We start from the raw sequence: 55,641 nt of genomic DNA on the forward strand, positions 1-55,641 counted from the left end.
AGCTGAGGACTTCTCGATCCGCGCCAATCATCAGGAGTTGATCGCCGTTGCGAACAAGTGTCCTGTAATCAGCTAGCTCGTAGAGAAAGTCATTTTCTAGCTCCATGCGTTGTGGCGCGCAAGCCATCTTCGTACTGGCGATTTGATCTAGGGTAAAGCCTCTGGCATCTTCTGTAATACGTGCGGTAAAGCGATTGCAGCCCGTAGACCCGCTAACTCGCTCAGCATTAGCGTCAAAAATGATTTGGATTGGATTGCTATTGTCGCCTTGAGGAATTTGACGAGCGCGCACCTCGCCTCTAGCATTTGGGGCAAGGTTCCAGCGAACTAGCTCCCATTTTGTGTTCCGGAATTCACTGCTAGGAGGGCTAACCTTCGCGTTACAGGGTGGGATGATGTTGGCGCAGGCCGTCAAAAAGCTCAATCCAAGGCAAGAAAAAGTCAGAAATAAGCTGTTTAGAGCACTTTTAGAGGGTCTGAAATTCGAGATTTTAAGAGGCATATTTCTGTAAGTTACTGTTTTTAATAATTATTTTATGATTGACTGCATTCTATTCTACTGTTGAAGCCAAATAGGGGAGCGCTTAAATAGGTGGATCAAGTAGGGGTTTTCGTCTAGAATATGAGGTTTTCCGCTATACCGTGCATTTGTTTTGTTAATTTGCGCAGTTAGCTGAAGCCCAGGATTTTGTAGTAATTTCATTGGGTTGTAATCAACCTGTTTTCATTTTAGATTTTAAGGAATAAGTATGGTCGTCATTCGACTGGCACGCGGCGGTTCAAAGAAGCGCCCTTTTTATAGCATCGTGGCTACAGACAAGCGCAATCGTCGCGACTCGAACTTTATTGAGCGTATTGGTTACTTCAATCCACAGGCAGCAGCGACTGAGCAAGCAATGCGTATCGCTCAAGATCGTTTGACCTATTGGACTGGTGTTGGCGCTCAGATCTCTCCAACAGTAGTTCGTTTGATCAAAAACAATCCTGCAGTCTAAAGACTTCAAATCCAAAGACTTTGTCTTAGTGATGAAGTCTTTGGCAGCAGAATTTACTTGTAGTGTTATTTGGGGAGTTGAGGTGGTTTCAATATGAATAAACCTTCCCTAGATGATTTGATTGAGCTTGGCGCAGTCCAGGATGCTCAAGGCTTACAGGGTCAGATTAAGGTTCGTCCTCATTCCTCAGATCCAGTAGCCCTCTTATCTAGCAAAGAACTTTGGCTGTCTCTCATTCCTAGGCGGAGTGCGGGTGTCGCTGCGTCTCATGAGCAGGCTTCATTAAAGCTGTATAAGGTGAAGCAGGCGAAGATGCATAGTGGCACCGTGGTGATTGCCTTGGACGGCATTACTGATCGTGATCAAGCTGAAGCTTTAAAAGGCGCTCGTATCTTGGTTGCTCGCAATGCATTTCCAAAAGCAGAGAGTGATAGTTATTACTGGGTTGATCTCATTGGTTGTAAAGCAATCAATCTTCAGGGCGAAAGTCTGGGTGAAGTAATTGACATTAACGACAACGGCGCTCATGGAATTATTTCTCTTGGTGACCCAGAAACTAAAGTAGCGAAACAGTTGGTACCCTTCGTAAAAGAAGCGGTACAAAACGTTGATTTGCCTAACAGGCTGATTGCACTGGATTGGCAGTCCGACTGGTAATTTCAATCGTCATTGATCTTCAATTTCCAATATGCGCTTTGATGTAGTCACCTTATTTCCTGAAATGTTCTCTGCTTTGACGCAATGGGGCATTACTGGGCGTGCCTGTGAGCAAGGCCTTGCTAGTGTGAACCTCTGGAATCCTCGAGATTATTGCCTTGATCCTCGTAAAACTGTAGACGACCGTGCTTATGGCGGCGGTCCTGGCATGGTCATGATGGCTAAACCATTGGAAGATACGATATCTGCCCTTAAATTAGCTCATCAGACCCAAAACATCGTCTCTGGCCCTATTTGCCTCTTAGCTCCTCAAGGAGAGGTCTTTTCTCAGAAGCTAGCGACAGATATCCTCAATTACGGAAATTTAACTTTTGTTTGCGGTCGATACGAGGCTGTAGACCAGCGTTTTATCGATCGAAATGTGGATTTACAGCTTTCTATGGGCGATTTTGTGGTTTCTGGTGGGGAATTGCCTGCTATGACCATGATGGATGCAGTCATTCGTCTCATTCCTGGGGCCTTAGGGGATGGTGAATCTGCCGTTCAAGACAGCTTTATGAATGGCCTTTTGGACTATCCGCACTACACCCGCCCTGAAATATATGAAAATTTATCTGTCCCAGACGTGCTTTTGGGCGGACATCACGCTAAAATAGCGGATTGGCGTCGGCAGCAGTCTTTAAAGCTGACGCTAAGGCTCAGACCTGATTTAATTAAATCAGCAAGAGCTAATGGGTTGCTAAGTAAAGAAGATGAGCAATTTCTTCGAACGCTGTAAGTAATTATGGTTTTGAATGAAGTGGTTTGTGTCTTGATTTAGTGAAATGGTTTTAACTGCATCCTCTGTCTGGTCCGTTGATGAAAGTCTCGGGATAAAACGCTGACAAGATGTTTAAGGATTAATAATGAATTTGATCGAAAAAATTGAGCAAGAAGAAATTGCTCGCCTAAGTGCTAACAAAGCGCTTCCTACATTTGCTCCTGGCGACACAGTAGTTGTTGGTGTAAACGTAGTTGAAGGTACACGTAAGCGTACCCAGGCCTTTGAAGGTGTTGTGATTGCCAAGCGCAATCGTGGACTGAATTCCAGCTTTATCGTTCGCAAGATTTCATCTGGCGAAGGTGTAGAGCGTACATTCCAAACTTACTCACCATTGATCGCTAGCATTGAAGTGAAGCGTCGCGGTGATGTACGTCGCGCGAAGCTGTACTACTTGCGTGATCGTTCTGGTAAGTCTGCACGTATTAAAGAAAAACTTCCTGCGCGCAAAGTTAAAGTAGTTGCTGAGACAGTAGCGTAATCAGGTTTGCTTTAATCCAAAAAGAAGGCGGCCTTGGCTGCCTTTTTTATTATCCTAAAATAAGCTCATGCCAAAAAATCCTAAACCCCAAGAGCATAGGCTAAGCGTTGCTGTGCCTGCGGGTTTCGACGCGCAAGCTATTCCAATTCATGAGGTGTGTGAGCACCAGGTCAAGGTAGCTAAGCATGCATTAGACCCATCCTCTCTGAGGAATAGATTTCTGAACCCCCCTGTGTGGCAGCCAGAGATTACTGATGAGAATCGACATGTGATAGCCGCAGACATTATTGCTAGGCGTCAGGTGGCTGGGAAGATAACCCGTGCAGCAGTGTTAATCCCTTTGCTGCTGAGGGAGGAGGGCTTATCTGTCTTGCTAACGCAGAGGACGGATCATTTGCATGATCATGCTGGTCAAATCAGCTTTCCAGGCGGGCGCATTGATCCGGGGGATGTTAATCCTGATGACACTGCTTTGCGGGAGAGCGAAGAGGAGATTGGGCTTGATCGAGCTGCTGTGGAGATCATTGGCCATTTACCCCAGTATTTAACCGTTTCGGGCTATAGTGTTACGCCAGTTGTGGGATTGGTAAAACCTCAGGCAGAATATGTCTTAGATGCTTTTGAAGTGGCAGATGTTTTTGAAGTGCCTTTACATTTTTTAATGGATCCAGCTAATCATCAAGTGCGGGTCTGGGAGAGTGATCAGGGTGGTCGTCGGTTTTATTCAATGCCCTATGAAAATCGTTTTATCTGGGGTGCTACTGCGGGTATGTTGCGTAACCTTTATCATTTATTAAAAGTATGACTTTCTTTTCTATTCTCTTCGCCCTCATTGCTGAGCAATATCGCCCAGTAACCTCGACCCATTGGATCGCGCGCATGAGCGCTCGCTGGTTAGATTGGGTCGCCGGCGAATTCGGCGGTAAGACTGAACAAGGTGCAAGTCCTGTTGGCGCGCGTATGGCGTGCCTGGTTGCCTTTATATTGCCAACGTTCCTAGTATTCGTGATCTATGTTGTCTTCATGGTGACGTATCCGATCTTAGGTTTTTTGTGGAACGTTTTAATCGCGTATTTATTTTTTGGCTTTCGCCAATTTAGCCATTCCTTTACCGCAGTACATGAAGCGATTGCAAATCATGACTTGCCGGCAGCTCGCCAGGCATTAACCGAATGGTATGGCCCTGAATTAGATGCTTCCAATCTCACTGAGACTGAAGTGATTTCACTTGCCTTAGAGCGCGCCATCATCGGCTCCCATCATCATGTATTTGGTGTCTTATTTTGGTTCTTAATGCCAATGGGACCTGCAGGCGTGGTGCTATATCGCTTAGCTGACACTGCCGCTCAGCGCTGGTCTGAAAAAGGTGACTTTAATTTAAGTGAGGCCGCACGTCATTTCTTTTACGTATTAGATTGGGTACCTGCACGCATCACAGCAATGGGCTTTGCGATTGTCGGTAACTTTGAGGGCGCTGTTTATGCATGGCGTTACCTGACTGGTAAATGGTCTGATTCTTTGTCAGCGGTGATCTTGGCGTCAGGAAGTGGCGCCTTAGGTGTTCGGCTTGGTGAGCCTATGAGCGAGCCTGATAGTGATGAAGCTTTACGTATGGCTGAAGCTGGTGAGCCCGTGGTTTACGAAGTGGGTCTTGAGCCAAATGAGCGCACCATGCGCTCTGCAATTGGTTTGGTTTGGCGCCTCGTTATCGCTTGGATGGCTTTATTGCTAATGCTGACCATCGCTCTTTGGCTTGGCTAATTCCCTGAATCTGCGTATCGGCGGTCTTTGAGTCGGAACGCAATTGCCTAAATAGCGCCAGTCTTTCTGGCGCTATTTCATTTCTGTCGACGGCTTCTCGTATTGCGCAATCAGGTTCTGACTGGTGCGCGCAGTTATGAAAGCGACACTTGCCCAGTAAGTCATGAAACTCTCTAAAGGCATGCTCTAGTTCGCTAACGGACATGTGAGCTAAGCCAAACTCCTGAAAGCCTGGAGAATCAATTAAAGCACCCAATTTGCCACTGGCATCACGTCCCCAAGCCTCAGGTAGCTCAAAGTAGCGGCAAGCAGTGGTGGTGTGTTTGCCGGTATCTAAGCGTACTGAATACTCTTGAGTGATGGCTGCCGCATTGGGAACCCAGGCATTCAGTAAGCTAGATTTGCCCATACCGGATTGACCTACAAACACTGAAACTTTGCCGCAAATAGCAGGGCGTAAGGCCTCTATAGAGGCTTCATCAAACTTGGCTGATACCTCGGTAACGGGATAGCCCATGCGTGCGTAGGGCGCAATAATTTTGCGGGCATGTTCTAAGTTATCCTTGAGATCACACTTATTCAGAAGAATGTGTAAACCAATTTGATTGGTCTCTGCGGCAACCACGGCCCTACCCAAAAGATCTGGAGAGAAGGCGGGTTGCGTGGCGAGGACTACCAAAATTTGATCCACATTTGAGGCAATCAACTTGCTCTTAAAGGCATCGGAGCGATAGAGTAAGTTTTCCCTTGGCTCGATGCGAATAATGCGCGCTTGATCCGCGGAGGTCATCTCTAGCAACATCCGATCCCCCACTGCGCCAATGTGCTGCTTAGCTGGCGTGCTCACCTGAATTAATTCACCAACAGGGGATTCATTACCGCGCTCATCTTTTACTAAGCGCTGCGCTAGATAATGCCTTCCATAGGAGGCAGTAAGTAGCGCATGAAATTGTTCCATTAGTTCAAATACCTCTTAGCTAAATCGCTTGAGATTAGCGATGCGCAATGGAGCGGGTGGATGTGAACTGTAAAAAGCGGTATAGATTGGGTCTGGTGTCAAGGTAGAAGCATTGTCCTGATAGAGCTTGACTAGGGCGGAGATCAAATCTGGTGCGGAAGATTTATCCGCAGCAAAGCCATCAGCCTCGTATTCATGTTTGCGTGAGGCTAGGCTAGATAGTGGAGTTAGGAAGAAGCTAAATACGGGGGATACCAGCATAAAGAGTGCCAAAGCCAGACCGCCGTTATAGCCATTAGGGTTGGGCATCACACCAAGATCACTATAGAACCAAGCTTGAGTACTAATCCATCCCAAGAGTGCAAAGGTAGCGAAGCTCAAAGCAAAAGAAACTAATAAGCGTTTGCGGATATGGTTGCACTTATAGTGACCGAGCTCATGAGCTAGTACAGCCTCTACTTCGCCAGGATTGAGTTTCTCAATCAAGGTATCAAAAAATACAATGCGTTTAGCTTTGCCCATCCCGGCAAAAAATGCATTGCCATGCGCACTGCGTTTGCCGCCATCCATTACGAAGAGTCCTTGGCTTGCGAAATCACAGCGGCGTAACAAGGCTTCGATTTGTGTCTTGAGTGGCCCGTCTTCGAGAGCTTGAAACTTATTAAAAATGGGTGCGATAAAGGTTGGGAATATCCACTGCATCAAGAGACTGAAAGCAGTCAGAACACCCCAAGCCCAAAGCCACCAAAGATCACCTGCCTGAGCCATGAGGCTCAGAATGACCCAGAGGAGGGGAACGCCAATTGCGCTGCCAACACCAATGCCTTTAAACATGTCGGCAAAGAATAATTTCTTATTCATACGATTAAAACCAAAGCGCTCTTCTAGATAAAACTGCTTATACCAAGAGAAGGGGAGGTCAATGATTCCGGAGATGAGCACAATCGATACAAGTAAAGCAATTTGCTGCGCAATGCCTTCACCCAATAGTTGCAGAAGGGCGATGTTCAGAATCTGCAGGCCGCCCAAGAGTGTGAAGCCGATCAAAATAATAGCGCTGACACCATTCTCTAAAATACCCAGACGCAGTTTGGCGATCGTATAGTCGGCAGCCTTTTGATGATCCGCCAAAGAGATCTGAGAGGCGAACTCGGCAGGCACTACATCACGGTTGATAGCGACGTGACGAATTTGGCGTTGGGATAACCAGTGGCGTAGACCAAAGCTGGCGATGAAGGCGATTAGAAAAACAATTGTGAATGTCATGAGATGATTATAGATATGAGTGAAAAAACAGTTACCCCAGCAGCAAAGACGGCGCCAGCCAATGAACACCTCATTTGGGTGGACATGGAGATGTCAGGCCTAGACCCTGAAAAAGAGCGGATTTTGGAAATTGCCGTGATCGTGACTGATGCCCATCTCAATACCATCGCCACGGCCCCTGTTTGGGTAATTCACCAGGATGACTCCTTGCTTGATGCGATGGATGCATGGAATAAGGGCACTCACGGACGCTCTGGCCTCATTGATAAGGTCAAGGCATCAACAACCGATGAGTCGACCGCTGAAGCGGAATGTATTGCTTTCCTAAAGAAATACATCAAACCAGGGATTGCGCCGATGTGTGGCAACACGATTGGTCAAGATCGTCGCTTTATGGCGAAGTACATGCCAAAACTAGAGGCATTCTTTCATTATCGGAATATTGACGTTTCCACTCTCAAGGAGCTTTGCAAACGCTGGCATCCCGAGTTGGTAAAGGGCTTTACTAAAAAACAAGCGCATACCGCTTTGGCAGATATTGAAGAATCTATTGAAGAGCTTAAGTACTACCGAGACAAGTTTATTGTGCCTTTGCCGGAGTAATTTTGGTGCGCTTAATAAGAAACAGGGTCTAGTAATAGACCCTTTTTGTATTTCTCAAAATGAATGCTTACCTTATTTCTTGATCGCGCTTTTCGGCCTAAAAGCCTTGACGATGGCTTCATCGGTTTCTATGTAAGGGCCACCGATCAGATCAATGCAGTAGGGAACGGCGGCAAAGATACCTGGAACAATCGACTTGCCCTCGACATCCTTTAAGCCCTCAAGTGTTTCTTTAATGGATTTGGGTTGACCTGGCAAATTAATGACAAGGGCAGCATGTCCTTCGATTTCTCGTAAAACAGCAGTTTGACGGGATAAAATCCCTGTGGGGACAAAGCGCAGGCTAATTTGACGCATTTGCTCGCCAAATCCAGGCATTTCCCGGGTTCCTGCATCCTTTGTGGCCTCAGGGGTGACATCCCGTCGAGAAGGCCCTGTACCGCCTGTGGTGAGGACTAGATCGCAACCAAGATCATCAGTCAGCTCCACGATCGTTTCAGTAATGATCTCGCGCTCATCCGCAATGAGGCGCTCATGAAAGACGCAGGGGGTGCTAATAGCGGTCTGTAACCACAATTGCAGGGCAGGAATGCCCTCATCGGTATAAACACCCTTGCTTGCTCGATCTGAGATCGAAATCAGACCAATTTTGATTTCATTGGGGGTGGATCTTTTCCAGGCTTCGGTATGCTTCATGTTTCTATTCTAGCTATTATTAGGGCATGTTTACATACTCATCAAATCAGTTTCAAGAAATCATTGATTTCATGCTCACGGAGGCTAAGAGGCGGGGCGCCTCGGATGCTGTGGCAGAAGTTTCCGAGGGGCAAGGTCTTTCGGTCACTGTCCGTAAGGGCGAGGTTGAGACCATAGAGCAAAGCTTGGACAAGCAGGTTGGCGTTACAGTCTTTTTAGGTCACCGTCGCGGCAACGCTAGTACCAGTGATTTCTCTAAGGAATCTCTTAAGGCTACGGTTGAGGCTGCGTACCATATTGCTCAACATACAGCGGAAGATCTTTGTGCTGGCCCAGCTGAAAAAGAACTCCTTGAGAAACATCCGCTGGACTTAGATTTATTTCATCCGTGGGATTTGGATTCTGCGACAGCTATCGATATTGCACGTACTGCTGAAGGCGCTGCCTTTGCGGTCAGTAAGCAAATTCAAAATAGTGATGGTGCTTCAGTATCAGCACATCATGCGCATTTTATGATGGGGACAAGTCACGGCTTTATGGGCGGCTACCCATTCTCACGCCACTATATTTCGTGCGCACCGATTGCAAATGAAGGTGGCAAAAAGTCACTCATGCAACGTGATGATTGGTATTCCAGTTCACGTATCCCTGAAGAGTTGGCTGATCCCGCAGCGATTGGAAAGTACGCTGCAGAACGCGCACTCTCACGCCTCAAGGCGAAATCATTAACTACTCGACGCTGCCCAGTCATTTTCGAGGCCCCCTTAGCCGCTGGCCTGCTGGGCGGACTAGTGCAGGCGGTATCTGGTGGAGCTTTGTATCGTCGCTCCAGTTTTCTATTGGATAGCTTAGGTAAGCAAGTATTACCAAAGCACATCAGTCTCTTTGAAAATCCCCATCTAAAGTCGATGACAGGAAGTGCGCCATTTGATGAAGAGGGTGTGAAGACAACCGCAAGGACGGTAGTGGATAAAGGTGTTTTACAAGGCTATTTCTTATCCACCTATTCCGCCAGAAAACTCGGTATGAAAACCACCGGCAATGCTGGCGGCTCTCATCATCTGACATTACAGAGTCGCAAGACGCCTCAAGGTGGATTGCCAGCACTCTTAAAAGAAATGGGCACCGGCCTTCTTGTTACTGAGCTTATGGGGCAGGGAGTGAACTACGTTACAGGCGATTACTCACGTGGCGCTTTTGGTTATTGGGTTGAGAACGGTGAGATCCAGTATCCAGTAGAGGGCATTACGATTGCTAGTAACCTGCGCGATATGTTGATGGATATTCAGATGATTGGTAGTGATTCATTGATCCGTGGAACTAAAGAAACGGGCTCCATTCTTATTGGATCCATGACTGTTGGTGGAAAGTAAAGTAGCAATACCCTAAAGATACAGAGAACATCAATAAGAAAACAAAGAAACTATTTTGGAGGAGAGAAAGATGCAAAGACGTTCCTTTTTAAAGAAAGCCACTATCGGTGCAGGTGTAGCAGCATTGGCTGCCCCCTCTATTGCACAGAGCCTTCCAACGCTCAACTGGCGTTTGGTCTCTAGCTTTCCCAAATCACTAGATACTTTATTTGGCACCCCAGAAGTATTTGCTAATGCTTTGCGCAAAGCAACGGATGGCAAGTTCAATGTCAAAGTATTTGCTGCGGGCGAAGTAGTTCCAGCTTTGCAAGTGTTAGATGCAGTTCAGAACGGTACGGTAGAGTGCGGGCATACTGCCAGCTACTATTACTTGGGTAAGAACAGCGCCTTTATTTTTGACACAGCCGCACCTTTTGGGATGACCGCACGCCAGCAATCCGCGTGGATGTTGCACGGGAATGGCATGAAGCTTATGCGTGAGCTTTACGCCAGCTACAACATCGTGAACTTCTTGGGTGGACAAACTGGTACTCAGATGGGCGGATGGTTTCGTAAAGAGATCAAGTCTCCCGAAGATCTCAAGGGGCTTAAATTCCGCATTGCTGGTTTTGCTGGGCAGGTATTGGCGAAGTTAGGTGTGGTGCCACAACAGTTGCCCGCTGGTGAAATTTATTCAGCATTAGAAAAAGGCACGATTGATGCCGCTGAATTTGTTGGTCCATACGATGATGAGAAATTAGGCTTAGCTAAAGTAGCCAAAAACTATTACTACCCAGCATTCTGGGAGGGCGCAGCTGGACTCTCATTCTTGGTCAATAAGAAGCAGTGGGATTCTTTGCCGCCAGCGTATCAAGCGGCATGGGAAGCGGCTTGCTTTGAGGCGCATACCGATATGTGCGCCAAGTACGATGCCTTGAACCCGCCCGCATTACAGCGCCTCATTCAGAGTGGTGCGGTATTGCGCAAGTTCAACACCTCGGTATTGGATGCTTGCTTTAAGGCAGCTCAGCAAACCTATGCCGAAGAGTCTGCTAAGAATCCACAGTTCAAGAAAATCTTCGAGGACTATCGTGTTTTCAGAAACATGGAAGCGCAGTGGTTTAACGTAGCTGAACAGGCGTTTGCTCAGTATAGTTTTGCGAAGAAGCTCTGATACTGAGGGCTTAGACGATAGATTAGAAAAGCGCTCTGAAGAGCCCTTTATCTTTTACATGCTGAACGCTGGACTACTGTCGTTCAAGGGTAACGAAGCTAAAAGTAATGTCGCCCTCTGAGGCTGGAGCGCGCTCCACCTCTTTCCATTCGGATGGGCTGGGAACCTTAAAGAAGGTATCGCCACCTTCTACATCAATATCAATCTCCGTGATGTAAAGACGATCGGCCTTCGGGAATGCTTGAGTAAATAATTGCTCGCCACCAATAACAAATACGCGGGGAAACTCACTCAAAGTGGCAAGTGCTGTATCAAGTGAGTTAACTACTTCTGCGCCAGTCAACTGGAGATCGGAATTTCGACTCACCACGATATTGCGGCGTCCTGGCAGAGGGCGGCCAATGGATTCCCAAGTTTTGCGCCCCATGATGACTGGATAGCCCATGGTTACTTTTTTAAAGAACTGCAAGTCTGCGGAAATTTTCCAAGGCATTTGATTGTCACGACCAATCACGTGATTACGTGAGCGGGCAACGATCATGGAGATAGCGGGGTGGTTAGCTGCGGTCATGGGCGATCCAATTTCTTAAACAGCTACAGGAGCTTTAATGGCTGGATGAGATTCATAGCCAGCGATTTCAAAATCTTCGAATTCATAATCAAAGATGGAGTCTGGCTTGCGCAAAATATTCAACTTAGGTAGCGGGAAGAACTCTCTCGATAGTTGAAGATCGACTTGCTCTAAATGATTGCTATAGAGATGACAATCACCACCAGTCCAGACAAAGTCACCCACTTCTAAATTGCACTGTTGCGCCATCATATGGGTCAGCAGCGCATAGCTAGCGATATTGAAAGGTACGCCCAAGAAGATATCGGCACTACGCTGATAGAGCTGACAGGAAAGCTTGCCATCGGCTACATAAAACTGAAAGAAAGCATGGCAAGGCGCTAAGGCCATACGGGGAATATCTGCCACGTTCCATGCGGAAACAATAATGCGACGTGAGTCTGGATTCTTTTTTAGGGTCTCTACGACTTCAGCAATCTGATCAATATGCTCACCATTCGGTGCGGGCCATGAACGCCACTGGTAACCGTAAATTGGCCCTAGATCACCATCAGGTGCTGCCCATTCATTCCAAATGGAAACACCACGCTCTTTGAGCCAGTTGTTATCAGTGCTACCTTTGAGAAACCAGAGTAATTCCAGAATGATGGACTTGAGATGGAGCTTCTTGGTAGTCACCATTGGGAAGCCTTCAGCCAAATTGAAGCGCATCTGATGGCCAAAGATAGAGATAGTGCCAGTCCCAGTTCTATCAGACTTTTGGACGCCCTTTTCGAGGACTTCCTTCATGAGGTTGTGATATTGACGCATAGGTTTATTTAGCTAAAGAATTCAGTGATATGGAGAGCTTACTCGAATGTCGGTGGGCTTACCCCGAGTGCTTTATGAAGCTTTGGGGAGGTAGTGGTGTATTGCAGTTGAATCTGCTTTTCTGGCGCCAGGTAGGCTGCCGCAGCAAAGGCCGCTAAGGCCGCCTCGTGAAAGCCAGACAAAATCAGTTTTTTCTTGCCTGGGTAGATGTTGATATCACCTACAGCGTAAATACCAGGCGTACTCGTTTGAAAGCAGGCAGTATCTACAGCAATTTGTTTGCGATCAATATCTAAACCCCAGTCAGCGATTGGACCCAATTTCGGGGAGAGGCCGTAAAAGAGTAAGAGTGCATCTAAGCCAAGCATCTGAATTTCACCATCAATATTGGTGACGGCAATTTCAGTGAGCTTGTCATTAGATGATTCAAGACCCGTAATTTGTCCGATGATGAGTTGCATCTCACCAGCGGCACAAAGGGCGCGCATCTTTGCAACTGATTGAGGTGCCGCTTTGAACTCATCTCTACGGTGGATGAGCGTCACACTTGCTGCCTTGTCGGCAAAATGTAATGCCCAATCTAAGGCAGAATCTCCGCCACCACAAATCACTATGCGCTTACCATTAAATTGTTCAGGATTTCTGACGCGATAGAAGACTTGTTTATCTACAAAAGTTTCGATCCCATCCAGATTCAGTGTGCGTGGTTGAAATGCGCCAACACCTGCGGCGATAAAAATAGCTTTACTCAAAAATTGCTGATCTTGGGATGTGCGAATCAGAAAGCGGCCGTCAGTCTGTTTCTCAAGGGTAGAGACCTCTTGATTTAAATGGAACTGCGGCTTGAACGGCTCTATTTGTTTTAGTAGGTTGCCAACTAATTCGCGACCAGTACAAACTGGAATTGCCGGAATGTCGTAGATCGGCTTATCTGGATAGAGCTCAATGCATTGACCACCTACTTCTGGAAGTGAGTCAATAACATGGGCTTTAATGTCTAGGAGTCCAAGCTCGAAGACTTGGAAGAGCCCCACCGGACCGGCGCCAATAATGACTGCATCGGTTTCAATGGGGGAGTGCAATTTACTTTACCAGTTGGTCAAGTTTATTTTTAACGTCTTTCCACTCTTCAGCTTCTGGCAATGCCGCTTTAGATTTAGTGATGGATGTCCATGAAGGTGACAACTCCGCATTCAATTTAATGAAAGCTTGTTGATCTCCCGGCACATCATCTTCCGCATAAATCGCATTGACTGGGCACTCGGGCACGCAGACCGCGCAATCGATACATTCGTCTGGATCGATTACTAAAAAGTTGGGGCCTTCGCGAAAACAATCGACTGGACAGACATCAACGCAATCGGTGTATTTGCAACGGATACAGGCTTCGGTAACAACGTAAGTCATGATGGTTTACAGGTAGGGCGCGCCAATGAATCGAGCGCCAAGTTATAAAAACCCAATTTTAGCCGAATCAAGCTGTTTTTCAGATAAAAGGGTCAATTTACTTGAGGTAAAGTCACGTTATGAACACTCCAGCGAATACTTCTCCACATTCCCCTAAACCCAAGATTTTGGTCGCAAGAGCCATATTTCCTGAGGCGCTAGCCAAACTGGAAGAATCCTTTGAGGTGAGAACAAACCAGTCAGACAAAATCTTTACCCCTGACGAGCTCCAAAAGGCCCTTTCAGAGGTGCAGGGCGCCCTTGTAGCTGGAAGTGAGCGGATTGATGCTACCGCTCTCTCGCAGGCTAAAGAGTTAAAGGTGGTTGCCAATATTTCTGTGGGCTATAACAATTTTGATGTCCCAGCGATTACTGCTGCTGGTGTCATGGCTACTAATACCCCTGATGTTCTTACGGATACAACTGCTGATTTTGGCTTTGCTTTATTAATGGCAACTGCTAGACGCATTACAGAATCCGAGCATTGGGTAAGGGCTGGTAAGTGGGAGCAATGGTCAATTGTGAATAACCCACTTGGCATGGATTTGCATCACAGTACAGTCGGCATTATTGGCATGGGTCGCATTGGCCAAGGTATTGCTAAACGTGCCTTAGGTTTTGGAATGAAAGTGATTTATCACAACCGCAGTCATCTCTCAGATGCTGACGAAAAAGCCTGTGGTGCAAGTTATGTTTCCAAAGAAGAATTACTTCGCACTGCCGATCATGTTGTTTTGGTGCTTCCGTATACCGCCCAAAATCATCATACGATTGGCGCTCCAGAAATCGCGCTGATGAAGCCGACTGCAACCCTGATTAATATTGCTCGTGGTGGCATTGTGGATGATCTTGCGTTAGCCCAAGCATTGCAAAGTGGCAAGATATTTGCAGCTGGCTTAGATGTTTTTGAAGGTGAGCCTCAAGTGCATCCAGAGTTACTCAAGTGCTGCAACATTGTATTGGCTCCACATATTGCAAGTGCTACAGAAAAAACTCGTAGAGCGATGGTGGATCTTGCGATTGAAAATTTACGAGCAGCGCTTGATGGAAAGAAACCACCAAGCTTGATTAATGCTGAAACGTTTCAGAATTAATCAGCTTCCACTTCTTCTGGGAGTTCTCTAAGGGCGAGTTCGATTCCGCCAAATTTACCTGCGACCCAGTTGTAAACTTTGCAAGCAATCCAGAGCAAAGCAAAGCCTAGCAAGGCATTGAGAATCAAGGCGGAGAGTACGGTAAAGCCAGGAATGGCACCGTCACGGATGAAGGCTACAAATAAGGCCAACAACACAATCGGAACAGAGAAACAGAGATAAACCAAAACCAGGGTTTTGGCGGTATGCATTGGATCTACGAAGGCGATTTCTTTTTTGGTGAGTTTCATGAGGGACAATCTTAAAGCAGTCCGTCGAAAAGCGCCACATCTAACCAGTCACCAGCGGCCACATTTCCTTGTTCGTGAGGCAGAATAACAAAGCAATTTGCCTCGCTCATGGATCGCAAAATTCCAGCGCCTTGGCTGCCAGTCAATTTGACTGTTGGCTTTCCATCTTGACCACGCCCCAAAATAGCGCGCTGAAATTCTGTCCGACCAGGTTTTTTCCGAATGGGCGTCTCGGCAATAGCTTGAGTCATCGGTGGCTCAGTCTGGCTGGCCCCGTTGAGTTGCAGTAAAGCGGAGCGGACAAATTGGTAGAAAGTCACCATGACTGCTACTGGGTTGCCAGGCAAGCCAAAGAAGAGGGTTTTGCGATTAGATCCCTGAACTGGCTTCAACATTCCAAAGGCCATCGGGCGACCTGGGCGCATAGCGATTTTCCAAAAGCCAACGTCACCTAGTTCTTGCATGATTTGCTTGGTAAAGTCAGCTTCACCAACAGAGACGCCACCAGAGGAAATCAGAACATCTGCTTTGGAAGCCGCATCTATAAAGGCGGCTTTGAGTGATGCGGGGTCATCGCGCACAATTCCGCAGTCAATGATGTCTAAATTGAGACGATTGAGTAGGCCAGTAAGGCTATAGCGATTGCTGTCATAAATACTGCCAGTATCCAAAGGCTGCCCTAGGGAGCGTAATTCGTCTCCAGAAGAGAGAATAGCAACCTTCAGTCTACGATGCACCTTGAGGCTGGCAATACCCAGTGAGGCTGCTAAACCTAGATCAGAGGGGCGCAATAAACGACCGGCGGCAACAGCAGCTTTACCAATTTGCAAATCTTCGCCACGCAAGCGGCGGTTTTCTCCGCGCTTTACTTGATTTTGCTTAAAGCCTATCGTTGACTCATTTGCAAATTCAGTAAATTCTTGAGGGATGACGGTATCGCAGTCATGAGGCATTAGGGCGCCGGTCATGATCTTGAGACACTCGTCAGGACCAACATCACCAATATATGGCTTACCAGCGTAAGCGGTGCCAACCACTTTCAGGGTGATGACATCTTCGCTATTGCCCAGGCATTCACCATGAAAAGCAAAGCCATCCATGGCAGAGTTATCAGCAGCAGGAACATCAATTGGCGAGAGGAGGTCTTCTGCCAGGATGCGGTTGATCGCTTGATCCAAGGTGACGGACTCAATGTTGCCCGCACTATTGAGCTTATGAGACTCTTCGATTAATTCATTGACGAGATTAGAGATAGCCTTGCGAGCTTCATCAACATGGAGTGAAGCGGTCAATAGAATGGGGCTATTCGGAGAGTGTTGAATTAAATCCGTCATGACGATACTTTTTCTAGGGCAGTTAGCTCTTCTGGCGTATTCACATTGGCAAATGCTTGAGCGTTTTCAAATATGACGGTGCCAGAGCGCAATTCTTTAAACCAACGATCAATCTTCAGATCCCCTTTACTTAAAAAGGCATCCAAAGAATCTTGCAGACTATTTTTCATTAAACAGAAAACGGGTTGGGACCAAATCTTTCCGTCAGCCTCTTTTGAGGAGGCAAAGACAAGCTCTAAGTTATTGTCTTCAAGTTCGACTGCCATTTTTTCCGCAAGATCCATTGGTAGCAAAGGAGAGTCGCAAGGTGATGTCAACAAGTAAGGTGTTTTGCAATGCTTGATACCGATAGAGAAACCAGCCAGCGGGCCAGAGAAATCAGGAGTTTGGTCCATGAGAACGGGGTAGCCATAGTGCGCATATTTTGTAATGCTACGGTTAGCATTAATCAGAATGGTGCTGACTTGAGGTTTTAGCCGAGTGATGGTGGATTCAATCATGGGCTTGCCGTGAAACGGAATCAAGCCTTTATCAATGCCACCCATTCGTTGCGCGCGTCCGCCCGCCAAAATGAGTCCAGTAATTTGATTTGCAGTAATCATCAGCCGCCGATGTAAGACATCTCTACCTTTCGAATACTAGTAGCCACTGTATTAGATCCCCGAATTTCTGAATAGTGATCATTGCGTCCTGACCAGGTCGACATAATAGCGTTAGCGATTTCTAAATCACTTCTGCCTGAGCGCAGTAGAGTCTTAAAGTCAAAACCTTCGTTTGCGAATAAGCAAAGATAGAGCTGACCGTCGGTGGAGATTCGTGCACGGGTGCATTCATGGCAGAAGGTTTGTGTAACGCTGGAAATAAAGCCAATTTCACCGGAACCATCAACATAGCGCCAGCGCTGAGCTACTTCACCAGGATAGTTGGCCTCAATAGGTTCTATTGGAAAGATAGCGTTAATGCGATTGGCAACTTCTTGGGAGGGAAGTACTTGAGACATGTCCCAGCCATTGGAGCTGCCCACATCCATAAATTCAATAAAGCGAAGTGTGACACCGCTACCTTTAAAGTGCTTGGCCATGCCAATAATTTCTTGATCGTTTGTGCCCTTCTTAACGACCATATTGACTTTGAGGTTGGTGAAGCCCGCTTCTTGAGCTGCAGCAATTCCATCGAGCACATCGGTTACAGGAAAGTCGACATCATTCATTTTTTTGAAGATCTCATCATTGAGACCATCAAGACTAATAGTCAGGCGCTGAAGACCGGCTGCTTTTAATGCGACTGCCTTCTTACGCAAAATACTGCCATTGGTAGTTAGCGTGAGATCAAGAGCTTGATCTGTCGTGGTGCGAATCTTGGCAAGCATCTCAATGAGTACTTCCAGATTTTTGCGGAGCAAGGGCTCACCACCAGTAAGGCGAATTTTTTCTACGCCTAGACTTGCAAAGATTGTTGTTAAGCGAGTGATTTCTTCGAAGCTGAGTAATTCATTGTGAGAGAGGTAGGGATAGTTCTTGTCGAAGATTTCCTTAGGCATGCAGTAGGTGCAGCGGAAATTACAACGATCGGTTACTGAAATTCGTAAATCGCGAAGTGGGCGTCCACGAGTATCTTTAGTTAAGGCATTCGGAGTAACAAGCTGTCCTGGAATGGACGGCGTGAGGCCCCTGCCTTCATCTAAACGTATTGGGATTACTTTTTCAACCATATCTAATTATGGCTGTGAAACGGTGTTTCTGCCAAACTGCCAAATATCCTTGTGGGATAAATAGCAGTCTGGAGAAATTGGTTTAAACCGTTTTTTCTTGGCCGCCGGTTTCAACTAAAACCATGGGGCCATTTTGCAAGCTAACAGGAGCCTTAGGCGTTCTGCCCATAGTTAGGATCTCTGGCTCAGCTTTGATTTGTGATTGCGCTTCTTGATGCTTGCTAGCATCCGTCGCTACCCAGACCATACCTGCAGACTGAACTACGCTATGCAAAGGAGTCTCTTCAAGCGCCTGGAAGGCAACTTTAGGAAGCTCAGGCATCGGTTTAGCGATCACTTCAATCGTAGCTACTGCTGCTTGCGCAGCCTGCGGAGCAGGAGCTGCGGCAGTGTTGCTAGAGCGATTACTTTGACGCGGTGCGCGTTGTTCTCTTGGTTCTCTCGGTTCACGTGGTGCACGCTCTTTCACCTCGCTAGAAGCTACAGGCGCAATGGTGTTTCCAAAGCTTTGAGCAATATTCTGAATTGGCATAGAGGAAGATGCTCCTCCCATACCTACTGGCGGGCCTGAGAATGAAGTTGCTACAGCGACAACGGAAGCAATCGCTGCATCACCATTCGACTCGGTACGCTCGCCACGTTGACCACGACCACGACCGCGACGATTGCGACCACGACCGCGACGCTCTTCACCTTCTGCGCTAGGAGCCACATCAGTTCCAGGCGCAGCTTCAGTTGCTGGAGTTACTGCAGCTTGATTTTCTGGTTTTGGATTTTGAGTGTTCTGGTTGCGATTGCTGTTATTGCGGTTGCGACCATCTTGACGACCTCTACCAGCACCTGCCTCGCGTGGAGCACTCGCACCTTCGGCACTAGCAGCTGCACCTTCTGTTGCTGGGCGTTCACCACGATCGTTACGTTCACCGCGACGACCACGATTACGATTGTTGCTGTTGCGGCTATTTTGATTGCGACCACGTGGTGCGCTAGGAGCAGTCTTCACCTCTGGTGCAGGCTCCGAAGAGAAGAGGCTCTTGATAAATCCAAAGAATCCACCACCGCTAGTAGTTTCAGCTTTCGCTTTTTCAGCACGTGCAGGACGTGGTTGACTTACTGGCGCTGGTGCGTTTGGTGTAATACCTTTGACTGCTGCTTCAGGACGCACTTTAACCTCAGCATCTTTACGGCTTACAGCGGTATCAGTTTCCAATTCAGCAGCAGCTTCTTCGGCCATCACATAACTAGCCTTTTGATCGTCAAGACGTGGATCATCATGACGTAACCGCTCAAGCTTGTAATGTGGCGTTTCTAAATGCTTGTTCGGAATCATCAAGACATTGACTTTGAAGCGTGTCTCAATCTTGATTACTTCGGCACGCTTCTCATTGAGCAAGAATGCAGCCACTTCGACTGGAACTTGTGAATGAATAGCAGCAGTATTTTCTTTCATTGCCTCTTCTTGGATGATGCGCAAGACTTGCAATGCGGATGATTCGGTGTCGCGGATATGGCCAGTGCCGTTACAACGTGGGCAGGTGACGTGGCTACCTTCGGAGAGGGCAGGGCGTAAACGCTGGCGTGACATTTCCATCAAACCAAACTTGGAGATCTTGCCCATTTGAACGCGTGCACGGTCATGACGCAAAGCATCGCGAAGACGATTCTCAACATCTTTTTGCGCCTTACTCGATTCCATATCAATGAAGTCGATCACGATCAAGCCACCCAAGTCACGTAAACGTGCTTGACGAGCGATTTCATCGGCAGCTTCTAAGTTGGTGCGAGTGGCAGTCTCTTCAATGTCAGAGCCACGAGTAGCGCGTGCAGAGTTGACGTCTACTGAAACCAAAGCTTCAGTATGGTCAATCACGATTGCGCCGCCAGAAGGTAGTGGCACGGTACGTGAATATGCGGTTTCAATCTGATGCTCAATCTGGAAGCGGGAGAACAATGGAACATCGTCCTGGTAGCGCTTCACTCTTGGCAAGTTATCGGGCATAACTACGGACATAAATGCCGCAGCTTGCTCATAAATATCATCGGTATCAATGAGGATCTCGCCGATATCAGGCTGGAAGTAATCGCGAATCGCGCGGATCACTAAGCTAGATTCGAGGTAGATCAATAAAGGCGCTGAATTGCCTTTAGCGGCTTCATCAATCGCTGTCCAGAGCTGCATGAGGTAACTTAAGTCCCACTGCAATTCTGTGGCGTCACGGCCAATACCGGCTGTACGAGCAATGATGCTCATGCCATCGGGTACTTGTAGTTGAGACATCGCTTCACGGAGTTCTTGACGGTCTTCGCCTTCAATGCGACGAGAAACACCGCCTCCACGTGGATTATTTGGCATCAATACCAAATAGCGACCTGCTAGGGAGACAAAAGAAGTGAGGGCGGCGCCTTTTTGGCCACGCTCTTCTTTTTCTACCTGAACAATAATTTCTTGGCCTTCACGCAACGCTTCTTTGATTGAGGCATTACGGACATCAATGCCTTCTTTAAAGTAGGTGCGGGCAACTTCTTTAAATGGCAGGAAGCCATGGCGTTCTTCGCCGTAATTTACAAAGCAAGCTTCGAGCGAGGGCTCAATGCGGGTAATAACACCTTTGTAAATATTGCCTTTACGTTGTTCACGACCGGCAGCTTCGATATCGATATCGATGAGTTTTTGACCATCGACGATGGCAACTCGCAACTCTTCTTGTTGAGTTGCATTAAATAACATGCGTTTCATAACACTCTCCTATTGGGAGTGCGTCGTTGCGCGCTGCGTTAGGGGACAAGTTAAATACCGCTTGGGGCCATAGCCCATTGGCGGATTGGAGTGTGGATCAAGCAAATCCAGGCATTTATTGCCTAGTACACCAAGTTCAATGTTGTTAAACCGGTGCCACACTTGACGATCGCCGCAGAGACCTCCTTTAGGTCATCAATGCAGGCGCGCGCCTGAAAACTGTCTTCTAATCGCGGGTCGCGGCATACGGCACACCAACCCTGCGCCTCATTACAACGGGGGAGGGGCAACCCCGGGAGTCTATTAAGGGCGACTCCAAGCTCCAAACCTGAATCAGGTTAGTCTCGGGCCAATAAATTGGCTAGAGCGTTGATTATACGGCACAAGTTGAACGACAATGGGGTATTGTTAAGTCCCTTGTCGACCCCTGTCGAGGCGACAAGAGAGATAAATCATGAAATCCGAACCCATTTCCAAGCCTTCACAGGTAAAACCCACCGTTCCGGCTGCTGTGCATCTTCAGACCATTGGTCCAGAAGAGGCCGGCCAGCGACTAGATAACTACTTATTACGCTGGGCTAAAGGGGTCCCCAAAAGCCACGTTTATCGGATTATTCGCTCTGGCGAAGTCCGGGTAAATAAGAAAAGAGCTGAGCCGACTACGCGTTTGATCGAAGGTGATGTAGTCAGGGTGCCGCCGGTTCGACTTGCGGAGCCTGCTCAAATGGCAGCAGTCAATACCGCCCAAACCAAGTCTCGGGCAAAGGGTTATTCCGACAAAATGCCTATTTTGTTCGAGGATGAAGCTCTATTAATAGTGAACAAGCCGACAGGTTTGGCGGTTCATGGGGGTTCCGGAATTGCCCTGGGCGTCATTGAGACTCTGCGGATTACCCGCCCAGAACTCCAATTCTTAGAATTGGTCCATCGCTTGGATCGAGATACCTCGGGCGTATTACTGCTGGCTAAAAAACGCAGCGCCTTAGTGGAGTTGCACCGACAGATCCGTGAAGGCCAGACCGATAAGCGTTATTACTTGCTGGCCCATGGAGAAATTGCGCAAGGTGCGGGAACTGCGCAACTTAAGTTCCCGCTACATAAGTACTTATTGCCCAATGGTGAACGTCGCGTCCGCGTTGACCCTGATGGCCTCCCAAGTCACACGGCTTTGCGTGTTACCAAAATAATGAAACGCGCAGATGCGACGATTACCTTGGCCGAGGCTCAATTGAAAACTGGGCGTACCCACCAAATCCGTGTGCACCTCCAAAAACTCGGCCATGCCATTTTGGGTGATGATAAGTACGGTTTTGAAGATCAAGACAAAATTGTGAAGTCCAAGCGCTTGTATTTGCACGCCCATTTAGCTGGCTTTACTCATCCGCGTACGGGTGAGAAGATGCGTATCGAATCCCCATTGCCCGCTGAATTTACAGCGATGATGAAAAACTTTGAAGTGACTAGCGATGCCTGAAGAGCAAAAGCCCGATAGACGGTATGACCTGATTGTGTGGGATTGGGATGGCACCATCATGGATTCCACACCGACGATCGTGAATTGCATTCAGCAGGCTTGCCGTGATTTAGGCTTTAAAGAGCCAGATGACGCTTTAGCTAGCTCGGTCATTGGTTTGGGTATTCAGGATTCGCTCAGAAGAGCGGTGCCTTGGATTGAGCCAGCCTATTTCCCAAAATTGACAGAACGCTTTCGATATCACTACCTAGCCAAAGATCATGAGCTGGATTTATTTTCAGGTATTCGTGAGTTGCTACAAAGCTTACGTGAGGATGGTTATCTATTAGGCGTTGCAACAGGTAAGTCCCGTGTGGGATTGGATCGCTCTTTAAAACATCACCAACTAGAGCAGATGTTCCATGAGACTCGTACTGCCGATGAATCCTTCTCGAAACCCCATCCTGGAATGCTCCTAGAGCTTTCAGATGCAATGCAAGTGCCCATGCGTCGCATGCTGATGATTGGGGACACCACCCATGATTTGGATATGGCAGCTAATGCAGGTATTGATGCGGTAGCCGTCACTTATGGCGCGCATCCTCCCAGCACTCTAAAAGAAGCGCCATCCCTGATTCATGTGGATGATGTCTCGCAATTGACGAGTTGGTTAAGTCAGAATCTCACCGTTAAAAACTAGTTAGTAATTAAGGATTAAAAAGATGGATCAAAATCAATCCGAGAATGCAAATCAAAACTGGGAGCGTCAAGCCCTTGAGCATTTGTTATTGGAGAATTTAAAAGAGACTCGCAAAGCGCGTCGCTGGAAAGCGGTATTTCGTATTCTCACTCTGATTATTTTTATCGGCGTAGTGCTGGCAGTGTTTGATTTTCATGTCCCAGGGCGTGGCATTGGACTTGAGAAACATACCGCCTTAGTCACGCTAGAGGGGGAGATTTCTTCGAGTTCGATGGCCAATGCGTTAGATATCAACTCATCATTAACTGCAGCATTTGAAAATGAACACAGTGCAGGGGTAGTCTTACGCATCAATAGCCCTGGAGGCTCTCCAGTTCAGGCCGGCATGATGAATGATGAGATTCATCGTTTACGTAAGCTCTATCCCAACAAACCGTTTTATGTCGTAGTAGAAGATATTTGCGCTTCCGGTGGTTACTACGTGGCCGTTGCGGGAGATCAAATTTTGGTAGATAAGGCCAGCTTAGTGGGATCGATCGGCGTGATCATGGAAGGCTTTGGTTTTACTGGCTTGATGGATAAGTTGGGTGTGACTCGTCGCATGATTACTGCTGGCTCGAACAAGGGAATGATGGATCCGTTCTCTAAAGAAAATCCGCAGCAAGTAGAAATGATTAAAACCATGATCGATGAGATTCATCAGCAATTTATTGCCGTTGTGAAAGCAGGGCGTGGCGATCGCCTTAAAGAAACTCCGGAGATGTTCTCAGGACGAGTTTGGAACGGCGAGCAAGCAATCAAAATTGGCCTCGTGGACGGCTATGGAACAGTAGATTCTGTAGCGCGGGATGTCTTTAAGGCACCAGATATTCTCGACTACACCATGAAAGAGAATTTTGCGGAACGTGTTGCTAAACGTTTTGGCGCTGAGGTTGGTGCGGCAGCGGGTAAGGCATTAATTAAGACGCCTGACCTGAAATAAAAAACCTCAAGACAAAAAATAATTTAATCAAAATCTAGGCCAGCAATAGAAATATCGCTGGCCTATTTTGTAATGCGCTACATGCCGCTTCATTTGGGTAGCGTTTGCGCCAGTCCGCAATCGATAGCGTTGTAATCATTTCCGTTTTGAGGCTGAGATCCATACCCATGCAGAGCATGGATTGCGGTGCCAATGTATTGAGGCAAGACATCAGCATGGCGATATTGCGATACGGTGTCTCAATCCAGATTTGCGTCTGCTGTAATTTTCTAGATTCCACTTCCAACTGCTTTAATCGAGCAATACGATCTTGCGCGTCATGGGGAATGTATCCTTGAAATGCAAAGCGTTGACCATTTAAACCGCTAGCCATCAATCCCAGCAGAATCGAGCTTGGGCCAACCAATGGCTTTACTTTGGCGCCCAGTTTATGCGCTGCTAGTACGAGTTCTGCACCAGGATCCGCTACCCCTGGAACGCCCGCTTCTGACATGAGTCCCATATCTTTACCGGCGATGAGTGGTTTGAGTAAATCGATCGGTTTGACTGCATCGCCGTACTTGGCATTGCGAGCCACCCCTCGCCACTCGCTCATGTGCATTTCTTGAATACTGCAAGCTAAAGGCGAAACACTATCGACTGCCTTTAAAAAAGCGCGGGCCGTTTTTGCATCCTCAACAATCCAGTCGGTGAGCTTGGCAGTTTGTGCAATGGTTTCACTCGGCAAAACCCAAGGCAATTGCTCAACACGTGAATCATCACCCAAAGTATTGGGAATTAAAAAGAGGGTGCCTAGGGTTGAGCTCATTGATTTAGTTTTATTTTCTATTTTTTTATTTCTTCATTGGAATGACAAAGCCAGCCTCGCGTAAGAGACCGCTCAGGGCAATTAATGGCAAGCCAATCAATGCAGTGGGATCATCACTCTTGATGGATTCCAAGAGTGAGATTCCTAAGCCTTCCGACTTGGCGCTACCAGCACAGTCGTAGGGTTCTTCGGCATGGAGGTATGCCTCTAGAACATCATCAGCGAGTTTGCGAAAGGTCACTTCTGTAGGAATATTAATTGTTGTTTCAACATCGCCACGCATCAGACATAGGGCTGTTTGAAAAGTCACAGTTGCACCACGCATGAGTTGTAGCTGGGCCATGGCCCGCTCAAAGTTTCCTGGTTTACCAATAGCAGCGCCACACAGGTCAGCCACCTGATCAGAGCCAATGACCCAGGCCTCCGGGTGATCTTTAGCTACTGCCGCAGCCTTTGCCTTTGCAAGGCGCAAGGCTAAATCGAGCGTGCTTTCACCGGGTAAGGGTGTTTCATCTACCTTGGGTGAGATGACGTCAAAGGGAATGCGCAGGCGCTCCAAGAGCTCCCGACGATAGACCGAGGTGGATGCCAGAATTAGTTTTTTTACAGAATTACTCATCACTACTTGTACTTTCGCTGAAGCCTTCATTTAGACTGATGTCATGAATCGTAATCAAGTTTTACCTCAAGTTGAGTTATCCGCTGATCCCAAAGCTTTGAGCCGGATTGATTTTTGCGCCCCTCAGTCCTATCGTGGAGCTGGTTTTTTGGAGATTTCAGCCTTGCCAAGGCTGGCAGAAGAGGCTTCTAGCATTGAGCCTGGGGATGGCTTTCATTGGCAGATAAAGACCCATTTTGTGGATTCTCCGGGTTCTGAGCCCCAGCAAATCCTGGAATTAGCCGTCAAAGGCCGTATTCATCTGGTTTGTCAGAGCTGTTTGCAGGATTGTGGCCTGGACTTGGCGCAAGAGAGTCGCTTTGTCATGGTAGCTACGGAAGCGGAGGCTGATGCCTTCCCGATGGAAGATGACCAACAAGAGCCTTTGGTGGCCAGTCAGCACTATGACCTTTTGAGCCTGATTGAGGATGAAATCCTGCTGTCATTGCCCTTAATTCCAAAACATTCAGAAGGTGCGTGCCAGCCACACGCCTCCTCATTTGGCGCGGGCGGGGAAGCCGCTGATGCCTTGGAAAAGCCTCAAAATCCCTTTAACATATTGAAAAATATGAAGAAAAACTGATTGGATCCCGTTTGTTCAGTATGACATTTCATATCCTTTTTATCAATTAATCAAGCATTTAGCTGAATTTACATGCTAGAATATTGCCTTGCTTAGGAGTTCAATATGGCCGTCCAACAGAATAAAAAATCCCCATCCAAACGTGGCATGCATCGTGCGCACGACTTTTTGACCGCACCTGCTACGGCTGTTGAAGCCACAACTGGTGAGGCTCATTTGCGCCACCACATTTCACCTAACGGCTACTATCGTGGTCGTAAAGTTGTTAAAACCAAAAACGACTAATTTTTTAGTCTAAAAAGATAGAAGCGGCTCCAATAAAAGCCGCTTTTTTCTTGGATAAAACCACTTGCAGCATTACCTGATTTTATGAGCGTCACTCTTGCTATCGATGCCATGGGTGGAGATCACGGATTAGTTGTTACCGTCCCCGCTTGTTGCGATTTTCTCGAAAAACATGCTGATGTGAAGATTGCCTTAGTTGGTAATCCGGAAGCGCTCAAGCAAGCCTTGAGTAAATTTCCGAAAGCGCCCATGGAGCGCATTCAAATCATTCCCGCTACTGAAGTTGTCTTGATGGATGACCCCATCGAGGTAGCATTGCGTCGTAAAAAAGACTCTTCAATGCGGGTTGCTATTCAGCAAGTCAAAGAAGGCTTGGCTGATGCAATCATTTCATCTGGCAACACGGGTGCCTTAATGGCGATCTCCCGCTACATTCTCAAAACCCTGGATGGTGTTGATCGTCCCGCAATCGCTACCGCCATTCCCAATGAAAAAGGGCTCGGCACCACCATGTTAGATCTGGGTGCCAATGCGGACTGCGAGCCAATGCATTTGGTTCAGTTTGCGCAGATGGCTAATGTGATGGTTCAAGTGGTAGATGGCACACAAAACCCGTCAATCGGCCTGCTCAATATTGGCGAGGAAGTGATTAAAGGCAATGAGGTGGTGAAGCAGACAAGTGAGTTGCTGCGCCAAACGAACTTAAACTTTTATGGCAACGTAGAAGGTAATGATATTTTCAAAGGCACTACGGATATCGTGGTGTGTGATGGCTTTGTTGGTAATGTGGTTCTCAAGGCAAGCGAAGGCTTGGCTAAGATGATGAGTGGTTTAATTAAGCAAGAGTTCAATCGATCTTGGCTTACTAAATTAATGGCGATCTGCGCCATGGTGCCATTGTTGCGTGTACGCAAGCGGGTTGATCATCGTCGTTATAACGGTGCAGTACTCTTAGGTTTGCGTGGTTGCGTAATTAAGAGTCATGGCTCAGCAGATCGGTTTGCATTTGGTTTTGCGCTCGATCGCGCATATGAAGCAGCAAAAAATCGCATGGTAGAGCGTATCGCCCAAGCTTTTGTAGCGGAGACAAAATAATCATGAGTACGTATTCACGAATAGCGGGAACTGGAAGCTATCTTCCAGAGCTGCGTTTAAGTAATCAAGATCTCGTTGAGCGTTTAGCGAAGATCGGACTTGAAACTAGTGATGAATGGATTGTGACTCGAAGCGGAATTTCAGCTCGTCACTTTGCCGCAGATAATCAATTGACCAGTGACTTGGCTGTCAAAGCTGCTCAGGCAGCATTAGAGGCGGCTGCTTGCACTTCAGAAGATCTCGACTTAATTATTCTGGCAACGTCTACGCCAGATCATTTGGGTGGTTTTCCAAGTACAGCCTGCGTAGTACAAGACAAGTTGGGTGCTCATACTAATTGCGCCGCATTTGATGTGCAGGCGGTATGCGCTGGCTTTACTTATGCCCTCGCCATTGCGGATGCATTTATTCGTACAGGTACATACAAAAAAGTATTGGTTCTTGGCGCAGAAACTTTCTCCCGCATTTTGGATTTTCAAGATCGCACTACATCAGTTCTGTTTGGTGATGGCGCTGGAGCGGTGGTGCTAGAAGCTTCGACCGAGCCAGGTATTCTGGCAACTGCCTTGCATGCTGATGGAAGTCAACGCGACATCCTCTGCGTTCCAGGACATGCTAAGCAAGGTGGTGTAGATGGATCAGCGTACCTGACAATGGATGGTCCGGCAGTATTTAAGTTGGCTGTCAAAGTGCTTGAGCAAGTCGCGCATGAGGCTCTAGAAAAGGCTAATCTCAAGCCAGAACAGATTGATTGGTTGGTCCCGCATCAAGCCAATATTCGCATCATGGAGAGTACGGCTCGCAAGATGGGGATGTCGATGGATAAAGTGATTGTGACGGTACATGAGCACGGCAATACTTCTGCTGCATCCATTCCCCTTGCCTTGGATGTTGGTGTTCGCTCCGGTCAAATTCAGCGCGGTCAGCATCTCTTGTTAGAAGGCGTTGGCGGTGGCTTTGCTTGGGGTGCGGCAGCAATCAAGTACTAAAGTAAAAGCAATCAATTCATAACTATCATTCAGCGAATATTCCTATGACATTTGCATTTGTATTTCCTGGCCAAGGCTCTCAATCTGTTGGGATGCTCAACTCGATCGCTGATCGTCCTGAAGTCCGCGCGACCTTGCAAGAAGCCTCCGAAGCATTAGGTGAAGATGTTGCAAAACTCATTGCCGAAGGTCCTGCAGAAGCATTGTCATTAACTACCAATACACAGCCTGTGATGTTGACTGCAGCGATTGCGTTTTATCGCGCTTGGTTGGCTTCTGGTGGCGCTGTTCCACAGATGATGGCTGGCCATAGCTTGGGTGAATACTCTGCCTTAGTTGCCGCTGGTGTGATCTCCTTTAAAGATGCTGTACCTTTGGTGCGTTTTCGTGCTGAAGCGATGCAAACAGCAGTACCAGTTGGTACTGGCGGCATGGCTGCAATCTTGGGTTTGGATGATGCAATTGTGAAGACCGTGTGTGCCGAAGCTGCTGCAGCCTCTGGCGGCGTAGTCGAGGCCGTGAACTTTAATGCACCAGGGCAAGTAGTGATTGCTGGTGGTAGCGATGCGGTATCTAAAGCTTGTGAACTGCTTAAGGCAGCAGGGGCTAAGCGTGCTCTACCGTTGCCAGTGTCGGCACCATTTCATTCATCATTGCTACAGCCCGCCTCTGAAAAACTCAAAGCTTACTTAGCTGGTATTGAATTTAAGGTCCCCACTATTTCTGTAGTCAACAACGTTGATGTGAATGTCCTCAATGATCCTGCAGCCATTAAAGATGCCTTAGTGCGTCAAGCTGCTAAGCCTGTACGTTGGCAAGAGACGATCAACGCCATGGCGCAGCAGGGCATCACTCAGGTGGTGGAATGCGGTCCTGGCAAGGTATTAGCTGGATTAACTAAACGCATCAATGAGAATGTCGCTGGCATCCCTATTTTTGATGAAGCCAGCCTCAATGAAGCCTTAGCTGTAGTGAAATAAAAATCAACATTTAGCAATTAGTAAGAATTAATTAGAAGAAACAAGGGAAGACAGATATGAACCTCGACTTAAGCGGACAAATTGCATTAGTAACCGGCGCATCGCGCGGTATTGGCCAAGCCATTGCCGATGAGTTGGTGAAATGTGGTGCTAAGGTAATCGGTACCGCCACTTCTGAGGATGGTGCTAAAGCGATCAATGCGCGTTTACAGGCGAGCGGTGGTCGTGGCGAGGTATTGAATGTGACCGATCCGAAGGCATGCGAGGACATCATTGATTTGATCGTTAAGGATTTTGGCGGCATCAGTATTTTGGTTAATAACGCAGGTATCACCCGCGATAACCTAGCAATGCGCATGAAAACTGATGAGTGGACTGATGTTATTGACACCAATTTAAGTGCAGTTTTTCGTTTGTCGCAGGCGGTAATGCGCCCAATGATGAAAGCGCGCGCTGGCCGCATTATTAATATCACTTCTATTGTTGGCCATATGGGCAACCCTGGACAGGCGAACTACGCCGCTGCTAAAGCAGGGGTTTCAGGTATGACCCGCGCTTTGGCACGCGAAATCGGTAGCCGAAACATCACCGTAAACTGTGTGGCACCTGGATTTATTGACACCGATATGACCCGCGCTTTGAGTGAAGAGCAGCAAAATGCCCTAAAAGCGAACATTCCTTTGGCGCGCCTAGGTAGTCCAGAGGATGTAGCTCAGGCGGTGGCATTTTTGGCATCCCCAGCAGCGGGATACATTACGGGTAATACCTTACATGTCAATGGCGGCCTCTATTTAGCCTAAAAATAAAGCAGAAATTTAATCATTTTTTGGCGGATTTGCTAATTCGGCCCGCCAAGCTGATAAAATTCTTTTCATCGTTTTTTTACAACCCTTGGGGGAATTAATGGATAACATCGAACAACGCGTTAAGAAGATCGTCGCTGAGCAATTGGGCGTCGCAGAAGCAGATATCAAGAATGAATCTTCTTTTGTGAATGACTTGGGCGCAGACTCTCTTGACACTGTTGAGCTCGTAATGGCTTTGGAAGATGAATTCGGGATTGAAATTCCGGATGAAGAAGCTGAAAAAATTACTACTGTTCAGCTCGCTATCGATTTTGCTCAGTCCAAAGCTCAGGGTTAATTCCCTAGCTTAGTTAATAGCTATCACTGTGTCAGCATCAAATGGCCGTCGCCGGGTTGTCGTTACCGGCCTAGGCCTTATTTCACCTGTCGGTAACTCGGTTGATGTAGCTTGGTCTAATTTGCTCGCGGGCAAATCAGGCATCGCTACTATCACTAAGTTTGACCACACTCCGCTGAGCGTGCATTTTGCTGGTGAGGTGAAAGACTTCAATGTCGAAGAATATGTTTCTGCCAAAGAGGCGCGCCATATGGATACTTTTATCCATTACGGCATTGCTGCTGGTACGCAAGCAATTCGCGATAGTGGTCTACAGATAACCGAAGAGAATGCTGAGCGAGTGGGCGTCATGGTGGGTTCGGGTATCGGCGGCTTGCCGATGATCGAAGAGACTGGCGCTGAATTACTGGCTCGCGGCCCTCGTCGCATCTCCCCATTCTTCGTACCAGGCTCAATCATTAATATGATTTCTGGTCACCTCAGTATTTTGTTTGGTCTCAAGGGTCCAAACGTTGCCGCGGTTACTGCTTGTACAACGGGTTTGCATAGCATTGGATTGGCGGCACGCTTGATTCAGTATGGCGATGCCGATGTGATGGTTGCTGGTGGTGCAGAGTCCACAATCTCCGCCTTAGGCGTTGGTGGCTTTGCTTCTGCAAGGGCACTATCAACACGTAATGATGATCCTGCAACAGCTTCACGCCCATGGGATAGGGACCGCGATGGTTTCGTTTTGGGTGAAGGTGCAGGCGTTGTAGTAATTGAAGAATATGAGCACGCAAAAGCCCGTGGTGCAAAAATCTACTGTGAGCTCTTAGGCTTCGGTATGAGCGGTGATGCGTATCACATGACAGCGCCAAATATGGATGGTCCACGCCGTTGCATGGTGAATGCCATGCGCGATGCGGGTTTGAATGCCGATCAGATTCAATACATTAATGCACACGGCACTTCGACACCTTTGGGTGACAAGAATGAAACTGGTGCTATTAAAGCCGCTCTTGGCGACCATGCCAAGAAGGCATTAATTAACTCCACTAAGTCGATGACGGGTCACCTTTTGGGTGGTGCTGGCGGCTTGGAGTCTGTCTTTACTATTCTGGCGCTACATAACCAGAAGTCTCCACCAACAATCAATATCTTCAATCAAGATCCAGAATGTGATTTGGACTACTGTGCCAACACTGCACGCGATGTGAAGATTGACCATGCCGTTAAAAACAACTTTGGCTTTGGGGGTACTAACGGTACCTTGATTTTTGGCAAACTGACCTAATATCCTTAGTAGGCATTTCCCTTCTCTTTTTTCTTTAATTATTGGTTTTTACCAAGCAGGTCTATAGCATTATGAAAAAGTATCTTATTACGCTCTTGGCTATCTTTAGCTTGGGGCAAGTCGTGTCTATTTCTCCTGCTTTAGCTCAAAATCCGCGCGTATCCATTCCTGATTTTGCCGATTTGGTTGAGCGAGCAAGTCCTGCCGTAGTGAACATCCGCACTACTGAAAAAGTGATGGTGCAACAGGCTCAAGGCGGTATTCCAGGCATGCCTGAGGATCAGGCGGAGTTCTTTCGACGCTTCTTTGGGGTGCCGATTCCAGGATTGCCTAACGGACCAAAGCAGGCTCAACCTAGTCCAGGTAAGCCGCAGGAGGCTGATCGTGGCGTAGGCTCAGGTTTCATTATTGATTCCAGTGGCATGATTTTGACCAATGCTCATGTGGTCGAGGGCGCGAATACTATTTACGTCACGTTAACGGACAAGCGTGAGTACAAGGCGAAGTTGTTGGGTATGGATAAGCGTACCGATGTCGCGGTTGTCAAAATCGATGCACGTGATTTGCCAAAGCTACCGCTAGGCGACTCCTCACGAGTGAGGGTGGGTGAGTGGGTGCTAGCAATTGGATCCCCATTTGGCCTAGAAAATACTGTCACTGCTGGCATCGTATCCGCCAAGAGTCGTGACACTGGGGACTACTTGCCTTTCATTCAAACTGATGTAGCGGTGAATCCTGGTAATTCTGGCGGCCCCTTATTGAATACCGCCGGACAAGTAATTGGCATTAACTCGCAAATTTTTAGCCGCTCTGGCGGATATATGGGTATCTCATTCGCTATTCCGATTGATGAAGCCATGCGGGTGGCAGATCAACTGCGCACCAATGGAAAAATGACACGGGGTCGAATTGGTGTCGCCTTAGGTGAGATGACTAAAGAGATTGCTGAGAGTTTGGGCTTGGGTAAACCGCGTGGAGCCTATGTTCGTAACGTGGAGCCAGGCGGGCCAGCAGCAGTAGGCGGTATTGAGTCTGGCGATGTTATTTTGAGCTTTAATGGCCGTGATATTAGTAAATCGACGGATCTTCCGAGGGCGGTTGGCGAAACTAAACCTGGAACCAGTGCATCGGTACAGGTCTGGCGCAAGGGAAATGCTAAAGACCTGATGGTGACCGTTGCGGATACTGAGGCTGGTCAGGCGGCCGTGAAGAAGTCGGATAACTCAGCCTCCCCTAATGGGGGCGCCAATTCTCTTGGGGTAGCGGTTTCTGAGCTCTCAGATAGCAAGAAGAAGGAGCTCAATATCCGTGGAGGTGTTGAGGTTACTGGCTTAGGGGATGGTCCCTTAGCGCGCGCAGGAGTGCGTCCTGGGGACGTCATTATTCGCGTTGCGGATGCTGATATTACCGGGGTAAAGCAGTTTGAAGGCCTGGTTAAGGGTTTAGATGCCAATAAGGCAGTCCCAGTTTTTATCCGTCGAGCCGATAGCACCCTAATTATCCCTGTCAGGCCGAAATAAGCCAAAACCGGGGTTTTTGGATGGAATAAACGGGTTTGGCGCTAATTTAGCGCCACCCATTACAATCACTTTAAGACGACTTTTTGCAGCGCATCATCGTGGTGCGTTCTGACAAGGCGTTTTTTGAAGACCACTTAAGACGCTATGGATTTAATCCGCAATTTTTCTATCATCGCCCACATTGATCACGGCAAATCAACGCTTGCTGATCGCATTATTCAACTCTGTGGCGGTCTCTCAGATCGTGAAATGGAAGCCCAGGTTCTGGATTCGATGGATATCGAGCGTGAGCGTGGCATCACCATTAAGGCGCAAACAGCAGCGCTGGCTTATAAAGCTAAAGACGGAAAAACATACAACATCAATTTGATTGATACGCCGGGACACGTTGACTTCTCATATGAAGTAAGTCGTTCTTTGTCTGCATGCGAAGGTGCGTTGTTAGTAGTCGATGCTAGTCAAGGCGTTGAGGCTCAAACGGTTGCCAACTGCTACATGGCGCTCGAGTTAGGCGTTGAGGTTGTGCCTGTTCTCAATAAGATTGATTTGCCACAAGCGGATCCTGAGCGCGCTAAACAAGAAATTGAAGACGTTATTGGGATTGATGCCTCAGAGGCAGTGACCTGCTCAGCTAAAACAGGTTTAGGTGTGCAGGATGTCATTGAGGAAATGATTGCTCGTGTGCCTCCGCCAAAAGGAAATGCTGCAGATCCTTTGCAAGCCTTAATTATCGATTCTTGGTTTGATAACTACGTCGGTGTTGTCATGCTAGTACGCGTCGTCAATGGCACGCTGAAACCAAAAGAAAAAATCACCTTGATGTCGAATGGTTCCAGCCATTTAGTCGAGCACGTTGGGGTATTTAGTCCAAAGTCTGTAGATCGTCCGGAGCTATCTGCTGGTCAGGTGGGCTTTGTGATTGCCGGTATTAAAGAATTAAAAGCTGCCAAGGTTGGTGACACGGTCACGCATACCCCTGGGCAGCAAGGTCGAGTGCCTGCTACAGAACCACTTCCTGGATTTAAAGAGGTTAAGCCCCAAGTCTTTGCGGGTCTTTACCCAGTGGAGTCTAGTGAATACGATCAACTGCGCGAATCTTTAGAGAAGCTGCAGTTGAATGACGCCTCACTCTTGTATGAGCCTGAGGTTTCACAAGCGCTTGGTTTTGGATTCCGTTGCGGTTTCTTGGGTCTACTCCACATGGAGATCGTACAAGAGCGCTTAGAGCGCCAGTACGGTATGAATCTCATCACGACCGCACCAACGGTGGTGTATCAGGTAGAGCAATCTGACGGAACCATCTTGTCAGTAGATAACCCATCGAAGATGCCAGAGGCTAGCAAGATCAATACGATTCTTGAGCCGATCGTGACGGTGAATTTGTATATGCCCCAAGAGTATGTGGGTGCAATTATTACGCTATGCGTTGGTAAGCGCGGCATTCAGATGGATATGAATTACCTAGGTCGTCAGGTGAAGCTCACTTATGAGTTGCCAATGGCTGAGATTGTTTTGGATTTCTTCGACAAGATGAAATCCATCTCACGCGGTTATGCGTCCATGGATTACGAGTTCAAAGAATATCGTCCGGCTGATGTTGTGAAAGTCGACATCTTGATTAACGGTGAGCGTGTCGATGCCCTGTCTGTCATTGTGCATAGAAGCAATAGTCAGCATCGTGGGCGCGAAGTGGTTGCTAAAATGCGCGGCATTATTCCTCGTCAAATGTTTGATGTGGCTATTCAGGCGGCGATCGGTAGCAATATTGTGGCTCGTGAAAACGTCAAAGCCTTGCGTAAAAACGTATTGGCTAAATGCTATGGTGGTGATATCTCCCGGAAGCGCAAGTTATTAGAGAAGCAAAAAGAAGGTAAGAAGCGCATGAAGCAAGTGGGTAACGTGGAGATTCCACAAGAGGCTTTCTTGGCCATTTTGCAGGTGGATGATTAATGAACTTCGCTCTAATCTTATTTATCTTGGTAGTAGTTTCAGGCATTGCTTGGGTTGCTGACCGGTATTACTTTGCTCCGCAAAGACGTAAGGCCGGTATCGATCGTATGCCATTGTGGTTGGAATATACGGCCGGTTTCTTTCCAGTCATTTGTGCGGTGTTTGTGTTGCGCTCTTTTATTGTGGAACCATTCAAAATTCCTTCGGGGTCGATGATTCCGACATTGCAGATCGGCGACTTTATTCTGGTGAACAAATTCACCTACGGCATTCGTTTGCCAGTGATTAACCAAAAGGTAGTTGAGTTAGGATCTCCAAAACGTGGCGATGTCGTAGTGTTCCGCTACCCCCGTGATGAATCTATTGATTACATCAAGCGCGTGGTGGCTTTGCCGGGCGACACTATCACTTACCAAGATAAGCGTTTAACAGTAAATGGGCAGCCATTGCAATATAGTGGTGGCGAGTCCTATCTTGACCCAGAAAATATGCGTTACGCCAAACGCTTTACAGAGTCTTTTCCTGTAGATCTTGGCGGCAACAAGCATGAGATTTTGAATGATCCTGATCGTCCTGCTGGAATGTTTCCTGCAGAACGTTTTCCGGGGTTTGAAAATTGCCAATATCAAAATGCCGGACTCACTTGCACCGTGCCAGCAGGACATTACTTTGCGATGGGTGATAACCGCGACAACAGTGCCGATTCTCGTTACTGGGGATTTGTGCCAGATAAAAATATTGTCGGCAAAGCATTTTTTGTTTGGTTGAACCTCGGAAATCTTGGTCGTATTGGCGGCTTCGAATAAAGTCATGAACGCCCGCGCCGTCATCGAAACTGCACCGCTACAAGCGCAACTGGGCTACACCTTTAAAAAAATAGAGCTGCTGAATCAAGCTCTCACACATCGTAGCCACAGCAAGAAAAATAATGAGCGCCTCGAGTTTTTAGGTGACTCGATTCTCAATTGCGTCGTCGCTGAAATGCTTTATGAGCGTTACTCAGATTTAGATGAGGGTGACCTTTCTCGTGTTCGGGCTAACTTGGTAAAGCAACAAGCCCTTTATGAAATTGCTCAAACACTCTCGCTATCAGACTATTTACGTCTAGGTGAGGGTGAATTAAAGAGTGGTGGCTTCCGTCGCCCATCCATTCTGGCTGATACCCTTGAGGCGGTTACTGGCGCCATATTTTTAGATGGCGGCTTTGATGCAGCAAAGACTTGTTTGCGCAAACTCTATTCTATTATTTTGGCTAATGTTGATCCTAAAACTTTGGGTAAAGACGATAAGACTTTGTTACAGGAGTGTTTGCAGAGTTATCAATTGCCGCTACCCACCTATAACGTCACGGGTACGACTGGTGCGGCTCATAATCAGCAATTCGAAGTAGAGTGTTTAATACCCAACCTCAAGGTTGCCGTTAAGGGTGAGGGCGCATCGCGACGTGCTGCTGAGCAGGCTGCAGCAAAGCTAGCTTTAATCTCAGCACTCAAAGCCTTGCCACAAGAGCTGGGTAAACCCAAAAAGACTCGGTCAGCCAAAAAGAAAGCAGCAAAAAAAGTGGCAACCGAAGAGCAGTTAAATCTTAAGCTGAAGGGCTAATCGTGTTTAGATGCGGCACTATCGCCATTGTTGGCCGTCCCAATATGGGCAAATCGACTCTATTGAACGCTTTGGTTGGTCAGAAGATCAGTATTACTTCTCGCAAAGCCCAAACGACACGCCACCGCATTTTGGGCATCCAAAATCGCGAAGAGGCGCAGTTCATTTTCATTGATACGCCAGGCTTTCAGACGCGCTTAATGAATACCCTCAACAAGGCATTGAACCGCACAGTCACTACTGCTTTGCAGGATGTCAATGTAGCTTGCTTTGTAGTTGAGGCTGGTTACTTTGGCGAAGATGACAAGAAAGTACTGCGTTTATTGCCAAATGATTTGCCGGTAGTTCTGGTGCTGAATAAATTAGATCTTTTTAATAGCCGCTTTCAGACGCCTTCAGAGCGTGACCAGGCCTTGCTTAATTTCATGAAAGAAATGAGTCAGCCTTGGAGTGATTTAGGTGGCCACGAAGATCAAAGTAAATGTGAATTTACTGAGATCGTCCCCATGAGTGCTAAAAGTCCTGGTGATGTGCAAAGACTATTAGATGTTCTAGAGGGCTATTTGCCTGAAGCGCCGCCGGTATATGACGGCGACACTCTGACGGATCGTAGTGAGCGATTTTTGGCTGCTGAGATCCTTCGTGAGAAGGTATTCCGCTTTACGGGGGAAGAGTTGCCTTACACCAGCACAGTAGTTATTGATCAGTTCAAGATGGATGGCAAGATGCGCCGTATTGCTGCGACGATTTTGGTGGACCGCGACAGCCACAAGGCGATGATTATTGGCGCCAAAGGTGAGCGACTCAAGAAGATCTCAACCGATGCTCGCATCGATATGGAAAAGCTCTTTGACGGCAAAGTATTCCTTGAGACTTGGGTCAAGGTCAAACGCGGTTGGGCAGATGATCGTGCTGAATTACGGGCGCAAGGATTAGAGTAACTATTCATGGCTTCCATTCGTGTTGCTGACGAACCTGCTTTTGTATTACACAGTATTCCTTATAAGGAAACTAGCTTAATTTTGGACGTCTTTACTCGGCAGCATGGTCGCATGGCCCTGATAGCTAAGGGCGCTAAGCGTCCACATTCGGTGTTACGCCCTGTATTACAGCGCTTCCAGCCCTTGTTGGTTTCTTGGAGTGGAAAGTCCGAGTTGCGGACTTTAACGAAGTCAGAGTGGGTGGGTGGTACACCCTCTTTAGTGGGTGATGCATTACTCTGCGGCTTCTATCTCAATGAGTTGCTAGTCAAGTTCCTCGCTCGTGAAGATGATTATGAAAAACTCTATGATCATTACACCGATACGATTTCTGCCCTGTCTAATCTCGAATTTGAGTCTAAGGGCTTAGAAGAAATTCTGCGACCTTTTGAGCTCACGCTCTTACAAGAGACTGGCTATGCAGCGGCGTTAGATCGCTGTGTTGAAACTAATAGCGCTCCAATCTCAGATGAGCAGTATGTTTATCAGCCAGAGCGTGGTGTTAGGCCAGCACAAGGCGATGATCCAGGCCACTGGCCAGTCTTGAGTGGCAAATCCCTTTTGGCAATCGCAGCGGGAGACTTTTCTGATCAAGAGACGCTTTCTGAAAGTAAGCAGTTAATGCGCTTCTTGCTGGGCCTGCACCTCCAGGATCAAGTACTCACTACCCGTCAGATTTTGATTGATCTGAAGAAAATCTAGTAATCTACCTTCATGAATACCCAACCGAAGCTTGAGCTTGGCATCAATATCGATCACGTAGCGACCTTGCGTAATGCGCGTGGCACCGTCTACCCTGATCCATTAAAGGCTGCACGCTTGGCTGAAGAGTCTGGTGCCGATTTAATTACCTTACATTTGCGTGAGGATCGTCGCCATATTAAAGATGCAGATTTGATGGCCCTGCGCCCCTTAATTCAGACGCGCATGAACTTAGAGTGCGCTGTCACCCCGGAGATGATTAATATCGCCTGTCGGGTTCAGCCACACGATGTTTGCCTAGTTCCTGAAAAGCGTGAAGAAGTGACTACTGAAGGTGGATTAGATGTCGTGGGTCACTTTGACGCAGTCAAGGTTGCTACCACTCAATTAAAAGCCGCAGGCATACGGGTCTCGCTATTTATCGACCCCGAAGAAAAACAAATTCAAGCGGCAAAAGATGTTGGCGCTACAGTCATTGAATTACATACTGGTCGCTACGCGGATCTAGTTGGCGATCAACAGAACCAAGAGCTCGAGCGCATCAGAAAAGCAGCTCAGTTCGGAAAAAGTATTGGTTTGCGAGTGAATGCAGGTCATGGTTTGCATGAGGGAAATGTCATGCTAGTAGCCGGAATCGCTGAGCTCTCTGAACTCAATATTGGGCATGCAATTGTTGCTGAAGCGCTCTTTAAGGGTTGGCAAAAAGCGATTACCGATATGAAAGCCCTGATGGATCAGGGCAGAGCTAACGCTTAATAGATTGCAGACCAGATGATCATCGGAATTGGCACAGACATTTTGCAGATTGAGCGGCTTCAAGCTGCTTATGATCGTACCAACGGCCGCTTAGCTGAAAAAATCCTGGGACCAGATGAGATGATGGTCTTCAAGCAACGTTTAGCCAGAAATCACAAGCGAGGCATTGCTTTCTTGGCAACGCGCTTTGCTGCCAAAGAAGCATTCTCCAAAGCCATTGGCTTGGGGATGAGAATGCCGATGACTTGGCGTTCCCTGCAAACATTGAATGAGCCTAGTGGCAAGCCGGTTACCTCGTATTTGGGCGCACTCGCTCAGTTTATGCAAGAGCGAAATTGGGATGCCCAAGTCACCGTAAGTGATGAGCAGGATATGGCTATTGCCCACGTCATTGTGGTTCAGAAGTAATCAACATCATTAACTGTGTGAGGAATACATGAGTAAGTCGACTATGAAGCCAGGCCCAATTACTTTAGATGTCGTTGGTCTAGAGTTAAACGCTGAAGATCGTCGTCGTATCTTGCATCCCCTCACTGGTGGTGTGATTTTATTTGGTAGAAATTTTGCCAATCGCAAGCAGCTCACCAAACTGACTGCGGAAATTAAAAAACTTCGCTCTGATGTCCTGATCTCGATTGACCATGAAGGCGGACGAGTGCAGCGCTGCAGAACTGATGGTTTTATCCATCTACCTGCTATGCGCAAGCTAGGTGAACTCTGGGGATCTAAAAATAAATCGACTCATGCCGCTGAGTCCGCTGCTATTGCTATTGCTATGGCAGCAGCTACTGCCTGTGGATATGTCCTAGCTGCCGAATTGCGAGCTTGTGGTGTGGACTTTAGTTTTACTCCGGTATTAGATTTAGATTTTGGTCGCAGCGGTGTGATTGGTGATCGTGCATTTAGTCGCGATCCACAAATTACCTTTGCATTAGCTAAGAGCTTAAATGAAGGCCTACGCCTTGCAGGTATGGCCAACTGTGGCAAGCACTTTCCAGGTCATGGTTGGGCGGAGGCGGATTCTCATGTGGCAATTCCAGTGGATGAGCGTTCCCTCAAGCAAATTTTAAATGATGATGCCAAGCCGTATGAGTGGTTAGATTTGAGCTTAACTGCAGTCATGCCAGCGCACGTCATTTATCCTAAAGTAGATCAGAATCCAGCAGGCTTTTCTAAGGTTTGGTTGCATTCTATTTTGCGTCAAGAATTAGGCTTTGAAGGCGTCATCTTTAGCGACGATCTCTCGATGGAGGGTGCTAGTGTTGCGGGCTCCGTTGTCAAGGGTGCCAATATGGCACTGGAGGCGGGATGTGATGCGGTATTGATTTGTAATCGTCCGGATTTAGCGGATCAATTACTTAATGGGCTCAAAGTTTCCAAGGCAAAACAAGCGGAGTCGGCTGTTCGATTGAACCGTTTGATGCCTACTGCTTTAGCTCCAACATGGGAAGAGTTGCAGTCTGAGGCGCAATACCAACATGCTAAAGGTTTGCTTCAGCAGTTAAAGCTCATTCTCTAAATTACCTCTTTGCTTTTTGGGAGGCCTTTTGCCATTCTGAGACAACATACGCTTTGATGCTCTCGCCTTCAGGGCGGGCGCAAACAATTTCACTTGGGTTGATGGTTTGATTAATTTTTTGCAAACGCAAGATATCGCCATTAACCGAATAGCTTGGAATCCAAGAGCCCCAAACAAACCCCATTTTTTCTAACTCTATATGGGCCTGGGCTGCAGACTCTTGATTGATGGGGAGATCCAAGTAAATTGAAGCCAGATTTTGGTGGCTTAAATTTTCAAGCTCTTGATTTAGAGATGGCATGAAGTCTGCTCCAATATGTTGGACCTTCAAGTGCGCAGTTTGAATTGACTGATTGATTTCAGTCAGAGATTGCGTTTTACCAATGCCATCTACGACGGGATGCAAGATAGTGCGCTCAAGGTTGACCTTGCTGGCTATGTTACGCACTAGTTTGGCATGGTGAGGTGGAATGTAAATATGCTGCGATGTTTCCCTGAGGGGAAGGTAAAGCGTGAGGAGCGACATCCGAGTATCGGAGAAATTTTCAAGTCCCTGCATGTGAATTGTAGAGGGGCTGGCACCAAGTAATACTCCCGTTTCCTTGGCCCCAAAGGTAATCATTTCATGTTGGCTGTATGGGTGATTGGTAACGCATTCCGTCCAGAAGCCAACCAAATTGAGTTCATTCGCTAGCTCGATTCGTTTTTTTGCCATTAACTCTGCAATATGATGACCTCGATAATCTGGGTCAACAATCATTTTTCCCGCTTCTGGAGAGGTGTTGTCAGCGCCGTCAAAAGTTAAGGCGCAATGTCCAATGATGTGCCCATCCTGATGTCGGGCAATGATCGAGTGCATTAATCCGCTTTCTATGGTCTCCCTTAATTGCTCTGGATCGTACATGAGTGAATTTGGATAGCTGTCACCATAGCAGCAACGAACACAGTCAATCAGATGGGGTATGTCATCCGCCTTCAGAATTTGAATGTCTGGTGGGTTATCCATATTCATCATATCCATTTGATTTATTCGCCTGTGTTCATTGGGAAATAAAAAAAGCCCGGCAGGCCGGGCTTTTACTTATCGAGCGAACTAATTTAGTTAGCTCGGCTACGATATTCACCGGTACGAGTATCGATTTCGATCTTATCACCAGTATTGCAGAAAAGTGGAACTTGCAATTCAAAGCCAGTAGCCAATTTTGCAGTCTTCAATACTTTGCCTGAGCTGGTATCCCCTTTAACTGCTGGCTCTGTGTAAATGATTTCACGAACTAATGAGTTTGGCATGGCTACTGAAAGCGCTTTACCTTCGTAGAACACTACTTCACAAGGCATGCTTTCTTCGAGGTAGTGCAATGCATCACCCATGAACTCAGCTTCAACTTCGTACTGGTTATAGTCGCCATCCATAAATACATACATAGGATCTGCGAAGTAAGAGTAGGTGCAATCTTTCTTGTCTAATATCACCACATCAAACTTGTCATCCGCCTTGAATACGCCTTCGTTAGGCGCACCAGTTAACAAGTTTTTGAATTTCATTTTCACAACAGAGGAGTTACGGCCAGAGCGGCTGTATTCTGCTTTTAAAACGACCATGGCATCAGTGCCGATCATTACTACGTTACCAACGCGGAGTTCTTGTGCTGTTTTCATCTTGCTATTCCTGGGTGCAGAGCTGATTTTCTGCGGTTTTTATCAAAAACAAGATTGTAACCGCCCGCAGGCTAATTTTGCTGAGGATCAGGCTACAAAGCCCATTAGACGGGCAGCTAGTCCACCATCCGCTTGTTTTTCAAGTAAATCAGCTCGCCAAGCCTTGGAATGGGTCTTCCAGCTGTCAATGGATTGATACCACTCGCTAGGCATCGCCCAAGTCATGGCGGCAATGACAGCGTGTTTAAGCTCTTGTGAGGCCTCTTCAAGATAGAGGTCTAAAAACGCGGCTAACTTGGTTTCGTGAGCGCGATCTTCTTGAGGGTAAATGTGCCAAATAAAGGGCCTGCCTGCTATCTGTGCCCGGACAAAAGAGTCTTCACCTCGAACAATATTGAAGTCACATTGCGAAAGAACCCAATCGTATTCATCCTGAGAAATAAAGGGTATCGAGAACAGCTGAATTGAATCGGGCATAGGGAGCGTCTTAGTAGGATGGCCAGAACTCAACTGCAATTGCTCAAGTTGACCATGGGTCAGCACGATGTCGAAGTTTTCATCTAGGGTTGCCAGATCCTCGAGCCATTTCAGCAGTGGTGCGCCTGGGTAGCAAAAGACACTAATTCGTTTTGTGTTAGGGCGCAGTTTTGACCAAGTCGCCTTTAGGCTTTCTGGAACCAATCGTTCGGTCTGGAGCGCATCTTTCGGAATTGGATCAATCAGGATGCCACCTGCATTCTTCTGGAATCCTGGAAAGAAAAAGTATTTTGGAATGCCATGCGCCTGAGGCGATGCTTTCTGGTGAAAGTCCAAAATCCAAGGTTCTGCGCTTAGGTACTCTAAATTGATGATGAGCGGTTTTTTGGGGGCAATCAGCAGTCCGGTAAGGTAGCGCTCTGGAAGCTCGCATCCAAAGGCCTCGATCACCACATCGGGCGCCACTACTGGATGGCGACTATTGTTATGACTCGCCTCCCAGGGCTGGATGTCGATACGGCGCTTGATTTCGGGGTCTACCCCAGAAGCGAGTAAATTAAGGGTTGGCAGATCGTCACAGAAAATGCGTACGTCCTGGCCATGAAGACTTGTTAAGCTTCTTGCTAGGCGCCAGCAAACACCGGCATCACCATAGTTGTCTACGATTTGACAGAAAATATCCCAACGCATGAGCAATTCGCTTTTTGAAACCCTTCAGCAGGATGTTAAACGGCTACCCGGATTGCCGGGGGTATATCGCTTCTTTGATGAGGCAGGACATATTCTGTATGTCGGTAAAGCGCGCAACCTCAAAAAGCGTGTATCAAGTTACTTTCAGCGAACTCAGCTTTCTCCGCGAATAGAGCTGATGGTGGGAAAAATCGCCCGCTATGAAACAACAGTAACACGCTCAGAAACCGAAGCCTTAATTTTAGAGAACAATCTCATTAAGGAGTTAGCTCCCCCATTCAATATTCTCTTTAGGGATGATAAGTCTTATCCCTATGTCATGTTGACGGGGCACCAGTTCCCGCGCTTAGCCTCCTATCGTGGAAAGGTCGATAAGCGCAATCACTACTTTGGGCCATTTCCTAATTCATGGGCGGTTCGTAATAGCGTGCAGATTTTGCAAAAGGTCTTTCGTTTGAGAACTTGCGAAGACTCTGTTTTTAAAAACCGTAGCCGTCCTTGTTTACTCCATCAAATTCATCGTTGTAGCGCGCCGTGCGTTGGCCGTCTCAGCATAGAGCAGTATGGACAAGACGTCGCTCAGGCAACACGTTTTTTAGAAGGTGATCATAGTCGCGTGCTTTCTGAGCTTGAAAAGAAAATGCATGCCTACAGCGATGCCATGGAATTTGAAATGGCCGCAGTCTTAAGAGACCGAATTGCTGATCTCTCTAGCGTCTTGCAACAACAGTCAATGGATACCGTTGCGGATGGCGAGGGTGATGTGGATGTCATTGCCGTCGCTCAAATGGAGGGTGTGGTTTGTGTCAATTTAGCGATGATTCGGGGCGGCCGCCATTTGGGTGATCGCGCTTATTTCCCCAAAGGGTTGCGCTCAAGCTCAGGAGAGCTGCCACCGCCTGCAGAAATCTTGGAAGCATTTATTGCTCAGCATTATTTGGAGGAGAAGTCAGGTGACGGGGAAGCGACTACCAATTTGATTCCACCGGTACTCATCCTCAATCACCCCTTGAGAAAACTGGTTGATGATATTGCGGCGCCAGAAGAAATCATTGAGGATATTTCTGAGCAATTGGCTCCAGAGGGTTTGCATGATTTACTAAATGCGCAGGCTGGTAAGCGTGTTACGTTCCTTCATCAACCACAGGGCCAGAGACGGCATTGGTTGGCCATGGCTGAAGGTAATGCCAAGATTGCCATAGCGAAGCGTTTGGTTGAGACGGGCGGGCAACTAGCAAGAGCGCGAGCATTGGCTGATGTCCTCGCTTTGGAGTTAGAAAGTCTTGAGCAACTTCGCATTGAATGTTTTGACATTAGCCATACTTCTGGTGAGGCCACACAAGCTTCTTGTGTGGTGTATTCCAAAAATACGATGCAGCCTAGTGAATATCGCCGTTTTAATATCAATGACATTACGCCCGGCGATGACTACGCTGCAATGCGTCAGGTCTTACAACGCCGTTATGCAAACTTTCAAGAGCTGCCTATTGAAAAGATGCCTCAAGTTATTTTGATCGATGGCGGTAAAGGTCAAGTTGAGATGGCAAGGCAAGTTCTCTCTGAATTCGGTATGGACATTGGACTCATTGTTGGCGTTGCCAAAGGGGAGGGCCGCAAGGTAGGTCTTGAAACGCTCATCTTTGCAGATGGGCGAAAGTCGCTTGAACTAGGCATTGATAGCGCGGCTTTGTTGTTGGTTGCGCAGATACGTGATGAAGCACATCGCTTTGCAATCACCGGTATGCGGGCTAAGCGGGCAAAAGCCCGAACAGTTTCCCAGTTAGAAGAGATTGAGGGAATAGGGGCTAAACGGCGTCAAAAATTACTCGCTCGGTTTGGGGGTTTGCGCGGCGTATCCAATGCCACTATCGAAGAGCTCTCTACCGTGGAGGGAATATCTACCGCATTGGCTGAGCAAATCTACAGGCAGCTCCATTGATTTCCCAGTGCGTCTGCATTAGTTTATGCTTGAGCCATGCCTTTTAATCTGCCTATCGCCCTGACCTGGTTGCGCGTTGCCGCAATTCCGCTGGTCGTCGCAGTATTTTATTTACCCAATGGTTGGCTAACTCCCTTCGACAAGAACCTCATAGCTACCGTGATTTTTGTTTTTGCAGCCATCACCGATTGGCTAGATGGATTTTTGGCCAGACGCATGAAGCAAGAATCGGCATTTGGCCAATTCTTAGATCCTGTTGCAGATAAATTAATTGTTGCCGCTTCATTGCTCGTGCTGCTCAATATGGATCGAGTCCAAGTTTGGGTAGCCCTCATCATTATTGGGCGTGAAATTACCATCTCAGCACTAAGAGAGTGGATGGCACTCTTGGGCGCTGGAAAAAGTGTTGCTGTGCACATGGTTGGAAAGTTAAAAACCACCGCCCAACTCGTAGCCATTCCATTTTTATTGTTAAACGACACTTTATTTGGATGGTTGAATTGCGCGCAAGTGGGTACCTGGCTCATCTGGATTGCATCCTTTTTGACTCTTTGGTCGATGTTTTATTACATGAAAAAAGCTTTACCCCAGCTGGTTGATAAAGCGCAGTAAGGCCTCCAAACCCAGGGCTGATAAGGGTTGGGCGTAAACATGAACCCTGCCATTTCCAATCTTCACTACAAATAATGCGTCCTCTCAAATTGTTTGTTAAACTACTGCCCTGTTATGCGGGAATAGCTCAGCTGGTAGAGCGATACCTTGCCAAGGTATAGGTCGGGAGTTCGAACCTCCTTTCCCGCTCCAAGTTCGATGGGAAGCCCTCAAAAGCTTCCCATTTTTGATTCAAGCATATGGCGCGTTGGCCGAGTGGTTAGGCAGGAGCCTGCAAAGCTTCGTACGGGGGTTCGATTCCCTCACGCGCCTCCAGTAATTTAGATTGATTACCAGGGCATGAACATGATTCAACTTAATCGCTTCAAAACAATTTCATCGGCTGTAGCGCTGTCAACTATGTTGGTGGCCTGCGCTTCTTCTGGCGACTCTCCAACTGGCACGCCTAGTGAAGTCCAAGAAATTCAGTCACAACTCTTAGGTGATATGCCATTGCCTGCAGCCTCCAAAATTATCGGTTCAGATTCATTAATCATTGGCCGTGGTGATAACTGGGTGGGGCGCGTTGTTTTATCTGGCGTGCAAACCCCAACTGATATTTATGCATTCTTCCAGGCTGAATATCCAAAAGCAGGGTGGACCACAATTAGTGCAGTGAAATCAAAAACCAGCATTTTGGTTTTCACTAAGGGTGATCGTACTTCGACTGTGGAGGTCAGTGATGGTTCATTTGGTGGCCCCAAATCCATGATTACTATTACCGCTTCACCGAAGAATGCAAATATAGTTGCACCAAGCAAAAAATAAAGAATATAAAAAGAACAAAAAAGAATAGAGTGAAAAGAATAGGGCAAGTCGTCTCTACAATTGAAAAAGGCCTCGTACAGAGGCCTTTTGCTTTAAGGGGTTGGGGTTAGAGCCCGCCAGCCCTAATAAGGCCAACAGCCTGACCCTCTATCGCAAAGTTTGGTTGACGACCATCCACCAAAATGTTTTTAAAGTCTGGATTCTCTGCTTGCAACTCAATCACCATGCCGTCCGCAGTTTTCTTTTGATTCCAACGTTTCACTGTGACTTCATCATCTAAGCGTGCAACCACAATATCGCCGTTGCGTACTTCAGAAGTCTTTTTCACTGCTAAGTAGTCGCCATCAAGAATGCCGGCATCGCGCATGCTCATGCCAACTACTTTAAGTAAGTAATCTGCACCCTTGCTAAATAAATTTGGGTCAATCGGTACCTGTTTTTCAATGTGTTCAATTGCCATGATTGGAGAGCCTGCAGCAACGCGACCAATCAGTGGCAAGGTCAGCTGCTGAAGTGCACCCGAAGGTAAAGACATCTGACGATATTTATTTGGATTGTGTGTCTGGTTAAAGCGTTGCGGAATACGAATGCCACGAGAGGTTCCTGGTGTCAGCTCGATGTATCCTTTTTTTGCTAAAGCACGCAAGTGCTCCTCAGCTGCGTTTGCAGAAGCAAATCCCAGCTGCGTTGCAATTTCTGCGCGAGTAGGGGGTGAACCACTTTCCTCGATGGCTTTGGTGATTAATTCCAAAATCTCACTTTGACGTGCGGTGAGTTTGGGGAGGGCAGTCAGCTCCTCTTGAAAATCGACTGTATTTATGTCCATGCTGTAATTGTATACAGCACTATTTGAATATTCAAGCAATTTGGAGGCGGATAATGGAGGGATGACCTCAAACCCCAGTATTTTTGAAAAGACCCCCCATCTCCTAGTTTTGGGTATGGGCGGCACTATTGCAGGCCTTGCTCCAAACCCTGAAGAAAACCCCCTTCAATACCAGGCTGGCCAGGTAGGAGTTGATGCATTAGTGGCGCATATCCAGTCGGTAGTGCCTGAAGGGGTCAAGCTGGTATCACGCCAGCTGGCAAATATCAATAGCCGCAATTTGACCGACGCGCTTCTCGCCACGATGGGGCTGGCTGTAAGGGAGGCTCTATTAGATCCTTTGGTAAAGGGGCTGGTGATTACTCATGGCACCGATACCATCGAAGAGACCGGTATATTTTTGCAAGCCATTTGTGGAAAGTTGGCGCAGAACCAGGGTAAGCGGGTCATTTTGACTGGGGCGATGCTGCCAAGTAATGCGCCTGGAGCTGATGGCCCTTCCAATCTATTGGATGCCTTGCGATGGGCTTCTACGTCAATAGATAACTGCCCTGGTGGCATTTATGCGGTCATGGATGGACGTGGATGTTTGGCGATTGATTTAGCTAAACGACACGCTACAGCCCTTAATGCGCCGATACAAAATGCCCCATCAAGCTCAGTGGGTTTAATTAACCCCTCTTGGTTATCTGGAGTCAAGGCTGTGCAAGCAGCCTGGAATGAGGATTTACCAATTCCCAATGAGGGTGAGTGGCCTTGGGTAGAGATTCTGACGAGTCATGCAGGCGCGCGTCCTGAAACCATCACGCAGTGGCTTAATAGCGCCGTAAAAGGCTTTGTGGTTGCTGGTTCAGGGCAAGGTGGGTTTCATGATGCATGGGCTCAGCCTTTGAATCAGGCAATGACTCAAGGCATTGCCGTGGTGAGAACGACTAGAACAGGTGCTGGTGAGACTTTGCGGAACATTCCTGAGGTAGATGCGCTAGGATGCTGCGCTTCAGGGTCTTTAACTGCCCCAAGGGCTAGAATTGCGCTCCAATTGGCTCTGAATGCGGCAAAGCTGGCAAATATAGCTAGTAAACCCCTGACTTGGCAGGATTTTTTTGCTAGAATAGCGGACTTACCAGTAATTCGGTAAGGACTTAAAAGCAGTAAATGTGTTGTACGTTGTACCTACAATTTGTTACTACCTTGTCACACTGGCGCTAACCTCAACAACCATCGGAAGTTAGCAAGACGCCCAGGTGACTTTATCCTTAAGGAGTGTTAGATGCGTCATTATGAAATCGTTTTTATCGTCCATCCGGACCAAAGCGAGCAAGTGCCTGCGATGATCGATCGCTACAAGGCGACATTAGCTGCTGCTGGCGGCAAAATTCACCGCATGGAAGACTGGGGTCGTCGTCAGATGGCTTACATGATCGACAAACTTGCTAAAGCCCATTACGTTTGTATGAATATTGAGTGCGACCAGAAAACTCTGGACGAGCTCGAGCACGCATTCAAATTTAACGATGCTGTTTTGCGTCACCTCATCATCAAGACTAAGAAAGCTGAAACAGAGCCTTCAATCATGATGAAAGAAGTGCAACGTGAAGAAGCGCGAAAATCAGCTCAATCCGACGCTCCTGTAGCAGCGGCTTAAGTTAGAAATTTGAAGAGGAATACACAGACTAGAAAACGTATCAGAGTGACGGAGCGGCGTTGAATCATTTCACCCTAACTGCATTCTTGGTATCTAAAGACGCGATTCGATTTACACCAGCAGGAATACCGGTGATGCATTGCCAGCTAGAACATAGCGGCGAAGTAAGCGAGGTAGGAACAGCAAGGAAAATTCAGATGAATGTTGAAGCCATAGCGATAGGCCCAATACAAAAGGGCTTGGAGCAAATGGATTTAGGGGCCGAGGCAGTGTTTGAAGGATTCTTGGCACCCAAGACTCTACGTAATCAAAGACTGGTTTTCCACATTACCCATATTCAATTGAAAAATTAAAGAGGAAATCATCATGGCGTTTGGAAAGAAACCCGATTTCAAAAAGAAACCAGCTCAGAACCCATTGTTCAAGCGTAAGCGTTATTGCCGTTTTACTGTTGCTGGCGTAGAGCAGATTGATTACAAAGATGTAGATACATTGAAGGACTTCATTGGCGAAAACGCCAAAATTACTCCTGCACGTTTGACAGGCACAAAAGCAAAATACCAGCGTCAACTTGACACTGCTATTAAGCGTGCTCGTTACTTGGCTTTGTTGCCATTCTCCGATCAACACAAGAAATAATTGGGAGCCCTCAATGCAAATCATTCTTTTAGAAAAAGTAATTAACCTGGGCAACCTCGGTGACATCGTTCGTGTTAAAGACGGTTACGCTCGTAATTTCCTAATCCCACAACGTAAAGCTCGTCGTGCAACTGAAACAGCGATTGCTGATTTTGCAGTGCGTCGCGCTGAGTTGGAAAAATTAGCTGCTGAGAAATTAGCTGCTGCTGAAGCGGTTGGCGCAAAGCTCAAAGACTTGGTTCTCGAAATCGGTCAAAAAGCGGGTGTTGACGGTCGCTTGTTTGGTTCTGTAACTAACCATGACATCGCTGACGCTTTGAAGACTAAAGGCTTTGTAATTGAAAAATCTTCTGTACGTATGCCTACTGGCCCCTTGAAGATGGTTGGTGATCACCCTGTAGCGGTTGCTGTTCATACCGATGTAGTGGCTGACATCACTATCCGTGTAGTTGGCGAGCAAGCGTAAGTTTTAGATCTGTAAGCTAGCCTCATGGCTGAATCCCGCTCACGCTCCCTTATGTCAAATTCCGGCATGATGGGTTCTGGGGATGCAGCCTTGCAGGCTTTAAAAGTACCGCCGCATTCTGTAGAAGCCGAGCAATCTTTGCTCGGCGGTCTACTGATCGATAACACAGCCTGGGATCGCCTAGGTGGCGTGTTAACTGATAAAGATTTCTATCGCCCTGAACATGCTTTGATCTATAAGGTCATTCAGCGTTTAGTTGGCGACAATCATCCGGCCGACGTTATTACTGTTCATGAGGCTGTGAAGTCTGAGCAGGGTGGCGATTTAGTTGGCATTGATTACCTCAATTCATTGGCGCAAAGCACTCCTAGTGCAGCGAACATCAAAGGCTATGCCGACATTGTTCGTGACCGCAGCATTCTGCGTCGCCTAATTGAAGTGTCTGACAATATTGTGAACTCTGCATTTGTTCCAGAAGGTCGTTCAGTGAGAACGCTTCTGGATGAAGCAGAATCACGCATTCTACAAATTGGTGAAGAGGGTAGTCGCAAGGCCGACTACCTTGAGATCGAGCCATTGCTCAAAACCGTTGTCGCGCGTATTGATGAGCTATACAACCGTCAAGGTGGCAGCGACATTACTGGTATAGCAACTGGCTTTATTGATCTGGATAAACAAACTAGCGGTCTGCAAAAAGGCGACTTAGTGATTATTGCCGGAAGACCGTCAATGGGTAAAACCGCGATGGCTTTAAATATTGCGGAAAACGTTGCTTTAGCAGAGGGGTTGCCTGTCGTCATATTCTCAATGGAGATGTCTGGTGAACAATTGGCAGCCCGTTTATTGGGTTCTGTAGGGCGCGTTGATCAAAGTCGTATGCGTACTGGTAAGTTACAAGATGATGAGTGGCCACGGGTTACGGATGCCATTGCGCGCCTAAGTAATACCCAAATTTTGATTGATGAGACTGGTGCTCTCTCAAGCTTAGAGTTGCGTGCACGCGCACGTCGTATTGCTCGTAACTTTGGCGGAACGCTTGGTCTCGTTGTGATTGATTACTTGCAGTTGATGAGCGGCTCAGGTTCTGAGAACCGTGCAACCGAGATTTCTGAGATCTCACGATCACTTAAGTCACTCGCAAAAGAATTACAGTGCCCGGTAGTGGCGCTATCTCAGTTAAACCGTGGCCTTGAGCAACGTCCTAACAAGCGCCCAATCATGTCTGACTTGCGTGAGTCAGGTGCGATTGAGCAAGATGCCGACTTAATTATGTTTATCTATCGTGATGAGGTATATCACCCCGATACAACCCAAGATAAGGGCATAGCTGAGATCATTATTGGTAAACAGCGTAATGGACCAATTGGCACTGTGCGCGTTAGTTGGCAAGGCCCGTATACCAAGTTTGATAACTTGGCGATGGGATCGGTTGGTTACTCTTCGGGTGGATACGAGCCGTTCTAATTAAAAAGAGAAAAACAAAAAGTAACAGTAACAATTAAAGATAAAAAAGCCTCGCATTGCGAGGCTTTTAAGTTTGAAGCGAAAGTAGCCTACTTGCCGCCTTCACACTTCTTGATAGACGCAGCCTTAGCAGCGCCATAGAGAGGCTTGCCATCCTTGCTGACAGCTTTAGCTTCGCAACCAGAGTCCGCAACTGCTCCACCCATACATTTTTTCACAGATGCATCTTTAGCAGCACCATAGAGTGGCTTACCTTCTTTGCTAACTGCCTTAGCTTCGCAAGCAGCTTGATCTGCAAAAGCAATTGAAGGAACTGCGAAACTGAATGCAATACTTAAAGCGATGATGATTTTCTTCATGTGTAATTCTCCCAAGTAAATTGAATGTACTTCGACTACGGTAACACCTTACAAACTTAGTTTTGCTTCATAACCATATTTTGTGTTGCAACTGGTGCTGGGAAGCCCGCGGCTGCGAGAGCTTCACTCATCACACGATTACTATCAAAATAGACTTGCCAGTAGTGGTCATTGTTGCAGTATGGACGCACGGCCAATACTGGGCCGACTAAATTGAATTCCAAAATATTTACCTCCACAGCTGGATCTTGCAATACGTTTGGAATAGAAGCAATCTTTTCGCTCAATAACTTCATGGCAGCCCCTTGATCTGCCGCCCCCGAGAGCTGGCATTTCAGATCAACGCGGCGGAAGGGGGTATGGCTAAAGTTCTGAATGGTGTCACCCAGAATCTTCGTGTTACCAATCATGGTGGCAATGTTATCTGGCGTATTAATGGTGGAAGAAAATAATCCGATTTCTTTAACCGTGCCAGTAACGCCTGCAGCAGTAATGAAATCGCCAACTTTAAATGGGCGCAAAACAATTACAAATACGCCCGCAGCAAAGTTAGAGAGGAGTCCAGCCCATGCTGCGCCGATAGCAACACCTGCGGTAGCAATTAAAGCGGCAAAGCTCGTGGTTTGAATACCAAAATAACCCAGGATTCCAACAACCAAAAGAATATTCAGGGTTACAGAAACGACGGAGCCTACATAACGCAGAATTGTTGGGTCTAGTTTTTGTTGTTCCAATGCTTTGCGAAGGATATTCAAGGCAACGCCAATTAACCATCGGCCAACCACCCAAAAGGCGATTGCTGCCAAAATCTTGAGACCAATGTCCGTAGCGGCGGTTACTAGAATCTCTTGGATGCGACCTAAATCAATTTCTTTCATTGCCAAATTCCTGTGTTGTTGAAAATAATTACAAATAAATCCGATAAATGATTATTTCTGATTATTAATCAGAGAGGTATTAGCCCTTGGGTTAATAGATATTAAATTTATAGCTAATTATTATTCAGTTATTCCAATCTAAGTGGCTAAATCTGTCAAAAATTAGCGTCGTAACGAAAATCATATTCCCATGAAATATTTAAATAAATCACAATCGTTTTTTGTCGCAGTATTTTTTACTTTGATATTGGTGGTCTATGCACCCATATCATTGGCTGCGGGTAGTTGTGATAACTATACCCCGGATGCGAATGGAACTACAGTCACCTGCAATCCAATAGGAACAACTTCAGCTGGAGTGATTTCTTCGCAAGGTAATACGGCGGCAGGAAATAATGTCACCGTCAATATTAACCCTGGCACTTCAATTACAGTTAATGGTTCAACAGTGGGTATTGGAAGTGGTGCAAATGTAATAAATAATGGAGTCTTAAATACCAGCTCCTTTTATTACGGATACGGGATCTCTTCGGGTATAAATGGTAGATCTCAGGCTGGTGGCAGCACTATTACTAATAATGGTTCGATTGTGACAAATGGTATTAATGCATCAGGTATCACGATTAGCTCTACCAATGCCAGTTCAGCGGCAAACACCATCATAAATGCGGGGACGATATCAACCAGCGGTAGAGGGGCAAATGGTATTGAAGTGGAAAATGGTGGAGCAATTACGGCGATCAATAACTCTGGCACGATTGCTGCAGCGGGGATGCTGTCAAACGGAATACAAGTCAAAGGCGCTGCAAACATCATCAATTCTGGAATTATTTGTCCGTCAGGAATCTTGTCTGGCTCCTGTAATCCGCTAACTACTGGTAGTGGTAACGGAATTCAGATTGACAATAATGCAAACAGTAATCGAACCACAATTACTAATACAAGCACGGGATTGATTGGCGCTCCAACATCATCTTATTACGCGATCTACAGTGCTCAACAGCCAGGAGTGGATGTTTATAACTATGGCAGAATTCTTGCTGCTAGCGTCTCTGACACTGCGATCAATTTTGCCGGCTCAACAAGCGGTGGCTCTAACAACACAGTAACTCTATATGGTGGCTCAACATTATTGGGTGGAATTAGTTTTAATAAAGGTAATACACAAGAGACTCTGACATTCAGCGGGTTCGCCAATGCTAACTTTAATAATGCATTAACTGGCTTGAATGTAATCAATGCAACAAATTCTTCAAATGTAGTCTTAAATAGCGCTTCAGGATATGAGCTTGTCGCGGGACGTATCAATATTGATGGAACATCGACACTGCGAATAAGTTCTACAATTCAGGATCAAGCTAGCCCTACTGCAGTCGCTACCTTAATCTCTAAAATTGGTGCTGGCACCTTAACTCTCTCTGGTGCTAATACCTATAGCGGTGGCACTAGCTTAAATGCCGGCACGATTGCTGTGGGTAACAACACAGCACTCGGTACCAGTGGTTTAGCGATGGCTAATGCCACTACCTTACAGGCTGCTTCATCAGTTGCTTTAGCCAATGCCGTAAGTGTTGCTGCTACCTCTATAGTAGATACCAATGGAAATAACCTAGGGTTATCGGGAGTCATCTCTGGAGCAGGCTCCATAAACAAAGTAGGCGCTGGCACCTTAACTCTCTCTGGTGCTAATACCTATAGCGGTCCTACAAATATCAATGCAGGCAGTCTAATTTTGACGGGCTCCCTGGGTTCAGCTGCAACGACTACTGTTGCATCAGGTGCGATATTGCAAGGAGGGGGCATCATAAACGGGAGTGTAAATAATGCGGGAAATATTGAACCTAGTTTTTTAGGGATTCCAACCCAATTAACAATCAATGGAAATTATGTTGGCAATAATGGCAACTTCACAACTAATGTATGGGGGCCTAATACGAGTCCAATAGCCGATACTTTAAAAATTGGCGGAGGGGCTTCAGGCTCAACTGGCATAACAGTAGTTGATAAGGGTGGTCTAGGTAATCGCACCACTGGTGATGGTATTCAGGTGGTACAAGTTAATAGTAGCAATGGCTCCACTTCAAATGCCTTTGCTCTAAATCAACGTGTTGCCTCTGGTGCATTTGAGTACCAGCTAGTTAAAGGCCCAGCAACTGGATCAGGAAATTCTTGGTATTTAAGAACAGATAATCCAGCTGAGCCCGCTAGTGTTTTAGTTGCAGCCCCAGCCATTCCCATTACTCCTGCTGTGGGAGAGCGTATAGAGGTATCTGTTTATCCAGCACTACCTTCTTTAATGCAGCTCTATGCGCAGACTGCTGTTGATACATTGGATCAACGCCGTGGCGACCTCAATCTGGTTGATCCAGGTTCCTTGAGCCAGAATAAATCTAATGACTGGGCACGCATTATTGGAAAGACTGGATCTTCAACGCCATCCAAT

At 47.1% G+C, this 55,641-nt stretch carries 61 protein-coding genes and 2 tRNA genes (2 of these 63 running past the window's edge); 42 read left to right on the plus strand and 21 right to left on the minus strand.

The genetic code is table 11. The features are described 5' to 3' along the window. Positions 1-502, minus strand: partial view of an META domain-containing protein gene (locus ICN42_RS08470; protein WP_216253390.1) — the 5' portion only. The gene continues 29 nt to the left of window position 1, outside the view; 502 of the gene's 531 nt are visible here — the first part of the coding sequence; it begins with the start codon at positions 500-502; its stop codon lies off the left edge, out of view. Between the two features lie 247 nt (positions 503-749). Here ICN42_RS08470 and rpsP point away from each other — a divergent pair, with 247 nt between their 5' ends. From rpsP to ICN42_RS08500, 6 genes are all read left to right on the plus strand, one after another. Further along, entirely contained in the window at positions 750-995 is a 246-nt protein-coding gene (rpsP, locus tag ICN42_RS08475) for a 30S ribosomal protein S16 (RefSeq protein ID WP_011902362.1), read from the plus strand. Positions 996-1,088: 93 nt separating this feature from the next. Next, complete coding sequence (rimM, locus tag ICN42_RS08480) at positions 1,089-1,652, plus strand: ribosome maturation factor RimM (RefSeq protein WP_216253393.1); 564 nt, start codon at positions 1,089-1,091, stop codon at positions 1,650-1,652. 31 nt (positions 1,653-1,683) lie between these two features. Then, positions 1,684-2,430, plus strand: a complete 747-nt coding sequence (gene trmD / locus ICN42_RS08485) for a tRNA (guanosine(37)-N1)-methyltransferase TrmD (protein ID WP_216253395.1) — start codon at positions 1,684-1,686, stop codon at positions 2,428-2,430. A 127-nt stretch (positions 2,431-2,557) separates the two neighbouring features. Further along, positions 2,558-2,953 carry a 50S ribosomal protein L19 gene (rplS, locus tag ICN42_RS08490; RefSeq protein ID WP_216253397.1) on the plus strand — a complete coding sequence of 132 codons (396 nt, stop codon included), beginning with the start codon at positions 2,558-2,560 and terminating at the stop codon, positions 2,951-2,953. Positions 2,954-3,020: 67 nt separating this feature from the next. Continuing rightward, positions 3,021-3,758 carry a CoA pyrophosphatase gene (locus ICN42_RS08495; protein ID WP_216253398.1) on the plus strand — a complete coding sequence of 246 codons (738 nt, stop codon included), beginning with the start codon at positions 3,021-3,023 and terminating at the stop codon, positions 3,756-3,758. Beyond that, a complete protein-coding gene (locus ICN42_RS08500; protein WP_216253400.1) occupies positions 3,755-4,714 on the plus strand; it encodes a CobD/CbiB family protein in 960 nt (319 codons plus the stop codon). The genes ICN42_RS08495 and ICN42_RS08500 overlap by 4 nt, the downstream gene beginning before the upstream one ends. Here the strand turns inward: ICN42_RS08500 and rsgA are convergent. Beyond that, positions 4,659-5,672: a ribosome small subunit-dependent GTPase A gene (gene rsgA, locus ICN42_RS08505; RefSeq protein WP_216253402.1), complete on the minus strand. Its 1,014-nt coding sequence runs from the start codon at positions 5,670-5,672 to the stop codon at positions 4,659-4,661. The genes ICN42_RS08500 and rsgA overlap by 56 nt on opposite strands. Positions 5,673-5,687: 15 nt before the next feature. Beyond that, positions 5,688-6,938, minus strand: a complete 1,251-nt coding sequence (locus ICN42_RS08510) for a M48 family metallopeptidase (protein ID WP_216253404.1) — start codon at positions 6,936-6,938, stop codon at positions 5,688-5,690. Between the two features lie 15 nt (positions 6,939-6,953). Between ICN42_RS08510 and orn the strand changes: the two genes are divergently transcribed. Continuing rightward, positions 6,954-7,541: an oligoribonuclease gene (gene orn, locus ICN42_RS08515; protein WP_216253406.1), complete on the plus strand. Its 588-nt coding sequence runs from the start codon at positions 6,954-6,956 to the stop codon at positions 7,539-7,541. A gap of 72 nt (positions 7,542-7,613) precedes the next feature. Here the strand turns inward: orn and mog are convergent, their stop codons facing one another. Then, positions 7,614-8,237: a molybdopterin adenylyltransferase gene (mog, locus tag ICN42_RS08520; protein ID WP_216253410.1), complete on the minus strand. Its 624-nt coding sequence runs from the start codon at positions 8,235-8,237 to the stop codon at positions 7,614-7,616. 26 nt (positions 8,238-8,263) lie between these two features. Here mog and pmbA point away from each other — a divergent pair, with 26 nt between their 5' ends. Further along, positions 8,264-9,610, plus strand: a complete 1,347-nt coding sequence (pmbA, locus tag ICN42_RS08525; RefSeq protein ID WP_216253412.1) for a metalloprotease PmbA — start codon at positions 8,264-8,266, stop codon at positions 9,608-9,610. Between the two features lie 70 nt (positions 9,611-9,680). Beyond that, positions 9,681-10,763: a TRAP transporter substrate-binding protein gene (locus ICN42_RS08530; protein WP_216253413.1), complete on the plus strand. Its 1,083-nt coding sequence runs from the start codon at positions 9,681-9,683 to the stop codon at positions 10,761-10,763. A 73-nt stretch (positions 10,764-10,836) separates the two neighbouring features. Here the strand turns inward: ICN42_RS08530 and ICN42_RS08535 are convergent, their stop codons facing one another. Genes ICN42_RS08535 through fdxA form a run of 4 tightly spaced genes read right to left on the minus strand, consistent with a single transcriptional unit; the run spans position 10,837 to position 13,551 of the window. Further along, positions 10,837-11,334 (minus strand): dihydrofolate reductase, encoded by a 498-nt coding sequence (locus tag ICN42_RS08535; protein ID WP_216253415.1) that lies wholly within the window; start codon positions 11,332-11,334, stop codon positions 10,837-10,839. A 15-nt stretch (positions 11,335-11,349) separates the two neighbouring features. Continuing rightward, positions 11,350-12,144, minus strand: coding sequence for a thymidylate synthase (locus ICN42_RS08540; protein WP_216253417.1), 795 nt, complete (start codon positions 12,142-12,144; stop codon positions 11,350-11,352). A 38-nt stretch (positions 12,145-12,182) separates the two neighbouring features. Then, the gene (locus tag ICN42_RS08545; protein WP_216253420.1) at positions 12,183-13,226 is read right to left on the minus strand and encodes an NAD(P)/FAD-dependent oxidoreductase; all 1,044 of its coding nucleotides are present in this window, start codon (positions 13,224-13,226) and stop codon (positions 12,183-12,185) included. 1 nt (position 13,227) lies between these two features. Beyond that, positions 13,228-13,551, minus strand: coding sequence for a ferredoxin FdxA (gene fdxA, locus ICN42_RS08550; RefSeq protein ID WP_041485149.1), 324 nt, complete (start codon positions 13,549-13,551; stop codon positions 13,228-13,230). Between the two features lie 119 nt (positions 13,552-13,670). Between fdxA and ICN42_RS08555 the strand changes: the two genes are divergently transcribed. Then, the gene (locus tag ICN42_RS08555; RefSeq protein WP_216253422.1) at positions 13,671-14,684 is read left to right on the plus strand and encodes a D-glycerate dehydrogenase; all 1,014 of its coding nucleotides are present in this window, start codon (positions 13,671-13,673) and stop codon (positions 14,682-14,684) included. On the opposite strand, the gene ICN42_RS08560 is transcribed toward ICN42_RS08555, so the two are convergent. From ICN42_RS08560 to ICN42_RS08580, 5 genes are all read right to left on the minus strand, one after another. Next, a complete protein-coding gene (locus ICN42_RS08560) occupies positions 14,681-14,974 on the minus strand; it encodes a hypothetical protein (RefSeq protein WP_216253424.1) in 294 nt (97 codons plus the stop codon). The genes ICN42_RS08555 and ICN42_RS08560 overlap by 4 nt on opposite strands. A gap of 11 nt (positions 14,975-14,985) precedes the next feature. After that, complete coding sequence (gene glp, locus ICN42_RS08565; RefSeq protein ID WP_216253426.1) at positions 14,986-16,308, minus strand: gephyrin-like molybdotransferase Glp; 1,323 nt, start codon at positions 16,306-16,308, stop codon at positions 14,986-14,988. Beyond that, positions 16,305-16,910, minus strand: coding sequence for a molybdenum cofactor guanylyltransferase MobA (gene mobA, locus ICN42_RS08570; RefSeq protein WP_216253428.1), 606 nt, complete (start codon positions 16,908-16,910; stop codon positions 16,305-16,307). Before mobA ends, glp begins: the two co-directional genes overlap by 4 nt. Continuing rightward, positions 16,910-18,019, minus strand: coding sequence for a GTP 3',8-cyclase MoaA (moaA, locus tag ICN42_RS08575; RefSeq protein ID WP_216253430.1), 1,110 nt, complete (start codon positions 18,017-18,019; stop codon positions 16,910-16,912). The genes mobA and moaA overlap by 1 nt, the downstream gene beginning before the upstream one ends. An 82-nt stretch (positions 18,020-18,101) precedes the next feature. Then, entirely contained in the window at positions 18,102-20,756 is a 2,655-nt protein-coding gene (locus ICN42_RS08580) for an Rne/Rng family ribonuclease (RefSeq protein WP_216253432.1), read from the minus strand. 454 nt (positions 20,757-21,210) lie between these two features. Here ICN42_RS08580 and ICN42_RS08585 point away from each other — a divergent pair, with 454 nt between their 5' ends. Genes ICN42_RS08585 through ICN42_RS08595 form a run of 3 tightly spaced genes read left to right on the plus strand, consistent with a single transcriptional unit; the run spans position 21,211 to position 23,891 of the window. Continuing rightward, positions 21,211-22,230 (plus strand): RluA family pseudouridine synthase, encoded by a 1,020-nt coding sequence (locus ICN42_RS08585; protein ID WP_216253434.1) that lies wholly within the window; start codon positions 21,211-21,213, stop codon positions 22,228-22,230. Further along, positions 22,223-22,909, plus strand: coding sequence for an HAD-IIIA family hydrolase (locus ICN42_RS08590; protein ID WP_216253441.1), 687 nt, complete (start codon positions 22,223-22,225; stop codon positions 22,907-22,909). Before ICN42_RS08585 ends, ICN42_RS08590 begins: the two co-directional genes overlap by 8 nt. A 22-nt stretch (positions 22,910-22,931) precedes the next feature. Then, positions 22,932-23,891, plus strand: a complete 960-nt coding sequence (locus tag ICN42_RS08595) for a S49 family peptidase (RefSeq protein WP_216253442.1) — start codon at positions 22,932-22,934, stop codon at positions 23,889-23,891. Between the two features lie 34 nt (positions 23,892-23,925). Here the strand turns inward: ICN42_RS08595 and ICN42_RS08600 are convergent, their stop codons facing one another. Together ICN42_RS08600 and ICN42_RS08605 are read right to left on the minus strand one after the other, a co-directional pair. Then, entirely contained in the window at positions 23,926-24,699 is a 774-nt protein-coding gene (locus ICN42_RS08600) for an SAM-dependent methyltransferase (RefSeq protein ID WP_216253443.1), read from the minus strand. 25 nt (positions 24,700-24,724) lie between these two features. Beyond that, positions 24,725-25,348 (minus strand): Maf family nucleotide pyrophosphatase, encoded by a 624-nt coding sequence (locus tag ICN42_RS08605; protein WP_255539327.1) that lies wholly within the window; start codon positions 25,346-25,348, stop codon positions 24,725-24,727. Positions 25,349-25,361: 13 nt separating this feature from the next. Between ICN42_RS08605 and ICN42_RS08610 the strand changes: the two genes are divergently transcribed. From ICN42_RS08610 to nagZ, 17 genes are all read left to right on the plus strand, one after another. Next, positions 25,362-25,940 carry a YceD family protein gene (locus ICN42_RS08610; RefSeq protein ID WP_216253444.1) on the plus strand — a complete coding sequence of 193 codons (579 nt, stop codon included), beginning with the start codon at positions 25,362-25,364 and terminating at the stop codon, positions 25,938-25,940. 105 nt (positions 25,941-26,045) lie between these two features. Beyond that, entirely contained in the window at positions 26,046-26,225 is a 180-nt protein-coding gene (gene rpmF / locus ICN42_RS08615) for a 50S ribosomal protein L32 (RefSeq protein ID WP_011902241.1), read from the plus strand. Positions 26,226-26,309: 84 nt separating this feature from the next. Then, positions 26,310-27,320, plus strand: coding sequence for a phosphate acyltransferase PlsX (gene plsX, locus ICN42_RS08620; RefSeq protein ID WP_216253445.1), 1,011 nt, complete (start codon positions 26,310-26,312; stop codon positions 27,318-27,320). A 2-nt stretch (positions 27,321-27,322) separates the two neighbouring features. After that, positions 27,323-28,309, plus strand: a complete 987-nt coding sequence (locus tag ICN42_RS08625; RefSeq protein WP_216253446.1) for a beta-ketoacyl-ACP synthase III — start codon at positions 27,323-27,325, stop codon at positions 28,307-28,309. Between the two features lie 44 nt (positions 28,310-28,353). Continuing rightward, the gene (fabD, locus tag ICN42_RS08630) at positions 28,354-29,289 is read left to right on the plus strand and encodes an ACP S-malonyltransferase (protein WP_216253447.1); all 936 of its coding nucleotides are present in this window, start codon (positions 28,354-28,356) and stop codon (positions 29,287-29,289) included. A gap of 56 nt (positions 29,290-29,345) precedes the next feature. Then, positions 29,346-30,089 carry a 3-oxoacyl-ACP reductase FabG gene (fabG, locus tag ICN42_RS08635; RefSeq protein WP_216253448.1) on the plus strand — a complete coding sequence of 248 codons (744 nt, stop codon included), beginning with the start codon at positions 29,346-29,348 and terminating at the stop codon, positions 30,087-30,089. A 103-nt stretch (positions 30,090-30,192) separates the two neighbouring features. Further along, positions 30,193-30,432 (plus strand): acyl carrier protein, encoded by a 240-nt coding sequence (gene acpP / locus ICN42_RS08640; protein WP_015421596.1) that lies wholly within the window; start codon positions 30,193-30,195, stop codon positions 30,430-30,432. 28 nt (positions 30,433-30,460) lie between these two features. Continuing rightward, positions 30,461-31,708 carry a beta-ketoacyl-ACP synthase II gene (gene fabF, locus ICN42_RS08645; protein WP_216253449.1) on the plus strand — a complete coding sequence of 416 codons (1,248 nt, stop codon included), beginning with the start codon at positions 30,461-30,463 and terminating at the stop codon, positions 31,706-31,708. A gap of 71 nt (positions 31,709-31,779) precedes the next feature. After that, complete coding sequence (locus ICN42_RS08650) at positions 31,780-33,228, plus strand: DegQ family serine endoprotease (protein ID WP_216253450.1); 1,449 nt, start codon at positions 31,780-31,782, stop codon at positions 33,226-33,228. Between the two features lie 144 nt (positions 33,229-33,372). Beyond that, entirely contained in the window at positions 33,373-35,178 is a 1,806-nt protein-coding gene (lepA, locus tag ICN42_RS08655; RefSeq protein WP_216253451.1) for a translation elongation factor 4, read from the plus strand. Then, positions 35,178-35,984, plus strand: a complete 807-nt coding sequence (gene lepB, locus ICN42_RS08660) for a signal peptidase I (protein WP_216253452.1) — start codon at positions 35,178-35,180, stop codon at positions 35,982-35,984. The genes lepA and lepB overlap by 1 nt, the downstream gene beginning before the upstream one ends. Before the next feature lie 4 nt (positions 35,985-35,988). Next, positions 35,989-36,780, plus strand: a complete 792-nt coding sequence (gene rnc / locus ICN42_RS08665) for a ribonuclease III (RefSeq protein WP_216253453.1) — start codon at positions 35,989-35,991, stop codon at positions 36,778-36,780. A 44-nt stretch (positions 36,781-36,824) separates the two neighbouring features. Further along, positions 36,825-37,721 carry a GTPase Era gene (gene era, locus ICN42_RS08670; RefSeq protein ID WP_216862475.1) on the plus strand — a complete coding sequence of 299 codons (897 nt, stop codon included), beginning with the start codon at positions 36,825-36,827 and terminating at the stop codon, positions 37,719-37,721. A gap of 6 nt (positions 37,722-37,727) precedes the next feature. Next, the gene (gene recO / locus ICN42_RS08675) at positions 37,728-38,462 is read left to right on the plus strand and encodes a DNA repair protein RecO (RefSeq protein WP_216253455.1); all 735 of its coding nucleotides are present in this window, start codon (positions 37,728-37,730) and stop codon (positions 38,460-38,462) included. A gap of 12 nt (positions 38,463-38,474) precedes the next feature. After that, the gene (pdxJ, locus tag ICN42_RS08680; protein WP_216253456.1) at positions 38,475-39,218 is read left to right on the plus strand and encodes a pyridoxine 5'-phosphate synthase; all 744 of its coding nucleotides are present in this window, start codon (positions 38,475-38,477) and stop codon (positions 39,216-39,218) included. A gap of 15 nt (positions 39,219-39,233) precedes the next feature. After that, entirely contained in the window at positions 39,234-39,626 is a 393-nt protein-coding gene (gene acpS, locus ICN42_RS08685) for a holo-ACP synthase (RefSeq protein WP_216253457.1), read from the plus strand. Between the two features lie 28 nt (positions 39,627-39,654). Further along, positions 39,655-40,737 (plus strand): beta-N-acetylhexosaminidase, encoded by a 1,083-nt coding sequence (gene nagZ / locus ICN42_RS08690; RefSeq protein ID WP_216253458.1) that lies wholly within the window; start codon positions 39,655-39,657, stop codon positions 40,735-40,737. Between the two features lies 1 nt (position 40,738). Here the strand turns inward: nagZ and ICN42_RS08695 are convergent, their stop codons facing one another. The 3 genes from ICN42_RS08695 to earP form a co-directional block, all read right to left on the minus strand. After that, complete coding sequence (locus ICN42_RS08695; RefSeq protein WP_216253459.1) at positions 40,739-41,743, minus strand: GNAT family N-acetyltransferase; 1,005 nt, start codon at positions 41,741-41,743, stop codon at positions 40,739-40,741. A gap of 92 nt (positions 41,744-41,835) precedes the next feature. After that, positions 41,836-42,396, minus strand: coding sequence for an elongation factor P (gene efp / locus ICN42_RS08700; protein ID WP_216253460.1), 561 nt, complete (start codon positions 42,394-42,396; stop codon positions 41,836-41,838). 87 nt (positions 42,397-42,483) lie between these two features. Further along, positions 42,484-43,563 carry an elongation factor P maturation arginine rhamnosyltransferase EarP gene (gene earP / locus ICN42_RS08705; protein ID WP_216253462.1) on the minus strand — a complete coding sequence of 360 codons (1,080 nt, stop codon included), beginning with the start codon at positions 43,561-43,563 and terminating at the stop codon, positions 42,484-42,486. Here earP and uvrC point away from each other — a divergent pair. The 5 genes from uvrC (at position 43,562) to ICN42_RS08730 (ending at position 46,921) form a co-directional block, all read left to right on the plus strand. Then, positions 43,562-45,502: an excinuclease ABC subunit UvrC gene (uvrC, locus tag ICN42_RS08710; protein WP_216253464.1), complete on the plus strand. Its 1,941-nt coding sequence runs from the start codon at positions 43,562-43,564 to the stop codon at positions 45,500-45,502. The genes earP and uvrC overlap by 2 nt on opposite strands. 36 nt (positions 45,503-45,538) lie before the next feature. Next, positions 45,539-46,114, plus strand: coding sequence for a CDP-diacylglycerol--glycerol-3-phosphate 3-phosphatidyltransferase (pgsA, locus tag ICN42_RS08715; RefSeq protein ID WP_216253465.1), 576 nt, complete (start codon positions 45,539-45,541; stop codon positions 46,112-46,114). A gap of 116 nt (positions 46,115-46,230) precedes the next feature. Beyond that, positions 46,231-46,306, plus strand: a tRNA-Gly gene (locus ICN42_RS08720). A 49-nt stretch (positions 46,307-46,355) separates the two neighbouring features. Beyond that, a tRNA-Cys gene (locus ICN42_RS08725) sits at positions 46,356-46,429 on the plus strand. 30 nt (positions 46,430-46,459) lie between these two features. Continuing rightward, positions 46,460-46,921 (plus strand): hypothetical protein, encoded by a 462-nt coding sequence (locus ICN42_RS08730; protein WP_216253466.1) that lies wholly within the window; start codon positions 46,460-46,462, stop codon positions 46,919-46,921. Positions 46,922-47,027: 106 nt separating this feature from the next. On the opposite strand, the gene lexA is transcribed toward ICN42_RS08730, so the two are convergent. After that, on the minus strand, positions 47,028-47,747 hold the full coding sequence (lexA, locus tag ICN42_RS08735) for a transcriptional repressor LexA (RefSeq protein ID WP_216253467.1): 720 nt from the start codon (positions 47,745-47,747) through the stop codon (positions 47,028-47,030). A gap of 61 nt (positions 47,748-47,808) precedes the next feature. Between lexA and ICN42_RS08740 the strand changes: the two genes are divergently transcribed. The 6 genes from ICN42_RS08740 to dnaB all read left to right on the plus strand — a co-directional run bounded on the left by ICN42_RS08740 (position 47,809) and on the right by dnaB (position 51,961). Beyond that, entirely contained in the window at positions 47,809-48,885 is a 1,077-nt protein-coding gene (locus ICN42_RS08740; RefSeq protein WP_216253468.1) for an asparaginase, read from the plus strand. A gap of 132 nt (positions 48,886-49,017) precedes the next feature. Then, a complete protein-coding gene (rpsF, locus tag ICN42_RS08745) occupies positions 49,018-49,392 on the plus strand; it encodes a 30S ribosomal protein S6 (protein ID WP_015421573.1) in 375 nt (124 codons plus the stop codon). A gap of 59 nt (positions 49,393-49,451) precedes the next feature. Further along, on the plus strand, positions 49,452-49,745 hold the full coding sequence (gene priB, locus ICN42_RS08750; protein ID WP_216253469.1) for a primosomal replication protein N: 294 nt from the start codon (positions 49,452-49,454) through the stop codon (positions 49,743-49,745). 13 nt (positions 49,746-49,758) lie between these two features. After that, entirely contained in the window at positions 49,759-50,031 is a 273-nt protein-coding gene (gene rpsR, locus ICN42_RS08755; RefSeq protein WP_011902267.1) for a 30S ribosomal protein S18, read from the plus strand. A gap of 13 nt (positions 50,032-50,044) precedes the next feature. Continuing rightward, positions 50,045-50,497 carry a 50S ribosomal protein L9 gene (gene rplI, locus ICN42_RS08760; RefSeq protein ID WP_216253470.1) on the plus strand — a complete coding sequence of 151 codons (453 nt, stop codon included), beginning with the start codon at positions 50,045-50,047 and terminating at the stop codon, positions 50,495-50,497. Between the two features lie 24 nt (positions 50,498-50,521). After that, positions 50,522-51,961 (plus strand): replicative DNA helicase, encoded by a 1,440-nt coding sequence (gene dnaB / locus ICN42_RS08765; protein WP_370626022.1) that lies wholly within the window; start codon positions 50,522-50,524, stop codon positions 51,959-51,961. Between the two features lie 89 nt (positions 51,962-52,050). On the opposite strand, the gene ICN42_RS08770 is transcribed toward dnaB, so the two are convergent. Both ICN42_RS08770 and ICN42_RS08775 read right to left on the minus strand, forming a co-directional pair. Then, positions 52,051-52,320 carry a hypothetical protein gene (locus ICN42_RS08770; protein WP_216253471.1) on the minus strand — a complete coding sequence of 90 codons (270 nt, stop codon included), beginning with the start codon at positions 52,318-52,320 and terminating at the stop codon, positions 52,051-52,053. Between the two features lie 56 nt (positions 52,321-52,376). Further along, positions 52,377-53,198 (minus strand): mechanosensitive ion channel family protein, encoded by an 822-nt coding sequence (locus ICN42_RS08775; RefSeq protein ID WP_216253472.1) that lies wholly within the window; start codon positions 53,196-53,198, stop codon positions 52,377-52,379. Positions 53,199-53,388: 190 nt separating this feature from the next. Between ICN42_RS08775 and ICN42_RS08780 the strand changes: the two genes are divergently transcribed. Continuing rightward, on the plus strand, positions 53,389-55,641 hold the 5' portion of the coding sequence (locus ICN42_RS08780) for an autotransporter outer membrane beta-barrel domain-containing protein (RefSeq protein ID WP_216253474.1). The gene runs 783 nt beyond the window's last position; the window shows 2,253 of its 3,036 coding nt (coding positions 1-2,253); it begins with the start codon at positions 53,389-53,391; its stop codon lies off the right edge, out of view.

The organism is Polynucleobacter sp. 71A-WALBACH (assembly GCF_018882365.1).
GTDB lineage: Bacteria > Pseudomonadota > Gammaproteobacteria > Burkholderiales > Burkholderiaceae > Polynucleobacter.

What these genes read in the sequence shown, in the direction of transcription:
- rpsP (WP_011902362.1), top strand. Translation starts at nt 750, where the DNA reads ATGGTCGTCATTCGACTGGCACGCGGCGGTTCAAAGAAGCGCCCTTTT.
- rimM (WP_216253393.1), top strand. Translation starts at nt 1,089, where the DNA reads ATGAATAAACCTTCCCTAGATGATTTGATTGAGCTTGGCGCAGTCCAG.
- trmD (WP_216253395.1), top strand. Translation starts at nt 1,684, where the DNA reads ATGCGCTTTGATGTAGTCACCTTATTTCCTGAAATGTTCTCTGCTTTG.
- rplS (WP_216253397.1), top strand. Translation starts at nt 2,558, where the DNA reads ATGAATTTGATCGAAAAAATTGAGCAAGAAGAAATTGCTCGCCTAAGT.
- ICN42_RS08495 (WP_216253398.1), top strand. Translation starts at nt 3,021, where the DNA reads ATGCCAAAAAATCCTAAACCCCAAGAGCATAGGCTAAGCGTTGCTGTG.
- ICN42_RS08500 (WP_216253400.1), top strand. Translation starts at nt 3,755, where the DNA reads ATGACTTTCTTTTCTATTCTCTTCGCCCTCATTGCTGAGCAATATCGC.
- rsgA (WP_216253402.1), bottom strand. Translation starts at nt 5,672, where the DNA reads ATGGAACAATTTCATGCGCTACTTACTGCCTCCTATGGAAGGCATTAT.
- ICN42_RS08510 (WP_216253404.1), bottom strand. Translation starts at nt 6,938, where the DNA reads ATGACATTCACAATTGTTTTTCTAATCGCCTTCATCGCCAGCTTTGGT.
- orn (WP_216253406.1), top strand. Translation starts at nt 6,954, where the DNA reads ATGAGTGAAAAAACAGTTACCCCAGCAGCAAAGACGGCGCCAGCCAAT.
- mog (WP_216253410.1), bottom strand. Translation starts at nt 8,237, where the DNA reads ATGAAGCATACCGAAGCCTGGAAAAGATCCACCCCCAATGAAATCAAA.
- pmbA (WP_216253412.1), top strand. Translation starts at nt 8,264, where the DNA reads ATGTTTACATACTCATCAAATCAGTTTCAAGAAATCATTGATTTCATG.
- ICN42_RS08530 (WP_216253413.1), top strand. Translation starts at nt 9,681, where the DNA reads ATGCAAAGACGTTCCTTTTTAAAGAAAGCCACTATCGGTGCAGGTGTA.
- ICN42_RS08535 (WP_216253415.1), bottom strand. Translation starts at nt 11,334, where the DNA reads ATGACCGCAGCTAACCACCCCGCTATCTCCATGATCGTTGCCCGCTCA.
- ICN42_RS08540 (WP_216253417.1), bottom strand. Translation starts at nt 12,144, where the DNA reads ATGCGTCAATATCACAACCTCATGAAGGAAGTCCTCGAAAAGGGCGTC.
- fdxA (WP_041485149.1), bottom strand. Translation starts at nt 13,551, where the DNA reads ATGACTTACGTTGTTACCGAAGCCTGTATCCGTTGCAAATACACCGAT.
- ICN42_RS08555 (WP_216253422.1), top strand. Translation starts at nt 13,671, where the DNA reads ATGAACACTCCAGCGAATACTTCTCCACATTCCCCTAAACCCAAGATT.
- ICN42_RS08560 (WP_216253424.1), bottom strand. Translation starts at nt 14,974, where the DNA reads ATGAAACTCACCAAAAAAGAAATCGCCTTCGTAGATCCAATGCATACC.
- glp (WP_216253426.1), bottom strand. Translation starts at nt 16,308, where the DNA reads ATGACGGATTTAATTCAACACTCTCCGAATAGCCCCATTCTATTGACC.
- mobA (WP_216253428.1), bottom strand. Translation starts at nt 16,910, where the DNA reads ATGATTACTGCAAATCAAATTACTGGACTCATTTTGGCGGGCGGACGC.
- moaA (WP_216253430.1), bottom strand. Translation starts at nt 18,019, where the DNA reads ATGGTTGAAAAAGTAATCCCAATACGTTTAGATGAAGGCAGGGGCCTC.
- ICN42_RS08580 (WP_216253432.1), bottom strand. Translation starts at nt 20,756, where the DNA reads ATGAAACGCATGTTATTTAATGCAACTCAACAAGAAGAGTTGCGAGTT.
- ICN42_RS08585 (WP_216253434.1), top strand. Translation starts at nt 21,211, where the DNA reads ATGAAATCCGAACCCATTTCCAAGCCTTCACAGGTAAAACCCACCGTT.
- ICN42_RS08590 (WP_216253441.1), top strand. Translation starts at nt 22,223, where the DNA reads ATGCCTGAAGAGCAAAAGCCCGATAGACGGTATGACCTGATTGTGTGG.
- ICN42_RS08595 (WP_216253442.1), top strand. Translation starts at nt 22,932, where the DNA reads ATGGATCAAAATCAATCCGAGAATGCAAATCAAAACTGGGAGCGTCAA.
- ICN42_RS08600 (WP_216253443.1), bottom strand. Translation starts at nt 24,699, where the DNA reads ATGAGCTCAACCCTAGGCACCCTCTTTTTAATTCCCAATACTTTGGGT.
- ICN42_RS08605 (WP_255539327.1), bottom strand. Translation starts at nt 25,348, where the DNA reads ATGAAGGCTTCAGCGAAAGTACAAGTAGTGATGAGTAATTCTGTAAAA.
- ICN42_RS08610 (WP_216253444.1), top strand. Translation starts at nt 25,362, where the DNA reads ATGAATCGTAATCAAGTTTTACCTCAAGTTGAGTTATCCGCTGATCCC.
- rpmF (WP_011902241.1), top strand. Translation starts at nt 26,046, where the DNA reads ATGGCCGTCCAACAGAATAAAAAATCCCCATCCAAACGTGGCATGCAT.
- plsX (WP_216253445.1), top strand. Translation starts at nt 26,310, where the DNA reads ATGAGCGTCACTCTTGCTATCGATGCCATGGGTGGAGATCACGGATTA.
- ICN42_RS08625 (WP_216253446.1), top strand. Translation starts at nt 27,323, where the DNA reads ATGAGTACGTATTCACGAATAGCGGGAACTGGAAGCTATCTTCCAGAG.
- fabD (WP_216253447.1), top strand. Translation starts at nt 28,354, where the DNA reads ATGACATTTGCATTTGTATTTCCTGGCCAAGGCTCTCAATCTGTTGGG.
- fabG (WP_216253448.1), top strand. Translation starts at nt 29,346, where the DNA reads ATGAACCTCGACTTAAGCGGACAAATTGCATTAGTAACCGGCGCATCG.
- acpP (WP_015421596.1), top strand. Translation starts at nt 30,193, where the DNA reads ATGGATAACATCGAACAACGCGTTAAGAAGATCGTCGCTGAGCAATTG.
- ICN42_RS08650 (WP_216253450.1), top strand. Translation starts at nt 31,780, where the DNA reads ATGAAAAAGTATCTTATTACGCTCTTGGCTATCTTTAGCTTGGGGCAA.
- lepA (WP_216253451.1), top strand. Translation starts at nt 33,373, where the DNA reads ATGGATTTAATCCGCAATTTTTCTATCATCGCCCACATTGATCACGGC.
- lepB (WP_216253452.1), top strand. Translation starts at nt 35,178, where the DNA reads ATGAACTTCGCTCTAATCTTATTTATCTTGGTAGTAGTTTCAGGCATT.
- rnc (WP_216253453.1), top strand. Translation starts at nt 35,989, where the DNA reads ATGAACGCCCGCGCCGTCATCGAAACTGCACCGCTACAAGCGCAACTG.
- era (WP_216862475.1), top strand. Translation starts at nt 36,825, where the DNA reads ATGGGCAAATCGACTCTATTGAACGCTTTGGTTGGTCAGAAGATCAGT.
- recO (WP_216253455.1), top strand. Translation starts at nt 37,728, where the DNA reads ATGGCTTCCATTCGTGTTGCTGACGAACCTGCTTTTGTATTACACAGT.
- pdxJ (WP_216253456.1), top strand. Translation starts at nt 38,475, where the DNA reads ATGAATACCCAACCGAAGCTTGAGCTTGGCATCAATATCGATCACGTA.
- acpS (WP_216253457.1), top strand. Translation starts at nt 39,234, where the DNA reads ATGATCATCGGAATTGGCACAGACATTTTGCAGATTGAGCGGCTTCAA.
- nagZ (WP_216253458.1), top strand. Translation starts at nt 39,655, where the DNA reads ATGAGTAAGTCGACTATGAAGCCAGGCCCAATTACTTTAGATGTCGTT.
- ICN42_RS08695 (WP_216253459.1), bottom strand. Translation starts at nt 41,743, where the DNA reads ATGGATAACCCACCAGACATTCAAATTCTGAAGGCGGATGACATACCC.
- efp (WP_216253460.1), bottom strand. Translation starts at nt 42,396, where the DNA reads ATGAAAACAGCACAAGAACTCCGCGTTGGTAACGTAGTAATGATCGGC.
- uvrC (WP_216253464.1), top strand. Translation starts at nt 43,562, where the DNA reads ATGAGCAATTCGCTTTTTGAAACCCTTCAGCAGGATGTTAAACGGCTA.
- earP (WP_216253462.1), bottom strand. Translation starts at nt 43,563, where the DNA reads ATGCGTTGGGATATTTTCTGTCAAATCGTAGACAACTATGGTGATGCC.
- pgsA (WP_216253465.1), top strand. Translation starts at nt 45,539, where the DNA reads ATGCCTTTTAATCTGCCTATCGCCCTGACCTGGTTGCGCGTTGCCGCA.
- ICN42_RS08730 (WP_216253466.1), top strand. Translation starts at nt 46,460, where the DNA reads ATGATTCAACTTAATCGCTTCAAAACAATTTCATCGGCTGTAGCGCTG.
- lexA (WP_216253467.1), bottom strand. Translation starts at nt 47,747, where the DNA reads ATGGACATAAATACAGTCGATTTTCAAGAGGAGCTGACTGCCCTCCCC.
- ICN42_RS08740 (WP_216253468.1), top strand. Translation starts at nt 47,809, where the DNA reads ATGACCTCAAACCCCAGTATTTTTGAAAAGACCCCCCATCTCCTAGTT.
- rpsF (WP_015421573.1), top strand. Translation starts at nt 49,018, where the DNA reads ATGCGTCATTATGAAATCGTTTTTATCGTCCATCCGGACCAAAGCGAG.
- rpsR (WP_011902267.1), top strand. Translation starts at nt 49,759, where the DNA reads ATGGCGTTTGGAAAGAAACCCGATTTCAAAAAGAAACCAGCTCAGAAC.
- rplI (WP_216253470.1), top strand. Translation starts at nt 50,045, where the DNA reads ATGCAAATCATTCTTTTAGAAAAAGTAATTAACCTGGGCAACCTCGGT.
- dnaB (WP_370626022.1), top strand. Translation starts at nt 50,522, where the DNA reads ATGGCTGAATCCCGCTCACGCTCCCTTATGTCAAATTCCGGCATGATG.
- ICN42_RS08770 (WP_216253471.1), bottom strand. Translation starts at nt 52,320, where the DNA reads ATGAAGAAAATCATCATCGCTTTAAGTATTGCATTCAGTTTCGCAGTT.
- ICN42_RS08775 (WP_216253472.1), bottom strand. Translation starts at nt 53,198, where the DNA reads ATGAAAGAAATTGATTTAGGTCGCATCCAAGAGATTCTAGTAACCGCC.